This is a genomic window from Frankia sp. Allo2, assembly GCF_000733325.1.
Lineage (GTDB): Bacteria > Actinomycetota > Actinomycetes > Frankiales > Frankiaceae > Frankia > Frankia casuarinae.
This window is the reverse complement of record NZ_JPHT01000019.1, coordinates 1-57,671: the sequence shown is the minus strand read 5'-3', so window position 1 is coordinate 57,671 and position 57,671 is coordinate 1. Positions and strand designations below refer to the sequence as shown.

Genomic DNA, 57,671 nt, shown 5'->3' with positions numbered 1-57,671 from the left:
GATCTTGATCTCGGTCGGCGTGACGCCGATATCCGAAGCTGTATTGTTCGACACCCCGGCCGGTTTGTTGCCGGCCGAGGTCGTTCCGCTGCTACTGGCCCGGCTGCCGCAGGCGACGAGCACCAGCGACGACAGCACAATGGCGGCGGCGGCGACGAGCGATCTCGCTCGCATGGACATGCTCTCCCCTGGTAGATCGGTGACGCTCGAAACGTTATTGCCGATCAACATCGTCGACGCTTCAGCTGACGACAGCCGGTCCCACTGCCGACTATGTACCGCTAGTTACATCAATGGGCGTTACGGACAAACATTCGGCGCCACCAGCTTCGACGCACCGGTGCGGTGCTCGCGCGATCGGCCGGTGCCTTCTCCAAAGTCGGGGTGCTCCCCCCGGCCCCGTCTTCCCCGCCTTCCCGGCGTGCGGTACCCCCGCTCGCCGGCTCGTGGGTCTCCCGGCTCGCGGCCGTCCCTGTGGGCAGGGGCGCACCGACTACCGGCCGGCTGCCACCCCCGACGCCCTCGGCGCGCTCCGTGGGAGCCCCCTGCTCCCCGGAAAGCTCGGTTACCGTACCGCCCGGCGACGGAGAGGCATGCGACGCACCACCTACCGCATCGAGTGAGGCCGGGACGATCGTGCTGCCCAACACGGACATCGCCTCGTCCAGGGCGGCCAGGGCCTGGCCGATCACCGTGACCGGATCCTCGGCGCGCCCCGGGGCCGGCACGGCCGGCGCCGCACCCGCCTCGGCGACCGGGTCGGGCTCGACGACCTCAATGACCTCGACGACCTCGGCGGCCGGCTCGGCGGGCACGTCCACCGGCTCGCCATCGACCGCCTGCTCATCGGCGCCTGTGGCCGTGACCGCCTCGGCTGCGGCGACGGCAGGCTCAGACCCCGCAGAAGCACGTTCAACCGACGCGGAGACGTCGGGAACAGGCTGGGCCGACGGGAACTCGACCGACGCGGACGCATCGGGAACAGGCTCGGCCACGGCGGGAGAAGTGACCTCCTCGACGAGCGCTGAGGGGACGACATCGGCCGAGGGGACGACATCGGCGGATTCCGACTCCTCGGGCGGCGAGGTCGCCGCGAGCGTCAGACGGTTGAGAATCAGGCCGTCGGGACCCTGCCCCCGGTCCAGCCGCCCCGCCTGCGCGAGCTTCCGGCAGACCTGGTTCACCGTGCCCCGGCTCGCCCCGATCGCCGCCGCCAACCTGCCGTCGTCCAAACCCGCGGGAACTTTGGCAAGCTGGTCGAGTATCCGGTCAGCAACAGTAGCCACAAAGCGGGACGGTATACGCCATCTCCTATTCGCCGACAAGCGGGGTCACCCCACGCGGTAACCGTGTCCGTCCCGCTGCCGATGGCACTCGCAATGCCACTCTCGGCGGGCACCCGGTCCGCGGCGGCACACACCCCCACCCGGTCGCCTGATCCACGTCGTTCACGCCGCGACCGGCAGCGCCTCGCCCGGGCGCAGCGGGAGCTGTCCCGCACGCGGCAGGGTCGGTGAAGCGGACGAAGGCCCGGGCGAAGGTGGCGCGGATCCACGGCCGGATCCGCGACCGGCGCCGGGATCATCCGCACACGCCGTCCACGAGGATCATCCGCGAGAACCAGACGGTGGTCGAACCATGGGGCCACGGCGAGCAAGGACCACGGCGGCGGGCTTAGCCCGGCCGTCGCCGGGAAGGTCATGCGGCGAGGCGTGCCGGGAGCGGCCCGGGACGCACCGATATCAACAGTGGCCGGACTCGCTTTGCTGGGCGGAATGTTGCGGGATGTCCCAAGCAGGCCGCGCCGCGTCCGTGGGCCGGTCAGGGAGACAGCCATGGCGCAGCCAGCCTCGGGTTCCGAGCAGTTCGACCCTGGTTCCATCACAGCCGACTCCGAACAGCCGTGGTACCGCGAGGATGCTCCCCTGGAACCCGCGGAGATGCTCGACAGCGACGATCTCGGCTCGACGGATGCCGGCCGAGATCCATTGGACGACAGTTGGGACGCGCCCGACAGACCGAGTGCCGGCGTCCGCTATCCGAGCACACCGCGTGAGGAGCGTGCGGGGCCGTCCTTCGATCGGCAACTCGCCGCGGAAACGCCGGACGCCGACCCCTACCTGGAAGCCGAGCGGCGGGAGTCCGGGGCTGTTCTCGATGCGGACGCGTACGGCGAGGGGACGACGACCCTCGCGGAGGATTACGACGCGAACTTCGCCATTCCCAGCATCGTCACGCCGGACGTGGATGCACGCACGGCTGAGGAGGGCGCACTGCACCTGGAATAAGGGCGCTCTGCGTACTCGCGGGAATACGAAGCACTCGCGGGAATACGAAACGCCGATGGTTCGGTCGACGGTCCAACCGACTCCCGGTTGCCACGGACGGTTACCACGGAGGGCGGCTCAGGCCGGGGCCGACCCGGGCAGGTCCGGAACGCCACCGGCGGCTTCCCGCCTGCGGTAGGCAAGTCCCGCGAAGACCTCCATGGCGACGCGATGGGCGCTGTTGACCGTCGTTTCCGCGTGGTCGTACGGCGGGGAGACTTCGACGATGTCGGCGGCCACAAGCGGCGTGTCGAGCGCGATCTGACGGACCGCCCGCAGCAGGTCGGCCGGGGNCATCCCCCCGGGTTCCGGGGTGCCGGTGCCCGGCGCGAACCCCGGATCCAGGACGTCGATGTCGACCGACAGGTACATGGCCCGGCACCCGTCCGTGGCCTGCGCGATCGCGTCCACGACGACGTCACGGCTGCCCCGCTCCCAGATCTCGTGCATGAGATGCCAGGTCATCTCCTGCTCGCGCATCCAGGCGAAAACGTCCGGCGGCGGCCAGTAGCCGCGCAGCCCCACCTGGACAAAGTTGCGTCCACGCACGGCACCGGACTCGATGAGCCGTCGCATCGGAGTGCCGTGCGAGGCGAGGTTGCCGTCGATGACGTCCGCGGTGTCGGCATGCGCGTCGAAGTGCAGCAGACCGAGTTCACCCCAGCCCACGGCGTCGGCCACGCCGGTTGCGGCCGGCCAGGTGATCGAATGGTCGCCACCGATGACGAGCGGGATCGTGCCGAGCCCGGCGATCCGCGCGACCTTGGCCCGGATGTTGCGATGGGACGCCTCGGTGAGCCCATGCGGACAGTGCGCGTCGCCAGCGTCAACGACGTCGAGCCAGTCGAAGATCTCGATACCGAGGTCGAGATGGTAGGTGCCGGGGTTGTAGGCGTTGGCCCGCATCGCCCGAGGGCCGAACCGGGCGCCGGGACGGTGGGTCGTCGAGATGTCGAACGGAGCACCGACGACGGCAACGTCGGGCCGGCGGGCCGCCAGCGCCTCCGTCCCGGGCAGCCAGGGCAGTCCGCAGAAGGTCGCGAGCCCCGCGTAGCCGGGCGCGTCCGGACCCGGCTCACGATCGCCGTTTCGTGCCGTCATCCGTCCCTCCGTTCGGGCCCTTCCACTGTCCCACGGTCCGCCACCCCCGGTCCGCCACCCACTGGTCCGCGCCCCGGTTACGCTTCTCCGGTGGAGGTCGCGGCACCGCACCCAGACCACCCGGCACCCACGGCGTCGGAACCGACCGGCGCGGCCATGGCTCTGCGCACCCCGGGCACCCCGGGCACCCCGGGCACCCCGGGGACCCCGGGGACCCCGGGGACGATTATCGGCGCGGGCCGGGTCTGGTCACCGCGGGCCCGGTTGGCGGGTTTCGCCGTGCTCGGTGTAGCCGCCGTCGGCGTCTGCGGCCGGGTGTACCTCGTCGACCCCGCCCAGCCGGGCCACTACCCTATGTGCCCGTTCCGGTGGGCCACGTCCCTGGACTGCCCTGGTTGCGGCACCCTCCGCGGCCTGCACCAGCTCCTGCACGGACACCTCGCGGCCGCGGCCGACTACAACGTCTACTTCGTCATCGCCGCCCCGATGCTGGTGTTCGGCTGGATCGTGGCGGTGGCGCGGGCGGCCGGCTGGCGCCACCCGTTGCCCCGGGTACCGGCCCGCCTGCTTCCCGCCGTTCCGATACTGATCATCGCCTTCTGGGTGCTGCGGAACCTGCCGTTGCCCGGCTGCCGCTGGCTCGCATCCTGAACCCGGCGGCTCAACGGCGGCCCAGCAGGTAGCAGGCGATGGCGGCGGTCGCCGCGACGTTCAGCGAGTCGACCCCGTGCGCCATCGGAATCCGGACCCGGGCCGTCGCCGCGGCCTGTGCCGCCGCCGACAGCCCGGCGCCCTCCGTGCCCAGCAGCAGCGCGACCCGGGCCGCCGCCGGCACCGGCGCAGGTGCGGGCGCAGGTGCGGGCGCAGGTGCAAGCGCGGGCGCGGCGCGGGGGGTGAGTCCGGCCGCGAAGGAGCCAAGATCCTCGGCGTCCGCCGCCGGAGTCAGCGCCAGCAGCGTGAACCCGGCATCCCGCAGCAGACCAAGGGCCTCCGGCCAGGGTTCGAGCCGGGCGTAGGGGACGGCGAACACCTCCCCCATCGACACCCGCACGGAACGCCGGTAGAGCGGATCGGCGCAGCGCGGGCTCAGGAGCACCGCGTCCATCCCGAGTCCCGCGGCCGAACGGAAAATCGCCCCCAGGTTGGTGTGGCTCACGATGTCCTCACACACCAGTACCCGCCGGGCATCGACCAGGAGGTCGGCGGCGGCGCGGGGCGGCTGGCGGCCCATCGCCGCAAGCGCCCCCCGATGCACCTCGAAGCCGGTGATCGCCGCGAGCACGTCGGGTCCCGCGACGTACACCGGGACGTCAACGCCGAGGTCCGCGGGCACGGCCGCCAGGCGCGCCGGCGAGACCAGGACCGAGCGCGGCCGGTAGCCGGCCCGCAGCGCCCTGGTTATCACTCGTTCACCCTCGGCGATGAACAGCCCGTCGGCCGGCTCCCGCCGACGGCGCAGCGCGACGTCGGTCAACGAGATGTAGTCGTCGACCCGGGGATCACCCGAATCGTCGATCATGATGACTGGTGGGGTGGCCACGACCGTCACGCCGACCGTCACGCCGACCGGCCCGCCAGCCGACCCCGCACACCTGCTCACGTCACCTGGCACGCCACGACCTCCCGGGCACGGACGCTTCACCCGACCGTAACGTGCCGGCCGCAGAATCAGCGGCCATGGCCGATCCGCAGAAGGCCCCCACGCTGACGTCCGCCATGCCCGCCATGCCCACGTCCGCCACGCCCGCCGTCTCCCGTCCCGTCGCCGTTCCCGTTCCCGCCGACCTGGTCGTCGTCGGCGCCGAACTGGTCGCGACGGTGGACGCCGACCGCCGGGAGATCCGCGGCGGGTGGATCGCAGTGACGAACGGCCTGGTCAGCGCCCTCGGCGGTCCCGACGAGCCACCGCCTCCCGCCGTGCGCACGTTGCGGGCGGACGGCTGCCTGATCACTCCCGGCCTGGTGAACACGCATCACCACATGTACCAGAACCTCACCCGCGCGTTCGCTCCGGCCCTGAACGGCACGCTGTTCACCTGGCTGTCGACCCTGTACCCGCTGTGGTCCCGGCTGGACGAGGAGGCCGTGCACGTCTCCGCCTACGTCGGGCTCACCGAGCTCGCCCTCGGCGGTTGCACGACGACCACGGACCACCTGTATGTGCATCCGCGCGGGGGCGGAGACCTCGTCTCCGCCGAGATCGCCGCGGCGACGGCGCTGGGCATGCGCTTCCATCCCAGCCGCGGATCGATGTCGCTGTCGGTGAAGGACGGCGGACTGCCGCCCGACTCGGTGGTGCAGGACGACGACGAGATCCTCGCCGAGTCGGCCCGGCTGGTGGCCCGCCATCACGACCCCTCGCCGGGCGCCATGGTGCGGATCGCCCTGGCGCCCTGCTCACCGTTCTCGGTCAGCCCGGAGCTGATGCGGGCCACGGCGGAGCTCGCCGAGNCGCTCGACGTGCGGCTGCACACGCATCTCGCCGAGGACCCCGAGGAGGACGAGTACTGCCTCGCGCGGTTCGGCCGGCGTCCCATCGACCAGTTCGCCGAGGTCGGCTGGGGCGGCGACCGGGCCTGGGTGGCGCACTGCATCCGCCCGAACCCCGCCGAGGTGGCCCGGCTGGGCGCCTGGGGCACCGGGGTCGCGCACTGCCCGAGCAGCAACATGATCCTCGGCGGTGGGCTCGCCCCGGTCGCGGAGCTGCGTGCGGCGGGGGNACCGGTGGGACTGGGCTGTGACGGCTCGGCGTCGGCGGACTCGGCGTCGCTGTGGCTGGAGGCCCGCACGGCGATGCTGCTCGGGCGGCTGCGGCACGGCGCCGCGGCGATGTCGGCCCGGGACGCGCTGGAGATCGCCACTCGGGGCGGGGCCGGCTGCCTCGGCCGGGCCGGGAAGATCGGCGAGCTGTCCGTCGGGGCGGNGGGCGATCTGGTGGCATGGCCCCTCGACGGGGTCGGCTTCGCCGGGGCGCTGTCCGATCCCGTCGAGGCGTGGCTGCGCTGCGGCCCGGTCGCGGCCCGCCACACGGTGGTCGCGGGTCGCGCGGTCGTCCTGGACGGCCATCCGGTGCATCCCGACCTGTCGGCGATGCTCGCCCGCCACCGCGAGCTCGCCGCCGGCATGCAGGCAGCCTTTGACGATGCCGGCATCGCTGATGCCGGAACCGCTCCCGGCGCCGGGCGGGCCGCGGGTACGACGGGAGCCAGGGCGGCCGGGGCCCGGTGAACGCCGACGGGACCGACCCTGGTGGGATACCTCCGCGAGGTGTTTGATACAAAGCAATGGGCCAGTCCGGGTCGGTTGGCGACGTCACCCGTTCGGCCCCGGCGATGGCGTTCCGGCGACNCCCGCCGGGACGTCACCCCCCAGCAGCCGCCGCCGGTGCCGCGTATCGACCCCCCCGATCGGTGCGCATCGCACCGGCGGCGGCCTCGACCGGTCCAGGACCAGGGCGGCCGCGGGCCGGATGAACTGCGCGCCTTCGCCGTCCGCGTGGGCGTGCAGCTGTAGAAGCGGACAGGGGCATCCCGCCGGGGGAGGTATCCGGCGGTGTACGTGAGGCCGACACTGGGGGCATGCCGACGTTGCCGACCGATGTCGTCGCCCGTCTGACCGCCGCGCTCGCACCGATCGATACGGCGGTCATCGCTCGTCATCCCNGNGATCCGGGNACCCGCCAGCCGGTGCACACCTGCTACCTGCCCGCCGACCGGATGCGCCCGGACATCGTGCTGGCCTGGGGGGAGGCAGCCCGGGAGCTCCTGGCCGCCCGCGGCACCGACCCGGCCAGGCTCGCCGCCGCCACCGGGGGCGACCCGGACCCGGTCATCGCCGAGCCGGTCCACGCACACGTGCTGCACGCGCTGACCGTTGAACCGGTGCAGGATCTGCGGATCGACCTGGAGGACGGCTACGGCGTCCGGATGGACGACACCGAGGACGCCGACGCCGTCGCGGCGGCCGTCGCCCTGCGCGCCGCCGCGGCGGCGGACGCCCTGCCCGCGTCCTACGGCCTGCGGATGAAGTCGCTGGACCCGGCCCTCCGGGACCGGGGACTGCGCAGCCTGGACCTCTTCCTCACGGCGCTGGCCGGCGACGACGGCCCACCCGCCGGGTTGGTGCTGACCCTGCCCAAGGTGAGCGCCGCCGCGCAGGTCGCGGTCTTCGCCGATCTGCTCGCCGAACTAGAGCAACGCCTCGACATCGCCCCGGTGCCCTTCGAGGTGCAGGTGGAGACCCCGGCCGCGGTTCTCGCCCTGCCGGCGCTGGTCGAGACCGGTCTTGCACTGGGCCCTGGACGCCTCGTCGGGCTGCACGTCGGCACCTACGACTACTCGGCGGCTCTCGGCATCACCGCCGCGCACCAGGCCAGCGACCATCCGGCGGTGGAGTACGCCACCACGCTGATGCAGCTCGTCACCGCCGGCACCGGAATCCGGGTCGCGGACGGGTCCTCGAACCTGCTGCCGATCGAGAGCCCGACGGACGCGACGGAGGGCACCGCAACTACGGAGGGCACCGCAACTACGGAGGGCACCGCAACTGTCGAGGACACGGCGGGCCGAGGTGTCCACCGGGCCTGGCGGCGGCACGCCGAACTGGTGCGCCGCGCCTGGTACCGGGGCATCTACCAGGGCTGGGATCTGCATCCGGGTCAGTTGGTGAGCCGGCACGCGGCGGTGGCCGGCTGCCTGCTGGCCGGGCTCGACGAGGCGCTGGGCCGGCTTTCCTCCTATGCCACCGCGTACGCCACCACGTACGCCACCGCCCGGCATCCGGGAGCGGTCGCCGACGAGCCGGCCACCGGCCGCGCGCTCGCCGGGCACGTCCTGCGGGCGCTCGACGCCGGCCTGCTGGACGACGCGAGCCTGACCGCGGCTGGTCTCGACCGGGTGACGGTCAACCGCTTCGGCGGCAGACCGGTCGCCGCGGGTTGACGACACCCGTCATCCAGGGCGGGTCAGCTTCCCCGATAGGTCGAATAACCGAACGGAGCGAGCAGCAGCGGGACGTGATGATGACCCGCCGGGTCCTCGATCACGAACGCGATGGTCACCTCGGGAAAGAACGCCGAGCGGCTCGCGGTGTCGAAGACGAGCCGCCAGGGGCCTGGGATGGTCGCCGGCAGATCCGCCACCCGGCCGTCGTCGTCGGTGACGGCCTCGGTGACCGCGATCCAGCCCGTGGTCGTGCCGTCAAGGGTACGCACCGCCCGTTCCAACCGGAGCGGCAGCCCGGCGGCTGGCCGCCCCGTGGCCGTGTCCAGGACATGGGTGGACAGACTCACCACGCCTCCTCGGTCGCGTCCTCCGTCGCCGCGGCCCGGGTCGGGCCTCGACCATCCCACCATCCGGGCTGACCATCGCACCACACCGCTCCTGGTCGACCGTGGTGGATACGCCGGTACCCCCGGCTGTCGGCGCCTACTGGAACCGCTCCAACACTGTCGAGATCGACGTCGTCGGCACCGACCGGGAACCGGTCGCCAAGGAGCTGTACTTCCTCGGCTCCGTCGCATGGCTGGAACGCGCACCGTTCGATGACCACGACCTGGCGGCACTGCGGAAACACCGGGCGGCGCTCACGAACCTTCCGCTGCCATTGGTCGCCATCGGCCGCAGCGGAGTTGCGGCCACCGGTCTCGCCGCATCCTACGGCCCAGCCGAACTCATCACCGCCTGGCAGCAAAGATGAACAGTATTGTGCCACGGTCGTTCGACCTAGGCGCCGGTGATCAGGCGCCGGTGATCAGGCGCCTGATGCGCAGGGCCGTGATCTCAGCCTGCTGACCGGCCGCGATGCGCAGCTCGTCCGCGGGATCGTTGTCCAGCCGTGCCCGCAGCAGAGCGAGCATCTCCTCCGCGTCGCGGCCCGCCGCCCGGACCAGGAAGATGTAGCCGAAGCGCTCCTCGTAGGCCGCGTTTCCCTGCTCGAAGGCCGCCCTGACTTCCGCCGTCGCCTGGTCCATCGCCGCCTGCTCCCGTCGGGGGGCGTCGAGGGACACCACGGTCGCCCTCGCCGTGGTGGGCGGGGCGGGCGTGTGGGCCGGGCGCTCCCCGATCCGGGGATGCGCGGTGAACGCCTCCAGCCAGGCCGATGCGGGCAGGTTCCACCATTCCTGCTCGGCTGCCGGCAGCAGGGCCGCGAGGGTCCCGAAGGGCCGACGGGCCGCCACGGCCGCAGCCCAGTCCTCGGACTCGCAGCAGGCCAGCAGCTCCTCGCGAGCCGCGTCCGGGGACAACGCGTCGAACCAGCGCATCGCGAGCGCCTCCCGCCCGACGGGCGTCGGAGCGCCGGTGAGCCGCAGCCTCGCCAGCCCGCCGTCGGGTATCGCGTCGACCCGCACGTGGGTGGCCTGGATCGGGACCTCGAGATCGAAAAGGTGACGGGTGTTCGGCTGCACCCGGGTCCGCGGCAGCATCGGGTACCACTCGGTGATCGCGGTGACGTCGTCGGGGTCGAGAAGGTCGGGGTTGTCCGCCGCCCAGAGGGCCACCGCCCGGGGCGCGTTGCCGCGGAAGTGCCGGGTGTCAACCTCGGCCCGCACGATCGTGCCCTGCGTCGCGAGCCGGACCACCGCCCAGTCGTGGCCGTCCCCACGGCGCCGGCGGGTCTCCCAGCCCTCTCCCATCGCCCGGGCCTCACCCGAGGCGTTCAGGTTATGGCGGTCACCGTAGTGCATGTCGCTGGCGGCCACCACGACACCGCCCAGGTAGGCGGCGGCGAGATCGGAGGTCACCCGGTCGAACATCCGGGGGNCCGGCACCACCGTGCCATGCACGCGCAGCCGGGCGACTCCGCCATCCGGGTGGATGGTCAGGCGCAGATGGGTGATGCGGGTCCGGCCCTGGTCAGCCACCGGCAACACGTTGGCCGCGTCCGGCACGATCGGCGTCCGCGGCACCAGCGGGACCCAGGCCACGGACTCCTCGGCGACCTCCGCCGCGGAGGGATACCCGGGCAGGGTGGCGCCGTGCACCTCGACGGCCCCGGGAGCGTTGCCGGTGAAGTGGGTGGTGTCCACGGTCACCGCGTGGGCGATGCCGGGTGAGCCCAGCCGGATGATGGCCCAGTCGGATCCGGGAAGATCCCGCCGCCGACGGGTCTCCCAACCGTCGGTCCACTGGCCCCGTTCGGTGAACACGCCCGGCCGCACGATCGGCGGTTCGGGCAGCAGCATCCGTTCGGCGAACGCGAAGAACTCGTCGTTGACGGCCACGACCGTACCGCCGAAACGGGCCGCCGCGAGATCGACAAGATTCGTCAGGTCGGGCGCGTCGCTCATCGGGTCCTTTCACGGGGTCAACCAGCCGTACGAAACCGGACTGTTCACGTGTCGTCGGGTGGCCGCACGGCCCGTCACCACCGTGCGGACCGGATCAGGTCAGGACGGGACGACGTGTTAGCGGGGCGCAAAGCGTACTTCGGGCCTGCTCCCTCGGGAGTGGTCCGCGTCGGTGGGTGCATCGGATCACATCCGTGGGGAGGGCTCCGGTACGCCGGACGGTCCCGCGGCCCGGCCGGGTGATGCCTACCTCTCTAATAGCCGCCCCCGCGGAGGACGATCCCCGTCCGCTCGCCGCCCCCGCAGATAGGTCGCCAGCACCACCCCGTTCAACACGCGTCCGGCATAGGGGGTGAGCGGGTGGCGGTGGCGCAGCATCGAGGGCTCCACCAGGAACGACGCATCCGCGTCGAAGATCACCAGATCGGCGTCAGCGCCGATCGCGATGCGCCCCTTGCCGGCCAGTCCTACCAGGTCGGCCGGTCCGGCGCACATCCAACCGACGACGTCGGTGAGGGTGTGCCCCCGCGCCCGGGCCTGAGTCCAGACCGCGGGTAGCCCGATCTGGACAGACGCGATGCCACCCCACGCCGCCGCGAAATCACCGGCGTCGATCTGCTTCAACGCGGGAGTGGACGGCGAATGATCAGTGACGATCCCGGCGAACAGGCCCTGGGCCACCCCGTCCCACAACCGGTCCAGATTCCTGCTGTCCCGGATGGGAGGTGCGCACTTGAAGACGGTAGCTCCGTCGGGGACCTCCTCGGCCGTGAAGGTCAGGTAGTGCGGGCACGTCTCCACCGTCATCGGCAACCCCGCGTCCCGCGCCGCGAGCACGTCGTCGAGGGCATCGGCCGCCGCCAGATGCAGCACGTGCAGGCGGGCACCGGTGGCGGCGGACAGCGCCGCCAGCGCGGCCACGGCCTCGGTCTCCGCGGCCGGCGGGCGCGACGCCAACCAGCTGGCGAAGGCCCGCCCCACGGTGGGAGGTGCCAGGGCGAGAACGGAGGGCGCCTCGGCGTGCACGACGGTGAGGGCCCCCATCCGGGCGGTGCGCCGGGCGGCGGCCCCGAGGACGTCCATCGAGACGTGCGGGAACTCCTCGACCCCCGACGGGGCCAGGAAGGCCTTGAATCCGAAGACCCCGGCGCCGTGCAGGGCGGCCAGATCATCGAGGTTGCGGGCGTCGGCGCCGATGATGCCGCCCCAGAAGCCGACGTCGANGGCGACCTGGCCGGCCGCCACCGCACGTTTGGCGGCCAGGGCGGCGAGCGAGGTCGTTGGCGGAACGGAATTCAGCGGCATGTCGATGATCGTGGTGACACCACCGGCCGCGGCGGCCCGGGTCGCGGTCGCGAACCCCTCCCACTCGGTCCGCCCCGGTTCGTTGATGTGCACGTGGGAGTCGACCACGCCGGGAAGCAGAGCCAGCTCGCCGAGGTCCGTGACCAGGGTCCCGGGAGGGATCTCGTCCGCGGCGGTGATCGCGGCGATCCGGCCGTCCGCGACGTGCACGGCTGCCGGACGCTCGCCCCCGGGCAGCACGACTCGCCGTGACCGTAGCGCCTGTGGCCGCTCCGGCAGAACGTCCGCGGTGGGCTCGTTCATGCCGCCGGAACACCTTGTCCCGGCGTCGTCGGAGGCGCGGTCGTCGGAGGCGCGGTCGTCGGAGGCGCGGTCGTCGGAGGCGCGGTCGTCGGAGGCGCGGTCGTCGGAGAGATGGTGACGAGGTCCTCGGGTCGCACCGGAACGCGCCGCAGATCCCGTCCGACGGCGACCCGGATCGCCGCGATGATCGCCGGGGTCGCGGTACAGGTAGGCGCCTCCCCCACGCCCTTCACCCCGTAGGGCGCATCCGGCTGCGGATGGGTGACGGCGACGAAATCGAGGTCCGGGACGTCGGCGATGGTCGGCAGCAGATAGTCGTGAAACGTGGGATTGACCACCACCCCGTCCACCGTGACCAGCTCCTCCATGACGGCGAGGCCCAGCCCCTGGGCAGTTCCCCCCTCGACCTGACCACGCAGCGCCAGGGGGTTGAGCACCGTACCGCAGTCCTGGGCCAGCGCCATCGACACGACCCGCACGAGACCGAGGTCGACATCGACATCGACAACCGCGCGGTGCGCCGCGGCGGCGAAGGCCACGTGCGGATCGCCCTGTCCGTCGGCGTCCAGCGCGGAGGTACGCCGGTGGTGGAAGGTGTACTCCGCTTCGATCGGCCCGTCGGCCAGCGCCTCGGCGAGCGGAACCCGCAACCCGGCCTCCACCCCGACGATCTCCCCGGCGTTGACGGTCAGCGTCCGTCGAGGTGCCTCGACGACCTCCGCGGGCAGCCCCGCGGTGCGGGCGACCCGGGCGAGCAGGCGATCGGCGACCGCGGCGCAGGCTCCGCGCACGGCGCCTCCGCTCATCCAGGTCTGCCGGGACGCGCTGGTCGATCCGGCACTGCCGACCGCGGTGTCCGCGGGCGCCAACACGACCTGTTCGACGCCGAGCTCGGTGCGGGCGATCTGCCCCGCGATCGTCACAAACCCCTGGCCCACCTCGGCGCACGCGCTGTGCAGCCGGACCCGTACCGTTCCGTCCTCAGCCAGCTCCAGGCGGGCACGGGCGACGGAGGAGTCGTCCATGCCCTCCGAGAAGAGCAGGTTCTTGTAGGCCAGGGCGTAGCCGACCCCCCGACGGACCCGGCTCGGTTCGGCCGCGGCCGGTCGGCCGCCGGGCAACGCGGTCACNGCGACGTTCGCCGGCATCGCCGGCGGGAGCGGACGCGAGGCCACCGCCTCGATGACCTCCCGCGCCGGCAGCGGTGCGCCCATCACCTGACCGGTGGGCAGCACATCCCCCGGTCGGACGGCATTGCGGACGCGCAGGTCCACCGGATCCATGCCGAGGGCGTCGGCCAGCCGGTCCATCTGGGCCTCGTGACCGATGGTCACCTGCGGCACCCCGAACCCCCGCATGGCGCCGCACGGGGGGTTGTTGGTCCGCACGACGACTCCGTGCAGGTGGGCGTTCGGGACCCGGTACGGACCCGCGGCATGGGTGACCGCGTTCGCCAGCACCGCCGGCGAGGACGACGCGTAGGCACCGCCATCCAGCACCAGCCGTGCCCGCACGCTGACCAGGTTTCCGTCGGCGGTGGCGCTGTGCTGGAACCACATCCGGGCCGGATGCCGGTGCGGATGGCCCAGGAAGGACTCAACCCGGTCGTAGGCGATCCGCACCGGAAGCCCCGTAGCCCGGGCGAGCAGGGCGCCGTGGATCTGAAGGGTGACGTCCTCCCGGCCGCCGAAGGCACCCCCCACACCGGCCAGGGTGAGACGGACGAGCTCCTCCGGGAGACCGAGGCAGGCCGCGATCTGCTCCCGGTCCGAATGCAGCCACTGGGTCGCCACCCGCAGGTCCACCCCACCATCGGCGGCCGGCATCGCCAGGGCCGCCTCGGGAGCAAGAAACGCCTGGTCCTGCATCCCGACGAGGTACTGGTCCTCGACCACCACCGGGCCGAGCGCGTCGGGATCCCCGTGGCGCAGCTCGATCTCGCGGTACAGGTTGCCCGCCGGATGCAGCGGCTCGGCATCCGGCTGCCATACCCGGTCGGGGTCGGTCGAAGGTGCCAGCGGCTCGTAGTCCACCTCGATCGCGGCGAGCGCCCGGCGCGCGGTCCGGACGTCAACCGCGGCCACGGCGGCGACCGGCTCCCCTGCGTACCGAATCTCGGTCGCGGCGAACACCGGCTGGTCGGCGACGATCAGCCCGTAGGTGGCCATGCCGGGGACGTCGGCGGCGGTCACCATCCCCACAACGCCGGGCAGCCGGCGCGCGGCGTCGACGTCGACGCGCCGGATCCGCGCCCGGGCATGGGGCGATCGCAGGGTGCGGGCGTGCACCATCCCCGGAACACGCAGATCACCAACGTAGGAGAAGCTACCGGTCACCTTGTCCGGCCCATCCGGACGACGCACCGGACGACCGATCCCCAGACTCATCGCCCCACCCCCCGGTGGGGCGGAGCAGGTGCATCCCCCGAAAGTAGGGTGCCCCGCTCAGCCTGCACTGTTCTGATGGCAGCGAGTATCCGGCCGTAACCCGTGCACCGGCAGATGTTGCCGGCCAGCGATTCCCTGATCTCCTCCTCGTCCGCATCCGGCCGCCGGGTGAGCAGGTCCGTCACCGCGACCACGAACCCGGGGGTGCAGAAGCCGCACTGCACGGCACCCTCCTCAAGGAACGCCGCCCGCACGGCCCTGGCGGGTCCCGCCGTCCTCAGACCGGCAACGGTGCTCACCTGGGCGTCGTTGGCGTCCGCGGCGAGCACCGTGCAGGACGCCACCAACCGGCCGTCCAGGAGAACGGAGCAGGCACCGCAGCGCCCCTGCTCACACGCGTCCTTCACCGAGGTCACCCCGATGACGTCCCGCAGGACGGTGAGCAGGGAGTCCCCGATCCAGGCGCCGGCCACCGTGTGCAGGAAGCCGTCGACATGGAGGTGATATGGCGCGACGACGCCGTCGTCCGGCCAGGACGACCCGGCCGGCGGTCCGGCCGGCGGTCCGGCCGGGACTTCCCTCGCGAAACGGGCGGTCATGGCCGGACGTCCCGCTCGACTCGGGGGTCCACCGGCGCCCCCGCGGCATCCAGGCATCGGGTGAACGCCCGGGCGGCCAGCACGCCGGCAGCATGCCGGNGGTAGTCGGNGGAGNCCCGCGGACCCGCCGCGAGCTCCGGCCCGACCCGCGAGACCGCCTCGCTTACCAGCTCACCGAACCGGCGGGCCGCCGACGAGGACGCGGCCCCTGCGGACCAGTCCACCGCGTCGTGTGCGAACCGCTCGGCGACGGTCATCCGGATCGGCAGCCGACCCACCCCCCCGATCGCGCAGGCCAGTCGATGGCGCATCCGGTCGACGAGGACGGCGCACGACACCAACGCCTGGTAGGCGGCCTGCCTGCCCCCAATCTTGAGATAGCTCTGCGGTCCGGCCGGCCGCGGCAGCCTTACCGCGGTGACCAGGGCGTCGGGGGCGAGCCCGTCGGCGAGGAACGCGGGCAGCGTCATCCGGCCGGGTCCGCGCGGCGAGGCCACGAGGATCTCGGCGTCCGCGGCGGTGAGGAAGGTGAGCAGGTCACCGGTGGGACGTGCCGAGCCCAGCGCGCCACCGACCGTGCCGAGGTTGCGGATCTGCGCGGAACCGACCACCCGGGCGGCGAGGGCGAGGCCGGGCGACAGTGACCAGCCCGCGAGGTCGGTGTAAGTCACGCCCGCACCGACGGTGAGCGAATCCGCCCCGGCGCCGCGGACCCGCAGTTCCAGGACCCGGCGCAGGGCGACTACCGCCCCCGGCCGACGCTCGCCGGACCGGAGGGCGGGGACGAGATCGGTGCCGCCGCCCAGCAGATCGACCGCCCTGCCAGCGTCATGGGCGGTCGCCAGCATCTCCACTGCCTCCCCTACCGTACGTGGACGGAACATGACGGCCGTCGCACCGCTAGTCGTCACAGCGGCCTCCCCCGCCCGATCCGACCAATGGTCCGACCAGTGGAAGGAAGCGCGGGAGGGGATGACGCGGGAAGCCAGCCGGCGATCCGGGGGTCAGGCAGGCGGACGAACGCTGCATAAGAACCGACCATAACGGCGGAAGGTTACGTGGATGTTCATCAAGACAGACGCTCAGTGACGTAGTTCTGATCTTGCTTGGCGGCAGCGTTCATCACCTCACCTGCGCTATCTCACCCGTGTTATCGCCAGCTTCCACTCGCACCGACCCAGACCAACACCCCCAACGTTACCCAGTGTTACCTTACCGATGCTGGCGCGAACTGTGGAGAGGGATGCGACAGGTTTGAGGTGGACATGTCACGCCGTCTATCGACCCGGCGCTGCGGCACGGCTGGCGCTTCGTGGCCTCGGGTGAGTGCACCACGCTCCCCGCCCTGGGCCCCGGAGCGCCCGCTGATCCAGCGACGCCGGTCAGGGTCGGGTGTGGAGGTCAGGGCCGGGTGTAGAGGGCGCAGCCCCATCCGGCCAGCGTGCGCAGCGGGAACGGCAGCCGGCAGCCGAGATCGGCTGCGGCCGTGTCCACCGCGGCCAGCTCTCCCAGCACCGCCTCCCAGGGTGCGTCACTCATCACCCCGAGCAGGGGCAGCGCGCACGCCGCCCGCACCCAGCCCTGGTCGACCACCACGTAGCCCCCGCCCATGCCCTCGAGGGCCCGAGCGGCGGTCACCATGTCGTCGTCCCGCGCCCCGACGACGATCAGATGCCCCGGCGGCTCCGCCGTCGTGACCGCGAGCGCGCCCCGGGTCAGCCCGCACCCGCGGAGCAGCCCGACGTCGATCTCGTCCGAGGAGCCGTCCCGACCGAAAATTGCGATCTTGAGAAGGTCCCGAGACGGATCGGCTACCGCCCAGCCGTCCCGCAGGGTGGGTTCCACCCGCACGGTACGGAGTCCACGCGGGTGGGAGAGGCCGGAGACCTGGCCCGTCCCGGTCATCCGCAACGCCCGCGCTGGTCCACCGACGGGCGGCGCCGTCCCCGGGTCGCGGGGGGGATCGACGCTCACCACGACCACACTGGCATCCTGCCGGTGGGACCGTCGCAGGCCGAGTGATGTGAAGGAGCCGGCGTGCAGGTTCGCCGGGAGTCGTGTCCGGCTGGTGGCCCAGGCGGGCGAGATGTCGAGGTTGTCGAACAGGGGTCGGCCGCATTCCGCGGCGATCCGGCCACCCGCCACCACCACGTCGGGCGGCGCGGTTCCGGCCAGGGAGGAGACGACCTGGAGATCAGCGAAGCGGGTGGGCGCGATTGACCCCAGGGTGGGTTCCAGATCGTGCCTGCGGGCGGGGAGCAGGGAGAACCGCCGGATGGCGTCGATCTGGCCCATCCCCCGACCGACCGCGAGTCGCACGTCGTGATCGAGATGCCCGACCGTGGCAAGCTCCGCGACCGATCTGGCCCTGCCCCGGACCGGCTCGGCCCCGCTGCCGGCCGCCCACAGCAGACCGCCGGCCTCCGTGGCGGACGACTTGACGGGCGCCGCCCCTACCGAGGACAGCGCGGTCAGCGCGGAGGCGGGCGGTATCGGAGGCACCTCGACGACCGGGGCTGCGGGCGCCCCGGTCCCGGGGACCTGCCTCCCGGGCACCTGCCCCGCTCGGACCAGCACCCGCAACGGGGTCGAGGATCCCGTCACCAGATCCACACCGCGCAGACCGCCCAGCGCGACCAGGACGGCCGGGTCGGTCACCAGGGTGACGGTTCCCCGCGGGACGATCAGGCGAGCCAGTTCCCCCGGAGTGAGCAGCGTCTCCTCGACACGCAGGCCGGCGTCGACATAGGCCGGCAGGACGAATCTGCCGGCGGCGTCGAGCGAGCGCCGACCCGCCAACGTTCCCGGCTTCGTGACCGCGGCGATGTAGCACCCCACGATCAGGATGTCCCGCGCGGCCACGGCACCGCTGTGGACGGCGACGACAAGCCCACCGCGTATGACGAGGTCGGCTTCCTCCTCACCCGCGGCCACCCGACGCAGTCGAGCGAGCTGTGCCTCGGACGGACGCAGCAGGTCCGCGCCGACCACGGGTGCCTGCCCGGTCGGACCAGGAGCCGCCGCCGGATCACGCGGGTCGACCGCGGGAGCGGTGGTGGAGGTCGTGCCCGACGCCGCCGTGCGGGCCGGGGTCGCCGATCGGTGGGGCGTGGCAGAGGAGACGGTCGGCTGGGACGCTCCGCCGGACACCGTCATCAGTCGGGGTCCCCGGCTGGAGCGTTCGGCGTTCATGGCGGCCTCTCGTCTGCCGGTCAGCACCGAGTCTGCATCCGATGGCGGCACGCCCGGAACGGGATCACGTATGACCAACGGCGAAATCACCCCCATTACTTCCTTTACTCCAAGACAAGCCGGGTGTCCCCGGAGTCGGCGGACCGGCACCACCCGCCGGGAGGGCGGCGATGGCGTGATTGTTGTTTGCCACGTGTCATTACCCACCATGCGCCGGAGCCAGCCGGTAACGCGGGTGGAACACCATGTTGACCAGGGACGGGAAGAACACGACGATCCCGGCGATCATGCCGACCGCGGCGCGGCCCCGCCCGAAGACCAGTGTGAGCAACCGAACCCCTGTCAGCCTCATTCCGGGCGTACCCCCACCTGCCGGTCGGTCCGACCGGCCCGAGCGGTTCCCCGGACGCCAGAGCGGTTCCCCGGACGCTAGAAAGGATGCGTATCGGTCCCATCGCGCCCGGGTGAATTACCAGTAACTCCATTCTTACTGTTGACGGAACCACGCTCCCGCGGCGTCCCCGGCAATGTCGGGACAGAAACCTGGACNAAACTTTTCTTGGGTTGCGAGAGCGTCGCCGTTCACCTGACCGTCACATTGCGCCCCGATATGTCCGACGAGCATCGGGGCCGGAGCGTCGCCGGCATGTCGTGGACCGCGCCGAACCGAACCAGGCCGGCGGCATTCCCCGACCTGCTAGGCTTCGCATTCGTGCTGCTGAGCCCCCATGAACAGGAACGACTGCTGATCCATGTGGCGGCCGGGCTCGCCCGTGAACGGCGAGCCCGTGGGCTGCGGCTGAACCATCCCGAAGCGACCGCGATCATCACCTCGTTCCTGCTGGAGGGCGCGCGGGACGGTCGCGGCGTCGCGGACCTGATGAGCGCCGGGCGAACCGTGCTCACCCGGGACGACGTCATGGAGGGCGTGCCGGAGATGCTCGGCGAGGTGCAGGTCGAAGCCACCTTCCCGGACGGCACCAAGCTGGTCACCGTCCACCGGCCGATCCCGTGATCCCCGGGGAGATCCTGACCGGCGACGATCCCGTCGAGATCAACGCCGGACGCCCGGTACGCACGGTGCTGGTCCGTAACATGGGCGACCGGCCGGTGCAGGTCGGCTCGCACTACCACTTCGCCGCGGCGANCCCCGCTCTCGACTTCGACCGGGCGAGTGCCTGGGGCCACCGGCTCGCGGTGCCCGCCGGCACCGCGGTCCGCTTCGAACCCGGCGTGGAACGCGAGATCGAACTGGTGCCGCTGGCCGGCGCCCGGGTCGTGCCGGGCCTGCGGCCGGAATCGGCCGGCCCGTTGGACGCCGCGAGCGGCACCCGGATTGCGGACACCGCGACGATCGAGGATATATCGGGCTTTCAGGGAGAGGGTTCGTGAGCCGACTCGACCGCTCCCGCTACGCGGCGCTGTACGGCCCCACGGTCGGCGACCGTATCCGGCTCGCGGACACCGACCTGTTCATCGAGGTGACGGAGGACCGCAGCCGCGGGCCGGCGGGCACCGGGACCGGTGACGAGGCCGTCTTCGGGGGCGGCAAGGTCATCCGTGAGTCGATGGGGCAGTCCCTGGCAACCCGCGCCGAGGGTGCGCCCGACCTCGTCATCACCGGCGCCGTCGTTCTCGACCACTGGGGTGTGGTCAAGGCCGACGTGGGGATCCGCGATGGCCGGATCGTCGCGCTGGGTAAGGCCGGCAACCCGGACACAATGGACGGCGTCCATCCCGAGCTGGTGATGGGGCCCGGCACCGAGATCATCGCCGGTAACGGGAAGATCCTCACCGCCGGCGCGGTGGACTGCCACGTCCATCTGATCTGCCCGCAGCAGGTTCCGGAGGCGCTGGGCGCCGGCATCACCACGCTGATCGGCGGCGGCACCGGCCCGGCCGAGGGCACGAAGGCGACGACGGTGACGCCNGGATCCTGGAACCTGGCGCGGATGCTGTCCGCGCTGGACGACTGGCCGGTCAACGTTGTCCTGCTCGGCAAGGGCAACACGGTCAGCGACGAGTCGATGTGGGAACAGCTGCGCGCCGGGGCGGCCGGCTTCAAGCTGCACGAGGACTGGGGGACGACGCCGGCCGCAATCGACGCCTGCCTGCGGGTCGCCGACGCCGCCGGCGTCCAGGTTGCGCTGCACTCCGACACCCTGAACGAGGCCGGCTTCGTCGAGGACACGCTGGCCGCCATCGCCGGCCGGGCGATCCATGCGTACCACACCGAGGGGGCCGGCGGCGGGCATGCCCCGGACATCATCACGGTCGCGGCCGCCGGCAACGTGCTGCCGTCATCGACGAATCCGACCCGCCCGCACACCGTCAACACCCTCGACGAGCACCTCGACATGCTGATGGTCTGTCACCATCTCAACCCCAGCGTGCCCGAGGACCTGGCCTTCGCCGAGAGCCGGATCCGGCCGTCGACGATCGCCGCCGAGGACATCCTGCACGACCTGGGCGCGATCTCGATGATCGGTTCGGACTCGCAGGCGATGGGCCGGATCGGCGAGGTCGTCCTGCGTACCTGGCAGACCGCGCATGTGATGAAGCTCCGGCGCGGGTCCCTGGCCGGCGACGATCGGGCCGACAACACCCGGGCCCGACGCTACATCGCCAAGTACACGATCTGCCCGGCGGTGGCGCACGGCCTGGACGCGGAGATCGGCTCGGTGGAGCCCGGCAAGCTCGCCGACCTGGTGCTGTACGACCCGGCGTTCTTCGGGGTGCGGCCGTCGCTGGTCCTCAAGGGCGGGTTCATCGCCTGGGCCGCGATGGGCGATGCGAACGCCTCCATCCCGACCCCGCAGCCGGTGCTGCCCCGGCCGATGTGGGGAGCCGCCCGTGGTCCGGCCGCCGCGTCGTCGTTGATCTTCGTTGCCCCGGCGGCGATCGAGGACGGGCTGCCCGGACGGCTGGGGCTCGCCACCCCGGTGGTGCCGGTCGCGGATGTGCGCCGCCGCGGCAAGGCGGATCTTCCCGAGAACACCGCGACACCGGACATCCGGGTGGACCCCGACACGTTCACCGTCACGGTGGACGGTGAGGCGATCGAGGCGGATCCGGTGAGCGAACTCCCGATGACCCAGCGCTACTTCCTGTTCTGAATGTTCTGATTCTGAGTGTTCTGACGGTTCTTACCACGGCTGTCACTGCGTATCCAGAGGCTTCCGGGCCCGATGAATGTAAACGCCACAGCGGTTCGGACACTGACTAACGCCGGGAGCGGCTACGGTGACGATTGAGGGCGATACCGCACGGGACGGCGGGACCGAGGACGTGGCTGGTCCGACCGGGCGATCCGGACGGCGGGCGACGCTGCTGGTCCTCGCGGACGGCCGGATGCCCACGGGAGGTCACGCCCACTCGGGCGGTGTTGAAGCAGCGGTGACGGACGGGAGTCTGGCGAACCTGTCCGACCTGGCGGCCTTCCTCGTCGGACGGCTCACCACGACCGGCCTGGTCGCCGCGGCCTTCGCGGCCGCAGCCTGCCGGGCCGGCACGCAGCCGGGTCCCGCGACGCGGGCGCCACACGCCGACCACGTCCCCACCGCATCCGTCACACCCGTCACCATCGTCACACCCACCACCATCGCCACCTTGGACGCCGAGCTCGACGCCCGGATGCCCTCCCCCGCCCAACGCGACGCGAGCCGGGCTCAGGGGCGCACGCTGCTGCGAGCGGGCCGGGCCGCCTGGCCCGTGCCGCCCGGTCCACGTGCACCGCACCACCCGTGCGCACTAGGCATGGTCGCCGCGGGCGCGGGCCTGCGTCCCTCGGACGCCGCCCTGGTCGCCGCCCACACCACGGTCACCGGACCCGCGACCGCCGCGACCCGCCTGATGGGGCTGGACCCCTTGGCCGTCACCGCCGTGCTCGCCCGGCTCGCCGACGAGGTCGAGGCGATCGCGCTGGCCGGCGCGGAGGCTTCCCGACGCCCGCCCCGGCTGCTGCCCGCCGTCACCGGTATCCGCCTCGATCTCCTGGCCGAACGGCACCGCACCACGGCGCTACGGATGTTCACATCCTGACCGGTGCCCGCCGACTCGTCGTCATCGGTCCCAGACCCGGCCCGTCGGCTACTCGCATGGTCGGCTACTCGGCCGATCGCGATCGCGCGGCGCCGGGTGGACCCGCGGGCGCCGGCCGATCCCGTCGCCCCCGGCTGGCACCATGGCAGCCATGAGACGGGGGGTCATCCTGGGCGGGGTCGCGGCCGGGCCGGAGGGCCCCCTCGTCACGGCCGCCCGAACGGGCCGCACGGCCGTACGGGCACGGGCCGTCATCCGGGTCGAATCGGCTCCGGACGGCACGGCGAGGCTCATCGAGTTGCGCTCCGACGTGCCGATCGTCCTGCGCCAGACCGGAGCATCCCCTGGTCGGACCAGGGCCCCGTCTACGGTGCCCGCGCTATCCGCGGACGCGCTGCCGACCGCGACGGTTCACCTGGTCAACGCGACCGCCGGACCGCTGGCGGGTGATGATCTGGGACTCGACATCTCCGTCGGCAGCGGGGTGCGCCTGGTGGTGCGTTCGGTGGCCGCGACGGTGGCCCTGCCCGGTCACGGGCCCGGGCCGTCCCGCTTCACCGTGTCGGCACGGGTGGCCCCGGGTGGCGCGCTGGACTTCGCGCCGGAGCCGACCGTCGCGGCGCGGGGCTCGGACCATCTCCTGGTGACCGATGTGCACTTGGCGACCACGGCCTGGCTACGGCTGCGCGAGGAGATCGTGCTGGGCCGATTCGGGGAGACGACCGGATCGATACGTAGCACCCTGCGGGTGGACATGGACGCCCATGCGGAGGTGGATCCGCCATCCGAACCGACCCCCCTGCTGCGCCAGGATCTCGTCCTCGGTCCCGAGATACCTGGCCTGACCGGACCAGCCCTCCTCGGCTCGGCTCGTGCCCTCGGGTCGCTCCTCGTCGCGGGGCCCGATCCGGTGGGCTCTCCGGCAGCCCGGCGGGAGTCCGTGCCGGCAAAGAGGGCGGAATCCGGCGCGCAAGCGGCCGTCGCGGACGGGGTGGCGCTGCTTCCCCTGGCTGGTCCGGGTTATCTCATCTCCGCCCTTGCCGAGAATGCGGTTACTCTCCGACGTCGTCTGGAACAAGGGCCGGCTCCTGCCACGGTCTGACTCGGACGGGCAGTCAGGCGCGGGTGCGGTGCCGTAGAGCCGATAGAACAGCGCGACCGCCTGTCCGGCGCGGGCCCGGCGGTTACTGTCGCGGTCCAAGCCGGAGGCCGACCCAGCAGGGCGACGATCTGCCTGTCGCGGATGGTGAGGCCGACCGCCAGCCGGTCCTGTTCGACTGTCCCGGCCGGGATGGATGACTCACTCACGCGACGGAGCGTTCCTAGCCACCGCCCTCTACCGACTCGGCCACGGCACCCCGTCCTAGCTCGGGACCACCGGCTAGGTCCGGGGCTGATCGGTCGATCCGCCCCGGACCGGCGGCGAGGCCGATGACGATGCGGGCCACCGCGTGGGAGTGGGCGTCGGTATGGACGTAGGCGTGGGGGAAGCCGGCGCCACGGCCGGCGCGGGGACCGCCGAGGATGTCGCCATTACCAGGGGTGTTGCGGGCACCGTGGACGAGGCGGATGGCAAAGCCGATGAGCCGCCGGCGGAGGCCGATGAGCCGCCGGAGTCGGGCGGCCCGGCCACCGAACCCTCACGCCGTTCACCCGGGCCGTTCGGATACTCGGGGGCGGCGGCCGGGGCACCGTGATCCTGGTAGGTACGTCCCTTCCAGGCCGCTCCCCGCCCGGCCCGCTTGAGCCGCGCCGAGTCCACCGTCATCGCGAGGTACAGCACGGCCACTCCGGGGAGCAGCAGGGCCAGCGGCAGCGGCTGACAATAGTAGCNGGTCATCGGCAGATAGGTGACAGTCATGATCAACCAAGCGATCCCACCGACGAGAGCCGTGGCGACGTCGCCGGTCACGATGCCCACGATGGTCGCGACCACTGGGATGACGAAGACCAGGCTCAGTCCCAACACGGTCCCGACCAGCAGCGACGGGGAGTGCCGCAACTGCGCATAGGCGCTGCGGGACACCATCTTCCACAGATCCGCGAGCCGCGGATACGGGCGCTGGCTGTGGACCTGCTCGGCGAGTCCGAGCCACGTCCGCCCGCCCGAGCGCTTGATGATCCGCGCGATCGCCACGTCGTCGATGACGGCGCCGCGCACCTCCGCCAGTCCACCGGCCGCCGCAAGGGCCTCCCGGCGGATCAGGGAGCATCCGCCGGCCGCGGCGGCCACCCGCGAACCCGGCCGGTTCGACCACCGGAACGGGTACAGCATCGCGAAGAAGTGCACGAAGGCCGGGACGATCAGACGCTCCCAGCCGGTCTGCACCCGTAGCACGGCCATCTGCGACACCATGTCCAGCTTCTGGGAGGTCGCCGACTCGACGAGCGCGGTCAGCGATCCCGGGCGGTGGGAGATGTCCGCGTCGGTGAGGAGCAGGAAGTCGACGTCGCCAGCGCACTCGATGCCCCGCCGCAGCGCCCACAGCTTCCCGGTCCAGCCAGTGGGGGGTTCGGTGGATGTGGTCATGGCCGGCGTCACGTTGGTCTCACCACGCGCGGCGGCCTGTTCCGCCAGGTCCCGGGCAACCTCCGTGGTCCCGTCGGTGGAACCGTCGTCCACCAGGATCAGCTGGACAGGACCGGGATAGTCCTGGGCAAGCAGCGTCGGAAGCGTCACGGGAAGCACGTCGGCCTCGTCCCGAGCCGGCACGACGATCGCCACACTGGGCCAAGCGGTCGGCGCCTGCCGGGATGGCAGGCGCTGATCGGTCCGCCAGAAGAACCCATGGCCGACGGTCAGGTAGAGCCAGGCGAGCAGAGAGGCAACGGCGACCCACAGCAGCACTGTCACAGAAAGTGATACTGCCACGGGCCCCTCAAGGGCGTGCGGGCGCCCTGGGTAATGCGGGGTTACAAGGCTTCCGTCCCGGTCTGGCCGAGCCGGTATGGAGATCTCCCCCCCGAAACTCTCCTGCCGCGCCACCATGAAATCCCAGGCCTCCGGCCGGCGGCGGGGTAGCCGACATGAGCATCGACGATGGTGCCCACCACGCCCCGCGGCAACAATGAGCACCTCCCGTAACCTCATGATCGACAGGGGTGATCGGAGATACCCGGCTGCAACCAGTTGAAAACGAAAAGTGATCGGCGATGCGCGACGAACGGCTGGCGAGGGCGCGACCAGGGGGCGAGGCAACAGCCACGGATCGGCGTCCGTCGGCGGTTGCGGGNGCATCGGAGCAGCTTCGTCACGACCAGGCCCGCTCGTGCCGGGACGGTAGTGGGTACAACGGCCTCGGCTACACCATAATCAAGGGGTGACACGAAGCCGTCGTACCGAGCAGACGGCTGACACCCGTCAGGCCCTGATCTCCGCCGCCCGCCGTCGGTTCGCCGAACAGGGGTTCGCCTCCACCGGCACCGAGGAGATCGTCGCCGACGCGCAGGTCACCCGCGGCGCGCTTTATCACCACTTCCGCGACAAGGCCGCACTGTTTCGCACCGTGATGGAACAGGTCGCGACGGAGGTGGCCGAACAGCTCGTCGCCGGTGAACTTGCCCGGGACGCGGAGCTTCCCAGCGACGCCTGGANGCAGCTCCGGTCCGGGTTCCAGTCCCTGCTCGACATCTCCACCGCGGACAGCGACTTCCAGCGCATTGTCCTCGTCGACGGTCCGGCCGTGCTGGGCAACGACGCCTGGGATGCGCTCGTTGAGAAGCACGGCTACCGGCTGCTCTCGGAGTGGCTGGAGCGCGCGATGGCCGAGGACCGCATCGACCCGCTGCCAGTGGTCCCGCTGACCAGGCTGGTCGCCGCCCTGCTGTCGGAGGCGAGCATCTACACCGCCGGCGCCGCGGACCCGGACACCGCCCGCCTCGAGGTCGGCACCGTGCTCGACCGGCTGCTGCGCGGGCTCGGCCGCGGTGGCGATCTCGCCGAGCAGCCGCCGGTCAGTGCCGACGGCGGCGCCGGCTCCCGCGGGACCGCCGGCTAAGGCCGGCTGGCGTCGTCAACGCCAGCGAAACCCTGCTCCCGCCGGCCCTGCTCCCGCCGACGCGAGGCGGGGCGGCACAGACGACGACCGCCCCGACCGGGTGAACCCGGTCGGGGCGGCGACCTGCCGGCCGGACGACGTCACCTGACGGTGACGGTGGCGCCGTGAGCCGGCTCAGACCACGATGAGCCAGCTCAGACGCTGCGGGCCGCTCGGATGGACTCCTTGAGGGAACCCATGGTGGCCAGCACCGCGGAGGTCTCATAGCCGCAGTGCGCCATGCAGTTCGCGCACCGCGGGTCCTTGCCACGACCGTAGGCGTCCCAGTCGGTGGTCTCGACGAGCTCCTTGTAGGACGAGACGTACCCGTCACTCATCAGGTAGCAGGGCTTCTGCCAGCCGAAGAGCGAGTAGCTCGGGATGCCCCACGCGGTGCAGCTGAGCTCCCTCTTACCCTCCAGGAAGTCCAGGAAGACCGGCGAGTGGTTGAGCCGGAACTTCTTGCGCCGGCCGTCCGCGAAGACCTTCGAGAACATCTCGCGGGTCTCCTGGACCCCCAGGAAGTGCTCCTGGTCGGGCGCCTTCTCGTAGGCATAGCCGGGTGAGAGCTGGATCTGGTCGACCTTGAGGTCGTCGTTGAGGAACGTCAGGATGTCGATGACGTCCTGCGGGCTGTCGTTGTTGAAGAACGTCGAGTTGGACCCGACCCGGAAGCCCGCGGCCTTCGCCGCGTGGAAGGCACGGACGCACTCGTCGAACGTGCCCTCCTTCTCCACCACCGCGTCGTGCCGCTCACGCAGACCGTCGATGTGCAGGACGAAGGTGAAGTACGGCGACGGGGTGAAGTTCTTGAGCTTCTTCTGGAGCAGCAGCCCGTTCGTGCAGAGGATCACGAACTTCTTGCGCTTGACCAGCTGGTTCACGATCTCGTGGATCTGCGGGTGCATCAGCGGCTCGCCGCCCGCGATCGCGACCACCGGAGCACCGCATTCCTCCACCGCGGCCAAGGCGTCGTCGACGCTCATCCGCTGCTTGAGCACGGACGCCGGATGCTGGATCTTGCCACATCCAGTGCAGGACAGGTTGCAGGCAAACAGCGGCTCCAGCTCCAGTACGAGCGGGAAGTGCTTGCGACGAAGCAGCTTCTGCTTCGCCAGGTAGGTCCCAACCGGGAGCTGGTACCGCCACTCGACCGCCACGGCTGGCCCCCTCTCGTTAGGTCACCAGTGGATGAGCGATGATCTCTGCATTGACCATACAGCGTGTACGTACAGACTGCATGTGGATCGTCCGATGAACTGCCCCACAAGGGTGTCCGTTAGCCGNCCCCGCCGAGTTGCGGACACCGGGAAGACAAGGCCGGGACAGCGCGGACACGGGTTCGGGACAGTCCACGGACGATGTCGGGCCAGCAGCCCGACGACGTGCCCGTGGTCGCATCCGGCCCGGCCGAGCGTCGGGTCGGGTCTCCGGCCAGGCCGCGGAATCAGGCCATGGGATCAGGCCATGGGATCAGGCCGTCTCACCCATGATCAGACAGGTGCTGCTGGCGGTGGCCACGACCTTGCCCTGGTCATCCCGGACGTCTCCCTCAGCGAAAGCCACCCGCCGTCCCGGCCTGGTCACCCAGCCGTGCGCGGTGAGCCGGCTCGGCCGGCCGACGACGACGCGTACCGGCCGCAGGTAATTAACCTTGATCTCGATGGAGGTATACGCCACCGCGGCCGCCAGCGTGGAGTGCACCGCGCAGGCAGTCGCGGTGTCCAGGATCGTGCAGACCAGGCCACCGTGGACGAGGCCGATCGGGTTGTAGGCCGACTCGTCCGGCAGACAGGTGAAGACAACGTCTCCCGGCGCGACCTCGACCGGCCGGAAGTCGAACAGGCGGGAGATCGGGGGCGGCGGAATGCGCCCGTCACGCATCGCGGACAGGAACTCCAACCCGCTCAGCGACGCCGCCGCCGCGGCGACCGGCAGCGGGTCGTGCCAGGTGATCGTCTTGCTCCGCGGCTCGCCCCAGGCAGCCGGGTCGTGCGGGTGGCCTGAGGCGGATTCGGGCCGCGCGGATTCGGGCTCAGTCGTGGTCATGCCCGCAGCCTAGACTGGCTGCATTCAGGATACGTACCCAGTATCGATAGGATGCACCGATGCAGGAATCGTCCGACGGCCCGCGGGCCTGTCCGATCGCGCGGACGCTGGAGGTCGTGGGTGAGCGCTGGTCCCTGCTGGTCATCCGGGAGATCACGCTGGGGGTCCACCGCTTCGAGGGCATCCGGGCCGGCACCGGGGCGCCCCGAGCCGTGCTGGTCGAGCGGCTGCGGGCGCTGGAGCGCGCGGGGGTGCTGGAGCGTCAGCCGTACCAGGAGGCGGGCGCCCGGTCCCGGCACGAGTACCGGCTGACGTCCTCCGGCCGGGACCTAGCACCGGTCCTGCTGGCCCTGCGCCGGTGGGGTGAGCGGCACGCCGCACCGACCCGGCCGCCCGCGGCCGATCGCGGCGCCGCATCCGGCTGAACCGAACCCCACCGTGTCGCCCGGGCGACGCCACCGGCTTCGCCCTCGCCGGGCCGCACCTCGGGACCGCCCGGGAGCCGGGCGCACTATGGCCCTGGAACGGGCGCCGGGGCCGGTCGGCGCAGTTCCTTGGGCAGGTGGAAGGCGAGCGTCTCGGTGCCGACGGAACGCACCGAGACGTCCGTCGCGCCGAGACCCGACAACGCGGTCAGGAGCTCGTTGACGAGGGACGGCGGGGCCGAGGCGCCGGCCGAGATGCCGATCGTGTCCACGCCGGCAAGCCAGGACAGATGCACGTCCCCGACGTCCCCGACCAGATGCGCCTCGACGCCGTCGCGCCTGCTCACCTCGACGAGCCGCACGGAGTTCGCGCTGTTGGCCGAGCCGACGACGAGGACGAGCTGGGCCTCCTCGGCAACCTTGCGGACCGCGTTCTGCCGGTTCGAGGTCGCGTAGCAGATATCGGTGGAGCCCGGCCCGACGATCGCCGGGAACCGCTCCGTCAACGCGTCGACGACCTCCGCGGCCTCGTCCAGGGCCAGCGTGGTCTGCATGAGGTAGGTAACGCGCTCGGGATCGGGAACGTCGAGGGAGCCGACGTCGGCCGAGGACTCGACCAGCGTGATGCGGCCGGGCGCCTCGCCGAGGGTTCCGTCCACCTCCTCGTGGCCGGAATGGCCGATGAGCAGCACGGTGTCCCCGCGGGCGGTGAACCGGCGGGCCTCGGTGTGCACCTTCTCCACCAGCGGACAGGTGGCGTCGATAACGGACAGGCCGCGCTCGCCCGCCTGGTCCCAGACGGCCGGGGCCACTCCGTGCGCGGAGAAGACGACCGTCGAGCCGCCGGGCACCTCGTCGAGCTCCTCGACGAAGATCGCTCCACGGCTGGCCAGGTCGGCTACCACGTGGGCGTTGTGCACGATCTGCTTACGGACGTAGACCGGCGCGCCGTAGATCTCCAGGGCGCGCTCGACGACCTCGATCGCCCGTTCGACGCCGGCGCAGAACGCCCGCGGCTCGGCGAGCAGAACCTGGCGACGGCCGACCGCGGCGGCCCACGCCTCGATGGGGCGCCCGAGCGGACGCATCGTGCGCAGACCACGGATTCCGCGGCGGGCCAGGTCGATACGTCCCAGCGGCTGCGCCGCCGTGTCGACGATGACGCGGACGGCGGCGAACGGCACGTCGCCGACTCCCGCCGCCAGCTCCGCGGACTCCATGTCGACGGCAAGGGCCCCGGTCGCGGCGAGTTCCGCGCGGGCCGTGCCGCCGACGAGCCGCGGCACGGTGACGATCGGGCCGACGTGCACGGTGAGCCCGAGCCGGCGCAGGTCGCCGGCCAGCAGGGGCGCGGCCGCGCAACGGCCGGCGACGGTGCCGTCGGCGTTGCGGATCTCGCTGGCCACGACGACGTCACCGGGCTCGATCCCGGCCGCCAGTCCCCCGGAGAGACCGACGAGGGCGACGGCGTCCGGGCCTGTGTCGCGCACCAGCCGGGCGGCCTTGCGCGCCCGTTCCGGACCCATGCCGGTGCGCACGATGACGGTGTCCGCGCTGAGGCCCGACCGACCGGCGGCCATTGCCTCGACCCGCAGGGCCGCCGCGACGACCAGCCGCGCCCGACCGCGCACGGGGGTTGGCTCCTGCTCCGGGACGACCGCCGCGGCCGGCCGGTGGACCGACGCCGGGAGCGCGGCCGACGGCAGGGACGGCGACGACGACTCCTGCGCCGGGATCTCGGTGGGGGAGGCCGGAACGGTCCTGATCCCGGCACCCGCGGCCGCGGCGACGGCCCTCTGAGCCGCGCTCGTCGTGGCGGCGGACGCGCCGTCCCCGGCGGACGCGCCGTCCCCGACGTCCCCTGCGCCCCCGGCGTTCCCGTCGCCGCCGGCCGCGGATGCGAAGATGTTCATGGCGTGGCCACCCCGGTGAGGGTCACGTACCGACCGAGCGCGGTCAGCGGGAAGACCAGCCGGTACAGGTGGTAGTTGAGGTAGAAGTCACCGGGGAAACCGGTTCCGGTGAACTGGGGCTCGTCCCAGGTCCCATCCGGCCGCTGGGTCTCGCACAGCCAGCGCACTCCCCGTTTGACGGCCTTGCTGTGCGGGTCGACAGCCAGCAGCGCGAGCAGGGCCCAGGCGGTCTGCGAGGCGGTGAGCTCACCCCGACCGATCCAGGCCGGATCGTCGTAGGAGCGTGGGTCCTCACCCCATCCACCGTCGGGCGACTGGTGCTCCAGCAGCCAGCGCACCGCGGCTGTGATCGCCGGGTGGTCGGCGGGAACGCCGGCGGCGATCAGCGCCGGAACCACGGCGCCGGTGCCGTAGACGTGGTTGATCCCCCACCGGCCGAACCAGGAGCCGCCCGGTTCCTGGTTGTCCAGCAGCCATTGCACCGCCCGCCGGGTGATCGGGTGGTCGGAACGGCCGAGGTCGGCCAGCATCTCCACGATGTGGGCGGTGACGTCCGCCGACGGCGGGTCGACAACCTCGCCGAAGTCGCAGAACGGGATCTTCGCTGTCAGCGTCCGCACGTTGTCGGCGTCGAAGGCACCCCAGGCCCCGTCCGACGACCGCATGCCGACGCTCCAGTCGACCCCACGGGCCGCGGCCGCGCGCATCGCCCCGGCCAGCTGCGGGTCGACCGCCGCGAGGCCGCGGGAGGCGCGGTCACGCGCGGCCGGCGAGAGCTCGGCGGTGCCGCCCGGGGTGACGCTGCCACTCGGGGTGACGGTGCCACCCGGGGTGACATGGCTGCCACCGAGCAGGCGACGCAGCGCCAACACGACCTCGGCGGTGTCGTCGGTATCCGGGTAGAAGTCGTTGTCGAACTCGAACGCCCAGCCGCCAGGGGCGAGCGCCGGACGGCGGACCGCCCAGTCCCCGGCCACCCTGACCTCTTCGTCGACCAGCCAGCGGCCGGCCCGCACCATCGCGGGATGGTCGGCGGGGACGCCGGCGTCCGAGAGCGCGACCACCGCGAGCGCGGTGTCCCAGACCGGCGACTGGCATGCCTCGATCTGGGCGGTCGGCCCCTCCGGGGTCTCGCGCCGGATGATGTAGCGTTCCATTCCCCGGAACGCCGTGGCGATCACCGGGTGGTTGAGGGGGTATCCCATGAGATGCAGCGCCATGACGGAGTAGATCCACGGCGGCTGGATGCCCCCCCAGCACCCGTCGGCCTCCTGGCGGGCGACGACCCACTCGGTGGCCCGGCGCAGCGCCAGGGTGCGCAGCACCTTGATCGGCCGGCGCTCATAGCGGTGCAGGATCGCGTCCAACCGCTCGAAGGCGCCTTCCCAGCTGTGCAGCGGGGCCGGCTTCGGCGGCGTCACGGGTGCCGCGACCTTGATCTCGTCGATGCTGAAGCCGAGGTCGCGCACGGGCCGGAGCGACCCGACGATCGTCAACGCGACGATCGTCTGGCGGGCCCAACAGCCGAAGTCGTAGACGTTCAGCGGGAACCAGGACGGCAGGAAGATCAGTTCCGGCGGCAGGACGGGCACGTCGTCCCAGGACCACTCGCCGAAGGTCGCCAGCCAGATGCGGGTGAACACCCGGGCGGCCGCCACCCCGCCCTGGGAGCGGATGAGCGCGGCCGCCGCCGCCATGTGCGGGGCGTCGGGCTCGTCACCGGCCAGACGCAGGGCGATGTACGCCTCGACCGTGGTGGACAGCTCGGCCGGTCCGCCGTAGTACGTGGCCCAGCCGCCGTCCGCGAGTTGCTGGGACCGCACCCACCGGGCGATCGGCTCGGTCTCCTCCTCGGTGCGGATGCCGAGGAACTGCTTCATGAACAGGTGTTCGGCGTCGATCGTGACGTTCGTCTCGAGGTCGCCCTTCCACCAGCCCTCCTCGGACTGCAGCCCGAGGAGGTGGTCCCGAGCCTGGTTGGCCGCGGTCATCGCCGCGGCCAGGTCCGGATCGACCGAGGTCTGCGTCGTGGGCGGGGTGCCGTCGGCGGTCGCCGCGCCACCGCCGGACACACCACCGCCGGACACACCACCGCCGGACAGCGGTGGCGAGGACCGGGAGATCCCGTAAGCGTCGGGCGTGGCGGGCGCGGGNATGTTAACGCGCTTCGAGCTCTTCGCGGCCTTTGGAGCAGCCGGGGNCGGGNCCGAGGNCAGGCTCATCGACGACTCCCCTCGTCGTACATGCGATGGTCATGAAGACGATCAACGTGCTGATCGCCGGGCCGGGCGGGAACGGCGACTGCACTCACCCGTCGTCTCCTCAGCGGTCTCGTTCGGTCACGAAGCGCGCGAGGGCCAGCAGTTCCGCCTCGATCTCGGCGGGCATCGACAGCGAGCGGAGCACGTTCTCGCAGGCCTTCAGCTGGCCGTCGGCCTCGGCGGTGGTCCAGTCCCGCCCGCCGGCCCGCTCGATCAGGTCCGCGATGTGCGTCAGCTCCGCCTCGGTGGACTCCCCGGTGCCGGTGAGGAACGCCNGCAGCTCCTCGGCCGCGGCTCCGCCGGCCTCCAGGGCCACCACGACCGGCACCGACTTCTTGCGGGAACGCAGGTCCGACAACACCGGCTTGCCGGTCACCGAGGGATCACCCCAGATACCAAGCAGGTCGTCGATGAGCTGGAACGCGGTGCCGAGCCGGGAGCCGTACTCGGCGAGGGCGTTGACCATGTCGTCACCGGCCCCGGCGAGCACGGCGCCGAGGGAGGCCGAGCAGGCCAGCAGCGCGCCGGTCTTGCCGTCCTCCATGTGCAGCGTCTCGGCGACGCTGACGTCCGACCGTTTCTCGAACATCAGGTCCTCGGCCTGGCCACGGACGAGGTCCTGGACGCCCGCGCCCAGGATCAGCGCCGCACGACGGCCGGGCTCCCCCTCGACCTCCAGCAGGACCTGGGTCGCGAGGCCGAGCAGCGCGTCCCCGGCGAGGATCGCGCCGTCGGCACCGAAGATCGTCCAGGCCGTGGGCCGGTGGCGGCGCTCGGTGTCGCCGTCCATAAGATCGTCGTGCAGCAGCGAGAAGTCGTGCACCAGCTCGACGGCGACCGCTGCCGGCAGCCCGGTCTCCGCCGGGGCGCCGGCGGCCTGCGCCGACAGCAGCGCCAGCGCCGGGCGTACCAGCTTGCCCCCGCCGCCGGACAGTGGCGCGCCCTCGGCGTCGACCCAGCCGCGGTGGTAGGCGACGACGTGACGAAGTCGTGGGTGGAGCCGATCCACCGTGGCGCGCAAGGCAGGCACGGTGAGGGTCCGCCCACGCTCGATCGCATCCGGAACCGTCATGGTCATACCGGGAATCCCCCTGTGGATGNGTGCCTTGGCTGGCCGGACGGAAGCGGCCGGACGACCGCCGCCGATCCGGCGGGAACCGCGTTGTCCCCTCGTGGATCCTGTGGATCCCGCACCTGCGCGGCCGTGGCGCCGCCGCCCGGTGCGCTCACCGATTCAGTGCCTACCGGTACCGACNCACNCACCTGCTCGGGGAGCCGTCCGTCCGTCCTTCGGGCCTGCGGGCCCGGCCCGCGTGGCTCGTTGACGTCGACCCCCATACCGGCCAGGTTCTCACGGACAGCAGTGAGTCCGCTACGCACGGCCGACTCCATGGTCGCCGGCCATCCGGTGTCGGTCCAGGTTCCGGCCAGGGCGAAGCCGGTCAGGCCGGTCGACGCGCCCGGACGCAACGCGAGCGAACCGGGCACCTGCCGGAAGGTCGCCGTACGTTCCCGAGTGACGAAAACCTCCAGTGGCCCGGCCGCCCGCGCGGCCGGGAACAGCCGGGCCATCTCCTCGACGAACAGGGTCCGCAGCTCGTTCGCCGGACGATCGACCCATGGCTCCGCCGCGGACTGCGACAGCGCCAGGTACTGGGCACCGGGCGGGCCGGCAGCGGCGAGCCCGGAGGAGACCGTGCGATCGAAGATCCATTGAATGGGCGAGTCGACCACGGCCAGGAACGGACCGTCGATCACCGGTCGAGGATAGATCATGTGCACGTTGATGATCGGCGAGTCGCCGAGCTCACGCAGCCGGGCCGCCTCGGGTTCGGCGCCGGCTGGCAGAAGGGACGCGGCGGCGGGCGGCGGCACCGCGAGCACGACCGCGTCCGCCCGCAGCACGCCGCGGTCGTCGGTGCCGGGCACCGCCGCGCCGCGACCGGTCCCGCCCGCGGTGACGGCCAGTTCCCATCCGCTGCCCGCGGCGGTGATGGACCGGACCTTCACCCCGGTGCGCACGTCGGCGCCGGCCGCGGTGAGCGTCTCCATCGCCGCGTCGCCGTGCAGTCGGGACAGGGGGACCTCGGCCCAGCCGAGGTCCCCGGCGGCGGCGCCCTCCAGCAGACCGGTCCGCACGACCTTGGCTGCGAGGCCGAGGGAGGCGTCGGCGGCGGGCACGTTCAGCGTCGCGACCGTCAGCAGTTCCCACAACGCCTTCGTCGCCGCGGGGCCCTGGCCGTGGGTGGACAACCAGGTGCCGAACGACTGCTCGTCCACCGCCGGGGAGCGCTGGTCGAGCCGCCCGAGCTGAAACGCCGCGAGCCCGGCCCGCAGCCGTTCGGCGATCGGCAGCGCCTGGTACCCCAGCAACGCCGGGGCCAGGTGCAGTGGCGCCGGCAGCGGGACCCTCGTCCGGCGCAGCCGGGTCCGGGTCAACGAGTCGCCGAGCAGCACCGGCACGTCCAGCCGGGACTGCAGGGTGGTCAGGTGTTCGACGCCGAGTCGCTGCAGCAGCCCACGGTAGGCCGTGCAGCACCGCATGAACACGTGCTGGCCGGTGTCGATCCACAGCTGCCCGCGCCGGAACGACGTCGTCGCCCCGCCGAGGCGGGGACGTGCCTCCAGCAGGGTCACGCGGGCCCCGCTGTCCACGGCCAGCAGCGCCGCGGCCATGCCCGCGAGCCCGCCGCCGACGACGGCGAGATGCGGGCGTTCGTCCGTCCGCCCGGCGGGCCGCGTCCCCCATGCCGGCGCGACGTCCGCACCGGCACCCGTGGTCATGCCGCCCTCATCTCGGGCCGCCCCGCGAGGCTGCGGGCGGCGACGACCGCCTTCTCCCAGCCGGGCAGCGCCAGCCGACGATCGAGCACCGCGGACGGATCGGTCTTGATCCGCCGGTTGAGCCGCAGGTAGATGCCGGCCATCGCCCCACAACAGGCCGCGCTGCGCCGGTCGAGCAGGTCGAGCAGGACGAGCCCACGCCCATACCACTCCTCCGCTCGCTGCGCCGACGTCCGCAGGTACGCGATGAGCGCGTCGGGGGGGCCGCCGAGGCGACCGGTCGCGTCCACCTCGAGTTCGACGCCGGCGGCCTTCAGCTCCTGGCGCGGCAGGTAGATCCGGCCGCCGAGCAGGTCCTCGCGCACGTCCCGGAGGATGTTCGTCTGCTGGAGTGCGACCCCGAGGGCGTCCGCGACCCCCGAGGCGTCGCGGTGGGAGGTGGCCCGCTCGCTGCCAAAGATGCCGAGCGAGAGACGCCCGATCGTCCCGGCGACCAGGCGGCAGTAGCCGACGAGATCGTCGAACGTGTCGTAGGTGGTGCCGCGCACGTCACTCTCGACCCCGTCGGCGAGTTCGATGAACGCCTCCAACGGGATCGGGAACCGGCGGGCGGCGTCGGCGAGGGCGACGAAGACCGGATCATCGGAGCTGTTCGTCCCCAGCTCCTCGACCTCCGCGCGGACCTGCGCCAGCCCGGCGAACTTCGCCTCCTCGGGAAGATCGCCGTCGCCGATGTCGTCGAGGCGGCGGGCGAGCGCGTAGACGGCGCTCAGCGCCCCCCGCTTCTCGGCCGGCAGCAGGCGAATGCCGTAGGAGAAGTTGCGTGCCGCCTCCTTGGTCACGGCCTCGCAGGCGGCATACGCCTCCGCCACGGTCGGCCGGCCCGCGGGGAACTGCGCCGCGGTACTCATCGAACCTCACCCATCTCCGGAAGAACGGACTGTGCTGCGGGGACGCCGGCCTGGGTACTCGTCGCGGCGGTGCCGCCGTGGGCTGTGGAACCGGAACCGGAACCGGAACCCGAACCGGAACCCGGCCAGGCCCCGGCCGCGCTGGTCGCGGTGGCGACGGCGGCCGCCGTGTGCGCCACCGCCGACGCTCCGGGAGCCAGCGACCGGGCCAGCGCCGCCAGCGCGAACTCGGCGACCCGTGGCTTCGTCGCCTTCGGTGGCCCACCGAGCACGTCGTAGTCGGCGCGCCGGATCGCGTCCAACGCCGCCCGGCCCCCGCCCACGAAACCGGCCAGGGCCAGCCGCAGCCGCCCGGGCACCATCGACACCAGGGGAGCGCCCTGGTCGATCACCGTACGGGCCCGAGCGACCTCGAAGGCCATCAGATGGCGCACGGCCGGACTCGCGACGGAAGCCCGCAGATCGGCCTCGGNCACCCCGAAGGTGTCCAGATCCTCCAGCGGCAGGTAGATCCGGCCGGCGGCGAGGTCCTCGGCCACGTCCTGCCAGTGCTCGGCGAGCTGCAAGGCGGTGCACACCCGGTCCGACAGCACGACCCGGTCGGGGGTCGCCAGCCCGAAGACGCCCAGCACCATCCGTCCGATCGGATCGGCCGAGAGCGTGCAGTAGCGGACCAGGTCGTCGAAGGTCTCGTAACGGGTGACCCGCTGGTCCTGCCGGTTGGCCTCGACGAGGCGCTGGAACGGTTCGGCGGGCAGGTCACAGTCCCGCACGGTCCGCGCGAGCAGGCGCAGGACCGGCAGCTCCGGCTGCCCACCTGTCCAGATCACCTCGAGGTCCGCCGACAACCGGTCGAGCAGGGCGAGCCGGTCGCCGGCCGCCTCGTCGCCGAGGTTGTCGACGAGCCGGCTGAAGGCGTACAACGCGTTGAAGTGGAAACGAACCGCCGCGGGCAGAACGAACGGCGAGACCGGGAAGTTCTCCGCCGGGGCGGCGCGCAGCAGCTGCTCGGCGGGAGTTGCCAGGCCCGTCGCGGCCGGCTGGGCAGGCGTGCGTGATGGGCTGGTTCGGGCGTCGATGGCTGTCATACGCCTCTCCTTCGATGGCGGTCTGCACTACGGACGCGGTCGGGTCGGATCCCGCATCCCCGGATGCCACGACCGGCGCGGACGTACCCGCAGAGCCCGGGTTCGGAAGGCTCTTCGGAAGGCTCCGCGGTGGGGGTGGCTGCCCGGGTCTCGCCGAGGCGATCAGGATGCGGATCGCACCGGGTGGTCATGGGCACGATCAGCGCGGGCCGGTACGGGAGATGGGCCGGCCCTGGGCCGGTATCGGGATGAGCTCCGCCTGGCCGGCCCCCTTCGGTTGGTCCTCACAGGTCCGTGGGCGGAATGATGCTCCGGCGGCACCACCTGGGCGGCCTGCGGCCGGTGGCCGCCCGTCGGCCGCGGCACTCTCATCGTCGGTGTCGCTCACCCCCAGGGCCGGTCGGAGAGCCGGAAGCGGCCGGGTAGACCACGCCGCGGATCATCCGAAGACACCCGCCAGCCTGCGGTAGACCGACGGGATCGCACCGTGGACCCGCACCGCGCCGAGTAACCAGCGTGGCACCCAGATCTCAGCGTCGCCGCGTCCGGTGGCCGCCAGCATGCGCTGCGCGACAAGCCCGGCCGGTATGGGCCGGGGCCAGCGACGGACGTAGGGCGCGCCACGGCGGTGGAAAAATGGTGTGTCGACGACACCAGGTAGACACAGGGTCACCGTCACACCGCGACCGGCAACCTCGGACCGCAACGCGTCGGCGAAACCGAGCAGAGCGGCCTTGGTTGCGGAATAGGCGACCTCACCGCGCACTCCCAGCGCGCCGGCGATGCTGCCCACCAGCAGGATGCGCCCCTGGCCGCGGTCGAGCATGGCCGGCAACATGGCCCGGACCAGCATCATCGGCGACAGCACGTTGACCGTGACCAGCTCCGCGATCGCGGCCGGGGACATTACCTCGAACGGGCCCGCCGCCCCGAGGCCTGCCGAGCACACCAGCAGGTCGACCTCGCCGAGAAGCTCGGTCGCCCGGGAGGAGACCATCAGTTCCGAGCCGGGACTAGACAGGTCGACCGCGATCCGGTGCCCCTCGGTCGCCGCGGCCACCTCGTCAAGCGCGGCCCCGTTGCGACCGACCAGCAGCGACCGGCATCGGTCCGCGGCCAGCAGCAGCGCGGCCTCCCGGCCGATACCGCTGGATGCTCCCGTGATGACGGCGGTCCGGGGCGGCCAGGTCGAGACGACCGAGCCGGCCCGTAGGGCCAGCCCGGTGAGAGATGTAGACACTCCGTTACCGAAAGCGGGGCGAGACCGGGTGCTCACGACACACCGCTTCCGGTCATTCCCCTCACGCCGTTCTCCCCCGCGGGCACTGGTTGCACGTCACCTACAACTTTCCCTACTCGTCGCCCCGCGTTGCGAGGTGGTCCGACCGAAGGTGATTCGGTGTGGTCCGCTGGCACGAACTCGCCGGCCGGATCGTTGCGTCGGCCACCCTGGCGGGCGGCACCGATCCGAACAGCCACTGCTCATCTCATCAACGCCGGGCTCCGGATCCGCGGCGCGTTGGTAACTCCGCGCCACCGGGCTCACGACTGCCACCATTCCACCGTCCCGTCGCCGGATCGTCCATGGTCAGATGGGCGACATCGGACGGCGGGGGCCTAGCGCGACTCCGGACTCCCTATCACACTCCCTCATCCCGACCGTCCGGCGTCGCCCGATATGACAGCGGTCCGATCGATTCGGAATCTGCTCTCGGAGACCTTCTTCCGGGGACTTCGAACTGGCTCCACATCGACGACTGGGTATTGCGGACTATTTACAACCGCATTGCCTCCGGAGGAAGGACGCGCCGACGACACCTTGCCGACTCGATGCCGGTACACGGCGTCAGGGTCATGGTCGGCCTGCTCCGACGCCAACACCCTCCCGTCAGTCCGATCCGGTCACCACAGGATCACCGGTCGCGACGGAGGCAAAGCCGCCGAGACCTACCTCCGGCGGCAGATGTGTCGACCCGTCCGCGGCGTGCGCCGGACAGGCGGAAGGCTCATCATCCAAACGCTGATCCATCCTCCACACGCGACCACCCTACCGCCCCAGACAAACAAGAGCGAAAGCGGCATTTGCCACGACCAAATAGACGGACCACCATCTACGAACGTCTGAAGAGTGAGATGAGGCACATGAACCGCGAAGGTGGGTGGATACGAAGGGGTGATGCACCGGATCGCTCACGGTCCGGCGCATACAGTCGTCAGTGGAGCCGGACGGAGGCCAGGTCCGGCGCGGGAGACCGGTGAGGCGCCGCGGCCTCCCGGCACGCGGGACGTTCTTCGTGCGCCGGGCAGGATGTCTCGACCGGACCCGCGTCGGCGACCGGAGCATCCCGTGACCCGGTCAGGTCAGCACCGGAGGGAGACCTGTCACTTTCATGCCCCTCATCACCCACCGCGCCGCAGCCGCCGGAACCAGCGGCGGAGACGGAGACGGAGTCGGCGGGATCGTCACCGAGAGCGGCGAGGGCGGCAGCCACGATCTCCCCCTGCTCCGCGGCGGAGACCAGCGGGGNGAATGTCCTCGATACCTGCGAGACAAGGACCCGGATGCGCTCGGAGCAGGTGACCGCCTCGCCCGCGCCGCTGCGGCGCTCCTCGTCGGCGCTGGTGGACTGCCTGGCGGCGGCCTGGGCACGTTCGATCGCCATCCCGATGATCCCCCCCCGCAGGGATCCGACCGCGCAGTACGCGCGCAGCAACCCGAGATGGGTGGGAGCCGGCCCCGCGAGCCCGTGCACGAGGGCCTGCTGCAGGGACAGTATGTCGCTCTTGCCGATCTTACGGTGAATCACCGAAGGGTCGTCGGCGAAGACGAGCAGCACGCCACCGGGGCCCGCCAGCGCCTCGACGAATCGCTCGATGATGATCCGGGGGGGCGGCGGCGGGGACTGCCGAACGAGATCGACAAGTCGACCCAACTCGGACACGAAGGGCTCCAGCAGAGCGTCGAGGATCGACTCCTTCGACGGAAAGTGGTAATAGAGCGCCGCCTTCGTCACTCCCAGCCGCTCGGAGATGTCCCGCACCGAGGTGCCGGCATACCCCTGTTCGCTGAAGAGGCTCATGGCGGCGGCGAGGATCCGCGATCTGGTATCGCCCCGTGGATCGAGCGATGCCGGATCGGGCGATGTCGGCTCGGTCATGGCGGCCATACACCCCCCCGATCGAGTCCGCGACGGATGTTACCCTCAACTCTACCTACTGAACGACCGGTAAGTTTCTCGGTAGCAATCAGCAGCAAATCGTCAGCATGACGTCGCAGGTAGCGACACCACCGATCACCAACGCCCGAGGGGAAACCGTGGCCTCGCTCGCCCGCTGGTGCTTCCGGCACCGTCGGCTCGTCCTGTTCCTGTGGATCGTCGCGCTGCTCGGGCTCGGCGGCATCAGCCAGGTGGCCGGAAGTAGTTACAAGGACGCCTTCTCCCTGCCCGGCACCGATTCGCAGAAGGCCATCGACCTCCTGCAACGCGACTTCCCGGCGGCGTCGGGAGACAGCGCCACCATCGTGCTGCACAGTGACAAGACTCGTATCACCAACCGTGCCATCTCCGATCGGGCCAGCGAGATGCTCGGCGAGCTCGCCAAGGTCCCGCACGTCACCGGGATCACGAGCCCATACGGGCCGCGGGGCGCCGCCCAGATCAGCAAGGACGGGCACACGGCCTTCGCGACCGTCGACTTCGACCTGCAGGGCATCGAGCTGCCCAAGGACGACATCCAGCGGTTCGTCGACACCGCTCGAGGCTACGGCGGCGACGACCTGCAGGTGGAGGCGACCGGTCAGATCGTCTCGATCATCGAGCAGCAGCAGCAAAGCTACAGCGAGCTGATCGGCATCATCGCCGCGGCGATCATCCTCTTCGTCGCCTTCGGCTCGTTGCTGGCCGTCACTCTGCCCCTGATCACCGCCATCATGGCCCTCGGGGTCGGCAGCATCCTGATCATCCTGCTCTCCCACATCCTCACGATCGCCGAGTTCAGCCCGGTCCTCGCGACCTTGATCGGACTGGGCGTCGGCATCGACTACGCCCTGTTCATCGTCAACCGGCACCGCATCGGCCTACGCGCAGGCAAGAGCCCGGAGGAGGCNACGGTCACCGCGGTCAACACCTCCGGGCGCGCCGTGCTCTTCGCCGGCATGACCGTCTGCATCGCGCTGCTCGGCATGTTCGCGCTCGGCGTGAGCTTCCTCTACGGCGTGGCGATCTCGGCGGCGGTAGCCGTGGCGATGACGATGACCGCGGCCGTCACCCTGCTGCCGGCCCTGCTCGGCTTCTACGGCATGAAGGTGCTCAACCGGCGCGACCGGCGCAGGCTGGCTGAGGAGGGCCCGGTGCACGAAAGCACCTCGGGCTTCTGGTGGCACTGGGCGAAGCGGCTGGAGGGGCGGCCCCAGTTGTTCGCGGTGGTCAGCGCGGTGGTCATCGCCGTCATCGCGATCCCGTTCCTCTCGCTGCGGCTCGGCTCGTCCGACCTCGGCAACGGCGACACCGCCAAGACCACCAAGCGCGGCTACGACCTGCTGGCCGAGGGCTTCGGACCGGGGTTCAACGGTCCGTTCAGCATCGTCGCCGAGATCCATTCGCCGCAGGACACGGCAAGCCTCCGCGCTGTGGTGGCGGCGGCCCGCGCGACACCAGGCGTCGCCTCCGTCTCGGCCCCGCGGCCGAGCCCAAACGGGCAGGCGGCGATCGCCACCCTGTACCCGACGACGAGCCCGCAGGCCGAGGCGACCTCGAAGCTGCTCAACCAGCTGCGCGACCACGTGATCCCGCAGGCGAACCAGGCCGGCACCGGCATCTACGTCGGCGGCATCACGGCCACCTTCGAGGACTTCTCCAGCACGCTGTCGGGCAAGCTGCCGCTGTTCATCGGGATCGTGGTTCTCCTCGCCTTCCTGCTGCTGGTAGCGGTGTTCCGCAGCCTGCTGGTCCCGTTGACCGCCTCGCTGATGAACCTGCTCGCGGTCGGGGCGGCCTTCGGCGTGGTCGTCGCGGTGTTCCAGTGGGGCTGGGGCGCATCGCTGTTCAGCATCAGCGGCGGCCCGGTCGAGGCGTTCATCCCGGTGATCCTCTTCGCGATCCTGTTCGGCCTGTCCATGGACTACGAGGTGTTCCTGGTCAGCCGGATGCACGAGGAGTGGACCGCGCGCCGGGACAACCGGATCGCCGTCTCGCTCGGCCAGGCCGAGACCGGCCGGGTCATCTCCGCGGCTGGCGCGATCATGATCCTGGTCTTCGCCTCGTTCATCCTCGGTGACGAACGAGTGATCAAGCTGATGGGCCTCGGGCTCTCGACGGCGATCCTCATCGACGCCTTCATCATCCGGACCGTGCTGGTGCCCTCGCTGATGCACATCTTCGGCACGGCGAACTGGTGGGTGCCGGCCTGGCTCGACCGGGTCCTGCCGCGGATCTCCGTCGAGTCCGCCGAGGATCTGGAGGAGATCCGGCACACCCCGCTGCCCGAGGACGCCGTCGCGGGCCGTCCCGCGGCCGGGGGGCCGGTCCGCCCGCTTCCCGGGCAGGCAGCCCGCGAGGAGCGGAGCTCACGCACCGGCGAGCCCATGCGCTGATCTTCACGGGACCACCCGAAACACTGCGGGACCACCCGAACAGTGACAGCCCGCGGGGCGTCCGCCTGGCCGGCGGGCGCCCCGCGGCGCTTGGCCTGCCGGGATCGGCCAGGATGGTGAGCCGGCCGAGGACACGTTCGTCGCCATCGAAGGAACCACGAGCGCGACCGCGACGGTACTGGGCACGTTGTTCCCCTGTGCCCGGGCCCGGTTGGGGGCGTGGGTGCGCAACCGTCACGCCAAACCGGCNGTGCGCCGGATCCTCACCGAGACGCCGGCGGTCATGCCTCCATCACCTCGTTCGCCAAGCTGGACATCATCACCGCACCACATGCGGGTGGCCCCGCGAGCACCTGAGCCGCGCCCGCGCCCCGAGCATCCGGTTCACCGAGCGACGCGACGCTCACCGAACCACCGACGGACTCGGGAATCTGATTACCGAACTCCAGATATCCGCTACGCTGCGGCACCCCCCGCAGGGCCGCGGCGGCACGGACCCGTCGCGCGTGCGGGGACGGCAGCAACCCGCCCACCTCGTCCACGGAGACGAACGCGCAGTTGATGATCTCGTCCATGTCCAGCCGGATGCGCTCCCGCCATGAGGCAGGCAGCACACCNCCGTCGAAGACGAAGGCCAGCATCTCGCTGTCGAGCCACCCGTCGTTAAGACATGGCGCCCAGTCGATCGCGAGCAGACCACCGATCGGTGGGGCGATACCGAGCTCCTCGGCGACCTCCCGTACGCACGCCGAGTAGGGCGATTCCCCCGGTTCGACAAAGCCTCCCGGAATGTCCCAGCCCGGCTTGTACGACGGTTCAACGAGCAGTATGCGGTCTTCTTCATCNAANAACAGGACNCCCGCCGCAGCGTAGGGTCGCGCCATCGGAGGTCGGTTCAAGCTCGCCTCGGTGCCGTGGTCAGGACGCTGCCGTGGGGTGGCCGGCGGCTTCGAGGACATCGCCGACCGCAGCATCAGACCGTCACCGGGTACGCCGGCCGGGTCCGACAGAGCCCGGTCGACTAGGGAAAAGTCAAGATCCTTCTTCATATTATCACACACTTCACATAGTACTGACGAACGGAATTGATGTTCCTGCCGCCGAGTGGTGGGCGACGCGGTGGACCACTAACGATAGGCGACCACGAAGGGACGCGACCCGCCAGCGTTTCGCGGAACTAAGGTAAAAATAATAAAGACGAACCGGCAAGGAGGGCGGGTGCGNTTNCCCCGCCGATCCATATCCGCAACGCGGACCGGACGACGATACGACAGAAAGAATTGTGTCGATAGCGGTCGGTGACAGAGATGACCGGTCAACGCGGAACGGACCGGGAGAACGGGCCGAGGCGGAGCGCGGACCGGCCGTCTTCACCCACCTGCGCCGGCCGGCCGCCGAATGGGTCTCCCCCACGGTGATGGACGACCTCGCGGCAAGACCGGCCGCCTCCCTCGCGGCCGCCTCCCTCGCGGCCGCCTCGGAGTGACGGACGGCGCACCGCAACTCATCGAGAGCTGAGGGCTGCATCTGGACGCCCGTCGGCGGGTATCCGTTNCTCCGAAGGGAGACCGCTTCCCCCGACGGGGGATTCCCGGCCGACCGCAGGAGGNGGATGAGGTGGATCAGGTGACGCCGACCCCGAGCAACCTGAAGATCGTCGTGGTGGGAGCCACGGGGAATGTCGGCACGAGCGTGNTGGCAGCCCTCGGCCGGTCGGCCGAGGTCGGCTCCCTGGTCGGGGTGTCCCGCCGCACCCCGACATGGACGGCGCCGAAGACCCGGTGGGCACAGGCCGATGTCGTCACGGACGACCTCGCCCCGCTGTTCCAGGGCGCCGACGTCGTGATCCACCTGGCCTGGTTGTTCCAACCCACCCACAACCCCTTGACCACATGGCGGACCAACGTCCTGGGATCCATCCGCGTGTTCGAGGCCGTTGCCCGAGCCGGCGTGCCCGCGCTGGTGCATGCCTCGTCGGTCGGCGCCTACTCGCCCGCCGCCCGGGAAGGCATCGTTGACGAGGGATGGCCGACCCACGGCTGGCCCGAGGCCGCCTACACCCGGGAGAAGGCGTATCTGGAGCGGGTCCTCGACACCTTCGAACGTGACTATCCGGGCATCCGGGTGGTACGGCTGCGGCCCGGGTTCATCTTCAAGCGGGAGGCCGCCAGCCAGCAACGGCGCCTGCTCGCCGGGCCGTTGCTACCCGGCCGGGTGGTACGGCCGGCAGCGGCGCCCACGCACCCCGCGACGGTCCCCGTGCTGCCGGATCTGCCGGGGCTACGCTTCCAGGTGGTGCACTCCTCCGACGTCGCGGACGCCTACCGGTTGGCGGCCCTGACCGGGGCCCGCGGCGCCTTCAACATCGCGGCCGACCCGGTGGTCGACGTACCCCTGCTCGCCGACATCCTCAATGCGAGAATCATCCGGATGCCGGCCGGCCTGGCCCGGGGCGCTCTGGCTACCGCCTGGCACCTGCATCTGGTGCCCGCCTCCCCGCAGCTCTTCGACGCCGTCCTGCATCTACCGATCATGGACNCCNCCCGGGCCCGGACGGAGCTCGGCTGGTCGCCCCGCCACGACGCCCGCGCCGCGATCGGCAGCTTCCTCACCGGCCTGCGCGAGGGCGCGGGCCTGCCCACACCCCCGCTCACGCCAAGCACCGCGCGGAGCCGGTGGGAAGAGGTCCGCACCGGCATGGGGCAGCGGGCCTGACGCGGGGCGCTACCCCTGTCGTAGGGGTTGACGGCCTGTTGGCGGTGGTCACGGTCGTGCGGCGACTGTGTGAGGCCCGGGCCGAGGTGGGCGAAGGAGGTATGTGGTGTCCGCAGAGGCTGNCGTGCCCCCCAGAGCCAGGAAGCACCGGCGAGCGTGCCGTCTTGGGAGGCGTTCCCGGAGGTGAACCGGGTGGTCGTCGGGCGTCTGCTGGGGGATGTGGACGGTGTCCACAACCCGGCCGAGTACAACGACCGCGTGCTCCTTGTACTCCTCGGTGAATCTGCGGCGTGTCGCGCCCATCGCTCGCTCTCCCGACGGATCGGACAGCTAATCCGGGTGTCCACCGAAGCGGGAACGGTCCAGGCGTCGCTCATCCACCGAATCCGGACGACAGACAGGGCAGGCCACAGTTGGGCTCCGTCGCGATGGGGGCGTGGCGGGAAGCATCAGCTGTTACGCGCGGTCTCCGAGCCTGTGATCCGCCTGAGCAGTGGAAGGGTCGAGGTGATGATTCCCAGCGCCGCGGCCAGACCGAGGACGACGAGCGTGTAGTACGCCTCGCCTGGCAAGATCAGATCGTATTTCATCTGGGATTTCAGGAACATGGCCGCCGCCGCGAAGCCTGTCCCGATCGCGAGGGCGGCTCCTGCCAGCAGCGGCAGCGCGCTTTCCAGGCCGATGACTCGTTGCAACAGCCGTAGGGGCGCGCCGGTGAGCCGCAGGATCGCGAAGGGGCGCCTGCGTTCGGACAGGCCCGCGACGATGCTGACGGCGAGGCTGGCGCCCGCGATCGGCAGGGTGGTCAGCAGCACCACGTTGGCCAGCTGGCGCCAGCTGGCCAACTCCTGTTGCTGGTGGGAGCCCCAGTCGTTGACCGTCCGGGCCATGTAGTTCGGGTAGGTCCTGGTCAGCAGGGTCCGGGTCTGCTCCATGGCCGCCGTCGACCCGTCGGTGGTCACGTAGAGCATCTGTACGGGCAGCGTGGCGGCCTGCTCCCGGGAGATCGCGGCGGAGGGCCACTGCTTGACGTTGTTCGACTGGACNTCGAGGAACGTGAAGAGCGGGACGGCCGCGACGCCCACCCCGGGTGGGCAGCGGCCGATGACCGGGATTTGCACCAGGTCGGTGCAGACCACCAGGCCGGGCGCCCATGGCCGGGGATCCGCCGGGTCCATTCCGATCCTGTGGGGGTTGGCGTGGACGATGCCGAGGCCCCGGAAGCCCGGGACTGCCCGGATGTCCGCGAGGAGCCGGTCCGGCACGGCGCCTGTCATCGGCGGGTCACCGGGCTGCGCACCGTCCACTACCGCGACCCGGGTCTGCGGATCACCGCTGAGCACCCCGCGGTTGTGGTTGATGGTTCCGATGACACTGACCGTCGCCGTGGTGACGAACAGGGCCAGGACCAGTCCGCTGACCGAACGGAAACCAGCCTTCGGGTCGTCCGCGAGCCGGCGCGCCGCGATCAGAGTCGCCGGACGGCTGGTACGCCGTGCGACTACCCGGGCGGCGGCCATGGTGAGCCACGGCCCCCCGACCACCAGGCCCAGCATCACCAGCAGGAAGCCGCCGAGGTAGGCCGCTGTCTGACCGTTGGTGGTCGCCGGGCGGCGATCGACGAAGAAGGCAAGTTCCCCGAGACCGGCCAGCAACGGGACCGGCCGCCAGGCCCGGGGCGGACGTGGGGTCACCCGGCGGGTCACGCCCAGCGGGGAGATGATGACCCGGCGCAGCGCGATACGAGCCGCGATCGCCGCTGCCACCGGGACACCCAGGGCGACCCCCAGAGTCTGGGACGCGGTGAGAGTCAGATCCTCGGCGAAGAAGCGGCTGCCGGTGAACGGCACGGTGGCGAGTACCGGGCGCAGCGCGAGGTAGAGGCCGAAGCCGGCGGCTGTGCCAGCGGCGGCTGCCAGTGCGGACTCGACCGCTGCGATCAACGAGATCTGCCCGGGAGTGGCGCCGACAAGTCGCATCGCGGCGTACCGCTGCTCCCGCGTCGCGGCGGACAGGCGGGTCGCAGTCCCGACGAAGATCAGAACCGGGAAGATCAGCGCGGCGGCCACCACCGAGAGGATGAGGGTCATGGCGTCACCGCGCACGCCCTCGCCGAGACATGCATCGTCGCAGGCGGGCGGCAGCGTGCCGGCGATGGTGGTGACCGCTCGTGCCCCGGGCGCGGCCTTGACCTCGGCCGGGGCGCGGCCGATGACCGCCACCAGCGAGTCCGGAGAGGCAAGCGCGGCGTTACCGATCCTGCCGACCATCCGGCCCGGGATGCGGTCGCCCAGCTGGGCCGCCGGGGTCTCGCGCAGCAGCGTGGCAAGCGCCGGCGAGGCGTAGTACTCGCCGGGGGCCGGAAGCCTGCGCAGACCCGGCGGGACGGGTGAGGTCGGTCCGGTGGCTGCGACGTCCACCTCGATGAGCGACCTGCCGTCGTAGAAGTCGCGGTGGGCCCGCCACCACAGAGGGTCCACCGAGGCCGTCTCGGTCCGGCTGGCAGCGCCGGTGTTGTACCAGAGTTGCCGGGCGTTCGACCGGTCGACGGCGCCCAGGCTGGCGAGCGTGGACAGCAGCAGCCCCACGCCGATGGCGACGGCAGCGATGATCATCACAAGCCGGGCGAGGGCGTGGCGGCCGCCACTGACGGCGAGGCGGAACGCGAAGGGGATCACGGGGCGATCCGTTCGGCCGCGAATGTGCTGGCCCTGCCGTCCCGGACGACGGCCTCCCGGTCGGCGTAGGCGGCGACCCGGGGCTCGTGGGTGACCAGGATGACGGTCGTGCCCTGCTCGCGGGCCGTACCCACCAACAGTTCCATCACCTGTTCGCCGGTGAGCGAGTCGAGTGCGCCGGTCGGCTCGTCGGCGAAGAGCACCTGGGGCCGGGCGACCAGGCCACGGGCGAGCGCGATGCGCTGCGCCTGGCCTCCCGACAGTTCGCCGGAACGGCGCCGCTGCATGCCGTCCAGGCCGAGCCGGGCGAACCAGGGCCGGGCCTGGGCGAGTGCTCCTGCCCGGCTGGTGCCGCCGAACAGCAATGGCAGAGCGACGTTCTCCTCGGCGGTCAGCTCGGGGACGAGCTGACCGAACTGGAAGACGAAGCCGAAGGTACGCCGGCGCAGTTCGCTGCGCCGGGCCTCGTTCATGGTGTCGATTCGTCGGCCGTTGAAGTGCACCTCCCCCGAGTCGGGGGTGAGGATGCCGGCCAGACAGTGCAGCAAGGTGGACTTGCCGGAACCGCTCGGGCCCATGATGGCGAGCACCTCGCCGGCATCGACGGTCAGGCTGGCGCCACGCAGGGCAGGGGTCTCACCGAAAGTGAGCGCAAGATCGCGGGCCTCGATCAGGACGGTCATGAGCGCACCACCTCGGCGATCGCGCCCAGCCGAGCCGTGGTCAGGTCGATCCAGCGCAGATCGGCTTCCAGATGGAACAGTCCGTAGTCGGCGAGCAACGCGTCGACGAGCGGGCCGGTACGCCGTAGCTCGGTCAGCTCGCGCATCCGCCGCAGGTGGGCAGCGCGCTGCGCGTCGAGGTACTGCTGGGCGTCGCGGCCGAGCATCAGCGCCAGCACGACCTTGGTGAACAGCACCGTCCGCAGGGAGGGTTCGGGCGCCACCGGCTCGGTCAGCCAGCTCTCGAACTCCGTCGCCCCTGCCTCGGTGATGACGTAGCGCTTGCGGTCGGGCCCGTCGCCGGGCTCCGCCTCGCCGACCATGACCTTGCCGTCGCGCGCCAACCGGCCGAGCGTGGCGTACACCTGCCCGAACGGCAGTGGCTTGCCTCGGCCGAAGAACTCGTCGTAGACGCGCTTGAGGTCATAGCCGTGACTCGGCTCCCGCTCCAACAGCCCCAGCAGGGTCAAAGGAACACTCACGAGGGCACTGTACGCTAGGAATATACTTCAAGTGTATACCTCGCGAGGATGCGGCGGTGGCCTGCGGCGAAGCGGACACCGGCATCGCTACAGAGGTGCAGGACGGGATGAAGTCGCCGGTGTGACCGGGGTCAGGTTCCCATCGTCGCCCGGCAGGCAGCCGCGTAGCCGCCAGTAGCGGGTCAGCAGCTCCGTAGTCGGCTCCGCTACGTCATCGCAATCTTTGGTGATCTCCGGACGTAGCGCGCCGCGGACAGATGGAGTTCCCAGACCGTGCCACCACCGCCGATGACGCCATGATCCCACCGCCCTGCCACCGGATCGCGCCCGCAAGGTCCCGGAGGCTCACCCAGGAGACCCACGCCCCGGCTACACCACCTGACCACCCCGGGCCAGCTCCACGCCGGCCGGACGGGGGGCTCGGGGGGTCGCCCCCCGGAAAACATCGCGGCCCGCCGGGAAGCCGACCAAAGGTCGGCAACCACGACGGGCCAGCTTGTGGACCTCCTCCGGAGATACTCCAACCCCTCTTGTGGGTACCTCCGCGATCTTCGGACCCTCTGCACCGTCCTAGACGAAGTCGACGAAGGCCCTCAGCCCGGCTTGCCGGGCAACACCGGCCGCGGGCGTCGTCCCACCGTGCGCAAGGTCACAGAGCGGCTCTCCCCCGCTGACATCGAGTCCCTGATCGATCTCTACCGGGCGGGCACGACCGCCCAAGCGCTCGCGGAGAAGTTCTCGATCGGCCCGACCTCCGTGAAGGTCCTGCTGCGCGAGCGGGGCGTACGACGAGGCGGCACCTCACCAACAGCAACCTGACCCGGCCGCGGAAGCCCGGCTGCCCTCGTGGCGGCCGGGCTTTCTGCTGCACCAGCAAGGTCAACTAAACAGGAACCACACCCATGGAACACGCACCATCACACGAAAGGATCATCAACCAGGAAGGCGCCCCACCCGCCGAGCAGTCATACGACGAGCGCCTGATCAGCCGAGGCATCGAGGCCGCCGCCCAGGAGAAGCGGCCCATCGACGACCGCACCGCGCGCTACATCGCCGGACAGCTGCACGGTGGTCAGGTCAGCGCCCTCTACAGCCTGGCCAGCACCGGCAACATTATCGAGGACACCGTCTACCACGAGTTGTACGAAGACCTCGAATCCCAGACGCCGGAAGTCGCCTCGTGGGTCGAAGCGCTGCGAACCTACTGCCAGGCCAGGCCCGACAAGGGTCCGGTGAGCGGCTGGGCCGAGCACGCCGCTCTCCTTGACCGCATCGAGGCCACGCGGGAGCGCACGCGGATGCTCGGCGGGATCGCCGTCGCCCCCGAACTGGCCGAAGCCGACGAGACGTCCAGGAAAGATCATTTCCTGCATCCAGACCGACTGAACGAACTGTTCGGCGAACCGCCGGACGAGGAGATCGGCCGCGCCGAGGAGCTGGGCTGGTTCGGCCTGATCGTCGACCACGGCACCGGCGGCGGCACGATCATCTCCCAGGACGAGCAGGGCTTTCGGTACGTCTGGGAGACGGAGGACGGTGAAGCCCTCGACCAGCGGTGGGAGGCCGTCCTCCGGGAGTACCGACGCTACGAAGACGCTCTTGTCCAGCTCGAACGACACGAGCAGGACGACCGGTGCGAACGGGTCGGCTACGCCTGCCCGGAGTGCGAAGAGCAGATCATCGAACACTCGGTCGGACTTGACGAGTCCACCTGGACGCACCAGGACGGCGGACCGCTGTGCCCCGTCGTCGGAGACGGCGGCTACCAGCCGGCGCAACCAGGCCTCTGGCGGGACGGCGAGATCGTGCCCCTGGCTGAGCAAGCTGACGGGGACGACGCCTAAGGTGACGGACCCCGCGTCTACGTGGCCAGCCTCGCCGACTACACCAACGGCGAGCTACACGGCCGCNGGATTGCCGCTGATCATGATGTCGAAGACCTGGAGGGCGCCGTTGCCCGCATCCTGGCGACCTCACCAGCCCGGCGGCACGGCGAGGCGGCCGAGGAATGGGCCATCCACGACTACGAGGGCTTCGATGAGGAGGTCACGTCCACGCTGGGCGAGGGCCGTCGCTACGACCGTTTGACCCCGCCACCGTTCAATCTTGGTGCAGGGTCCCGAAATCACTGTCCGCCCAGTCGCCAAGCGGCTCCTGACCAGGGACGATGCCCAGTGAGTCTCCGACCGACAACATCATCCACCGAGCCGAACATGTGTTCCGTGGCTCTGGTGGGTCCGGACACCGCGGTCCGTCTGGTGACCGCGATCATGGGCACGGTCGAGCTGGAATCCGGATGGGGACCGGTCGTCACTCAGCCGCCGGTGATTTCCTGACGCCAGGCGGAGAAGAAGTGGCGTAGCCGGTCGGCGGCCGGGCCGGGCAGCCCCAGGTCGTCGTCGGTGAACCGGCCGATGGTTCCGATCATGTCGGCGAACACCCGCAGGTCGAAGCCGCCATCCTGGGCCTGGGCGAGGTGGACGAGCTCCTCCTTGGCGAAGACGTTCACCAGGTCGTACACGTCGGTGAAATCACGCGCCTCGGCTCGGCCGAACAGAGCGAGGGTCTTGCGGGCCGCCAGGTCGTGGGCGCTGAGTGTCGGGCCGAGTTCGGTGAGGGTGGGTGGTTCGTCCGGCGGGCTGTCGACGCCAAGATCCACGATCAATACCTCACCATCTGTCTCGACGACAAGTCTGGCGAAGCTGTCCGTGAGCTGGACCCGCCGAACGGCCCAGCCCTGCGAAGCCGCTGCGCGTTCGAACGCCGCCGCCGTGTCGGGGATCGATGCCGTGGGCGGGAGGGCGGTGAACAGATCGACGTCGCGGGTTTCGCGGTCGACGAGATCACGCACGATGAGCGCGGCGCCGCCCGCGACCGCGAAGCCCGCGCTCTCGGGCAGCCCGAAGAAGATCCGCGCAACCGCCCGCTGCAACGATGTGATCATCTGAAGGCAGCCCGTTCCCAGGCGCGCCGGATCGGGGCNGGAAGGACGAGCTCCGGCCAGGCGTCGGCGAGCAGTGCCCCGTCGACGTAGGCGAGGATGTCATCCGCCGTCCCCTCTCGCAGGACGATCTCGTACAGCCTGTGGCGCTGTCGGCGGTCGGCGAGGTCGTAGGTCCGGTCGGGGTTGGACCAGTTCAGATGGACAGGCAGGCGCACCCGTGCCAACGCCTGCCGTATCGGGAGCCGAGGCAGCCGATCCGGCACGGTGAACGGTCGCCCCCGCCCGTCCACCACGACCTCGAACGAGGGCACCGGCACCGCGTCGAGCCGGAAGCCCGCCGCCGCCAGCAGACGCGTCGCGGTCTCCAACGTCGGTGACTTCACCCCGTGCTCATAGGCCGCCAACGTCGGCCGTGACGTGCCCGCCCGCCGCGCGAGCTCAGCCCCGGACAGGCCCGCCTCCAGCCGCGCGGATTCGATCAGTCGGCCTGTCAGCGAATCCGCCATGCCCCCTCCACTGCGACCCCCTCCGCTACGGTCCTCTCCATCACGACACCAAACGTATCCGATGAGATANGCTACCCGTCTTTCGGTCCGTCCGCCGGCTCATTCGGCGTGGACCGTCATAAGCCACGCCGCCAGGCGGCCCGACGCGCCCGGGAGATGGCCGAGTAGGCCGTCAGGTCGATGTCCGAAACCGGTGAGGAGGGCTCGCAGCTGCGGATCGCTGATCGCATCGGTCAACGCACGGGTGAGGCGGTCAGCGCCGAGTATCTGGATGTCCCGGGTGTGAAAGCGGCGCGGCGCAGGGTCGACAGGCTCAGCCAGACCCAGCCGGTTCGTGACGTCGGCGAGGTGACTGGCCGCGGCACACAGCGCCGCCTCACGCTCCCGCCACCGCATCGCGCGCAGCGCACGGTGAAGGTACCGACCGACCTGGCCGCCGAGGGCCAGCTGCGCGAACGCGGTCATCAGCCACTTGTTGTACGGGGCCCACCGGCATTCGAGCAGAAACCCGATCCGGGCAAGGTCACGGGCCACCCGGGCCGCAAGCACGCGCGAGCCAAGATCGTCGTCCCGGCCGCCGGCGCGGCCGACGAACGGCTCCTCCTGGCTGACCCGCAGCCAGCCGGCCGCCAGGACATAGCGCCAGACATCATCGGGATACCAGGCCAGCGCCCGGCGCCGCGCGGTAAGAAGAGCGAGCGGGTCATGCAGAACCACGCCGCCCGTGAGACTCGCCAGGATCTGCGTCGGCGCCAACAGCCAGTCCGCCAGACCCATCCCGTCGGCGGGGTCGACACCGAGTCGATCGACGAAGAACGCTCGCGTGGTCGTCACCTCCACCTGGTGGTGCGGCCGGCCGTCATGTCGGTCGCTGTCCGGATAGATGACCGGGAAACCCTCGAACCGAGCCGGCAGCCTCTCCAGCGTGACGTTGACCGGCTCGGTGTCAAAGCCCGGCGGGACGAACAACTGCACACGAGGGCCGAAATCGTGGTCCGGGGAGACCTCGTCATCGAAACCGAGCACCTCGGAACCCTCACCGAGCAACGCCGCGGCATGAGGCACACCCGGCACCAGCGGCCGAACCGCCAACAGATCGCGCCCGCGGGGTTCCCGGAGGCTCGCCCCAGGAGGCCCCGGCCTTGGCCCACCCGGACACCACCGAACAGCCGCCCACCAGATCCATGCCGGTCGCACGGGGGTCCGGGGGTCCCTCCCGGAAAACATCGCGGCCCGCCGGGAGGCTGACCAAAGGTCGGCAACCACGACGGGCCGGCTCGTGGAGGTGGCGGGAATCGAACCCGGTCCGGAGCAGGGTGGCGACGACCGAGTATGAGCGGACATGCCCCTCTACCAGCACGTTAGAACGTGCGTACGACCGCGTACGAGTGATCGAATCGCGTCGTGGATGGGAGTGGCACGCCTAGCCTTCGCCCAGCAGAGCACAGGGGCACCGACCGCTGGCGGCCGCTTTCACAGACCTGTGAGGGGTGACGGAGCGTCAATAGCGACCGGGATCCTGGAGCAACCGACGGACTCGGTACCGGGTAGATGAGATGGCGGCGTGGCTCCTGGACGGCCGACGGGGGCCGCCGCAGGGCCCCACCGCCCCCGCGGCGCCACGGCGGCCTGCCTGGTGAGCCAGCCAGCGTCGGGGTCGTCATCGTGAAGGCGGCCGCGGCGGTCAGGTCGTGGGCGGCGGCGAGCGCCAGGGCGCCGGCGGCCGTTGGGTCGGGCGGGCTGTCGGTGGCGCTGGTCGCCGCCTTCGGCGCGGCGGCGAGCACGCCCCGTTGGGCGCGGCCCGGGAACGCGACAGCGCCGGGAAATGCCCNCCCAGCNCCTCCCTGCGAATGGAGAGGCAGGGCGCCGNCCCCCGCCAGTCGGCGGGGGACGGCAGAGACCCTGCCCGTCCCGGGGAACTACATGTGGTGCTGCGTTGCCATGGTCACGATGACCGTGATGATCCAGACCACCAGCCTGACCAGCCGCTCCTGATCGGCCGTGATCCCGCGGGCCAGCCGGCTCCGGTGATGCGCCATTTCCGCCTCCTTCCGTTCTCTGGGTTCGGAGGACCGAGAGAACGGTCCGCNCCCTGATACGGCGCTCGGTCCAGCCCAGATCACCGCCGCTGGCGCGGATCTCGTCTGGCTGCCGGGGTCGTGGGATGCGGGAAGCGTCCTATTCCTCCACCCGTATACGTCGCCGGCGAGAGCCGAACCGTCCGCCGCGCCCCGGAGCAGTCAGTCCCTGACACTTGGACCTGATCATCTTTGATGGGCGCCGCTGATCGAGGTCGAGCTACTCACCGGATCCGCGCGGAGCTGGCGACGGCACGGGACGTCGGCGGCACGCGTCGGTCCGATCGCAGGGCGCGCTCGGTCCGCACAGTGGCGGGGCGCGATGTTGGCTCGGCGATCTGACCGGGGGCGGTGGCGACGATGTCGCGCGGGTCGAGGGCGGGTTCCTTGGCGATGCCCGGCGGGAACGATCATTCTTATGATCTCTCCCGGTGGGCGGCCTACGCTCACGGATGCAGGCTGTCGTTGGTCGCGAGAGGTGGGCGTGCGCTGTGTCTCAGGTGGCGAGGCTGGATCTGCGGTCGGGTTCTCATGACGAGGTCCTGGCGCGGGTCGAGCGGTCCCTCGGGGTGCGGCTGGACCGGGCGGCGGCGGTGCGCAAGCGGCGTTCGATCGGGCTGCCCAGCGACGCCGACACGTGGGTGCGTATCGAGGCGCGGCCGGTGTCGAAGGTGTCGGGGCAGGGCTGGAACGGGGCAGAGACCGTCGCCGCGCTGCCAGGAGTCGCGATGCCGGTCTGGCGTCAGGGCGTCTCGTGGGCTGAGCCCGAGGCGGGGTTGTTGTGGCGGGCGGACGAGACCAGCTACGTCGTGGCCCGGCCGGTGAAGCCGGGTGGCATCCTCACCGTCGATCCGGGGCTGGGTGATGGCTGGTGGTCGACGCTGGCCGGGTCGCTGACCGCGCTCGCCGCCGCGGCCACGACCCGGGTCGTGACTCTGCACACCGTGCCGATCAGCCAGGCGCGGGTCAGCGCGACGATCGGCCGGGTCTTCGGCGACCAGCTCGACACGACGCTCGACCGGTGGGTGCCGGCGCATGCCGATCTGAACTGGGCGAACCTGACCGCGCCGGACTGTGTGCTGCTCGACTGGGAGGACTGGGGCCTGGCCCCGGCCGGTCTCGACGCGGCGAACCTGCTCGTCAACTCGCTCGCCATCCCGGCGCTGGCCGAACGGATCCGCGACACGTTCGCTGCCGAGCTCGGCAGCCGCACCGGCCGGATCGTGACCCTGTTCCTGTGCGCGGACATCGTCACCGCACCGGCCGACTACTCCGGCCCGCTCCTCGACCCGGCACGTGTGCTCGTCGACGAGCTCCTCAAGGCGCTTCAGGCCTGAGCGAGGGCCGCGCAGCGAGCAGCTGCCGGTAGCGGGTGATCTGCCCGCCGTCGACCTGGAGGTCGACGGCGGCCGCGAGCGCCCGCAGGTGCTCGCTGCTGGTCGAGCCGACGGCGACGCGGGTGACCTGGGGTAGCTCGAAAGCCAGCCGGAACACCGTAGGCACGGCTGCGGCCTGCTGGCCGGGCCGCAGGAACGCCCCGGGGTAGGCGGGATGGGTGGCCAGGGCCCCGGCAAAGTTGTCGGTTAGCAAGCAAGGCTCTTGATCGTCTCTAGTGGTCGTTCGGGGCGCCGCGCGTGGTGTCGGATTGCCTNGGCGATGTTCGTGGCGCCGGTCAGGCGAAGGATCGCGATCGCCAGGTTGCGCAGGCTGGCCATGACCTGGGGAGCGTGGCCGGTCCGGACCTGGCTGAGGTCCTCCCCGAAGGTGACGTCGCGGACCCAGTGCAGCCGGTTCTCCACGAGCCAGTGCTCGCGGGCGTAGGTGGCCAGCAGCGTGGGGCTGGCCTGGTGGGTCGGCAGGCTGGTGACAAGGTAGACGATCTCGGTCGTGGCCGGCCCGTCGGCGAGCGGCTGGCGGCGGCGGGTGACCTGCACTGCCTGCA

50 protein-coding genes and 1 pseudogene (1 of these 51 running past the window's edge) are annotated in these 57,671 nt (G+C 71.2%); 19 read left to right on the top strand and 32 right to left on the bottom strand.

The annotated features are described in order from the left end of the window. Together ALLO2_RS14080 and ALLO2_RS14075 are read right to left on the bottom strand one after the other, a co-directional pair. Positions 1-174, bottom strand: the 5' portion of a protein-coding gene (locus ALLO2_RS14080) for an ABC transporter substrate-binding protein (protein ID WP_023841207.1). It extends 1,182 nt beyond the left edge of the window; the window shows 174 of its 1,356 coding nt (coding positions 1-174); the start codon lies at positions 172-174; its stop codon lies beyond the left edge, outside the window. Between the two features lie 116 nt (positions 175-290). Then, positions 291-1,286, bottom strand: coding sequence for a hypothetical protein (locus tag ALLO2_RS14075; protein ID WP_023841206.1), 996 nt, complete (start codon positions 1,284-1,286; stop codon positions 291-293). Positions 1,287-1,835: 549 nt separating this feature from the next. Here ALLO2_RS14075 and ALLO2_RS14070 point away from each other — a divergent pair. Beyond that, positions 1,836-2,288 (top strand): hypothetical protein, encoded by a 453-nt coding sequence (locus tag ALLO2_RS14070; protein WP_023841205.1) that lies wholly within the window; start codon positions 1,836-1,838, stop codon positions 2,286-2,288. A gap of 117 nt (positions 2,289-2,405) precedes the next feature. On the opposite strand, the gene speB is transcribed toward ALLO2_RS14070, so the two are convergent. Continuing rightward, the gene (gene speB / locus ALLO2_RS14065; RefSeq protein ID WP_035732592.1) at positions 2,406-3,428 is read right to left on the bottom strand and encodes an agmatinase; all 1,023 of its coding nucleotides are present in this window, start codon (positions 3,426-3,428) and stop codon (positions 2,406-2,408) included. Positions 3,429-3,518: 90 nt separating this feature from the next. Here speB and ALLO2_RS14060 point away from each other — a divergent pair, with 90 nt between their 5' ends. Beyond that, positions 3,519-4,079, top strand: a complete 561-nt coding sequence (locus ALLO2_RS14060) for a DUF2752 domain-containing protein (RefSeq protein WP_232235100.1) — start codon at positions 3,519-3,521, stop codon at positions 4,077-4,079. 10 nt (positions 4,080-4,089) lie between these two features. Here ALLO2_RS14060 and ALLO2_RS14055 read toward each other — a convergent pair whose 3' ends face one another. Next, entirely contained in the window at positions 4,090-4,947 is an 858-nt protein-coding gene (locus ALLO2_RS14055; RefSeq protein WP_035732640.1) for an RNA methyltransferase, read from the bottom strand. A gap of 197 nt (positions 4,948-5,144) precedes the next feature. Between ALLO2_RS14055 and ALLO2_RS14050 the strand changes: the two genes are divergently transcribed. Next, on the top strand, positions 5,145-6,656 hold the full coding sequence (locus tag ALLO2_RS14050; protein ID WP_035732638.1) for an 8-oxoguanine deaminase: 1,512 nt from the start codon (positions 5,145-5,147) through the stop codon (positions 6,654-6,656). 350 nt (positions 6,657-7,006) lie between these two features. Beyond that, on the top strand, positions 7,007-8,368 hold the full coding sequence (locus ALLO2_RS14045) for an aldolase/citrate lyase family protein (RefSeq protein ID WP_035732591.1): 1,362 nt from the start codon (positions 7,007-7,009) through the stop codon (positions 8,366-8,368). A 23-nt stretch (positions 8,369-8,391) separates the two neighbouring features. Here ALLO2_RS14045 and uraH read toward each other — a convergent pair whose 3' ends face one another. Beyond that, positions 8,392-8,718 (bottom strand): hydroxyisourate hydrolase, encoded by a 327-nt coding sequence (uraH, locus tag ALLO2_RS14040; RefSeq protein WP_023841201.1) that lies wholly within the window; start codon positions 8,716-8,718, stop codon positions 8,392-8,394. 113 nt (positions 8,719-8,831) lie between these two features. On the opposite strand from uraH, the pseudogene ALLO2_RS14035 reads away from it, so the two are divergent. Further along, positions 8,832-9,125 (top strand): annotated as a pseudogene (locus tag ALLO2_RS14035) (hypothetical protein); the annotation flags it as partial. A gap of 40 nt (positions 9,126-9,165) precedes the next feature. On the opposite strand, the gene ALLO2_RS14030 reads toward ALLO2_RS14035, so the two are convergent. The 7 genes from ALLO2_RS14030 to ALLO2_RS28290 form a co-directional block, all read right to left on the bottom strand. Then, the gene (locus ALLO2_RS14030; protein WP_035732590.1) at positions 9,166-10,716 is read right to left on the bottom strand and encodes an allantoicase; all 1,551 of its coding nucleotides are present in this window, start codon (positions 10,714-10,716) and stop codon (positions 9,166-9,168) included. A 246-nt stretch (positions 10,717-10,962) separates the two neighbouring features. Beyond that, positions 10,963-12,324: an allantoinase AllB gene (allB, locus tag ALLO2_RS14025; protein WP_051875251.1), complete on the bottom strand. Its 1,362-nt coding sequence runs from the start codon at positions 12,322-12,324 to the stop codon at positions 10,963-10,965. Further along, a complete protein-coding gene (gene pucD, locus ALLO2_RS14020; protein ID WP_023841198.1) occupies positions 12,321-14,711 on the bottom strand; it encodes a xanthine dehydrogenase subunit D in 2,391 nt (796 codons plus the stop codon). Before pucD ends, allB begins: the two co-directional genes overlap by 4 nt. Further along, a complete protein-coding gene (locus ALLO2_RS14015; RefSeq protein WP_011435290.1) occupies positions 14,708-15,310 on the bottom strand; it encodes a (2Fe-2S)-binding protein in 603 nt (200 codons plus the stop codon). The genes pucD and ALLO2_RS14015 overlap by 4 nt, the downstream gene beginning before the upstream one ends. After that, the gene (locus tag ALLO2_RS14010) at positions 15,307-16,194 is read right to left on the bottom strand and encodes an FAD binding domain-containing protein (protein ID WP_051875265.1); all 888 of its coding nucleotides are present in this window, start codon (positions 16,192-16,194) and stop codon (positions 15,307-15,309) included. The genes ALLO2_RS14015 and ALLO2_RS14010 overlap by 4 nt, the downstream gene beginning before the upstream one ends. Positions 16,195-16,711: 517 nt before the next feature. Beyond that, the gene (locus ALLO2_RS14005) at positions 16,712-18,529 is read right to left on the bottom strand and encodes an adenine deaminase C-terminal domain-containing protein (protein WP_035732631.1); all 1,818 of its coding nucleotides are present in this window, start codon (positions 18,527-18,529) and stop codon (positions 16,712-16,714) included. Positions 18,530-18,701: 172 nt separating this feature from the next. Next, positions 18,702-18,854, bottom strand: coding sequence for a hypothetical protein (locus ALLO2_RS28290; protein ID WP_023841195.1), 153 nt, complete (start codon positions 18,852-18,854; stop codon positions 18,702-18,704). 360 nt (positions 18,855-19,214) lie between these two features. On the opposite strand from ALLO2_RS28290, the gene ALLO2_RS14000 reads away from it, so the two are divergent. The 5 genes from ALLO2_RS14000 (at position 19,215) to ALLO2_RS13980 (ending at position 23,645) form a co-directional block, all read left to right on the top strand. Then, positions 19,215-19,517, top strand: a complete 303-nt coding sequence (locus ALLO2_RS14000; RefSeq protein WP_035732629.1) for an urease subunit gamma — start codon at positions 19,215-19,217, stop codon at positions 19,515-19,517. Continuing rightward, a complete protein-coding gene (locus ALLO2_RS13995) occupies positions 19,514-19,894 on the top strand; it encodes an urease subunit beta (protein WP_035732589.1) in 381 nt (126 codons plus the stop codon). Before ALLO2_RS14000 ends, ALLO2_RS13995 begins: the two co-directional genes overlap by 4 nt. Beyond that, complete coding sequence (locus tag ALLO2_RS13990) at positions 19,891-21,618, top strand: urease subunit alpha (RefSeq protein WP_011435285.1); 1,728 nt, start codon at positions 19,891-19,893, stop codon at positions 21,616-21,618. Before ALLO2_RS13995 ends, ALLO2_RS13990 begins: the two co-directional genes overlap by 4 nt. Positions 21,619-21,745: 127 nt before the next feature. Beyond that, positions 21,746-22,543 (top strand): urease accessory protein UreF, encoded by a 798-nt coding sequence (locus ALLO2_RS13985; RefSeq protein ID WP_023841194.1) that lies wholly within the window; start codon positions 21,746-21,748, stop codon positions 22,541-22,543. 142 nt (positions 22,544-22,685) lie between these two features. Further along, a complete protein-coding gene (locus ALLO2_RS13980) occupies positions 22,686-23,645 on the top strand; it encodes an urease accessory protein UreD (protein WP_011435283.1) in 960 nt (319 codons plus the stop codon). 279 nt (positions 23,646-23,924) lie between these two features. On the opposite strand, the gene ALLO2_RS13975 is transcribed toward ALLO2_RS13980, so the two are convergent. Then, positions 23,925-25,532, bottom strand: coding sequence for a glycosyltransferase (locus ALLO2_RS13975; protein WP_035732587.1), 1,608 nt, complete (start codon positions 25,530-25,532; stop codon positions 23,925-23,927). Between the two features lie 331 nt (positions 25,533-25,863). Between ALLO2_RS13975 and ALLO2_RS13970 the strand changes: the two genes are divergently transcribed. After that, on the top strand, positions 25,864-26,541 hold the full coding sequence (locus ALLO2_RS13970) for a TetR/AcrR family transcriptional regulator (protein ID WP_035732585.1): 678 nt from the start codon (positions 25,864-25,866) through the stop codon (positions 26,539-26,541). A gap of 194 nt (positions 26,542-26,735) precedes the next feature. Here ALLO2_RS13970 and hpnH read toward each other — a convergent pair whose 3' ends face one another. Both hpnH and ALLO2_RS13960 read right to left on the bottom strand, forming a co-directional pair. Beyond that, positions 26,736-27,740 carry an adenosyl-hopene transferase HpnH gene (hpnH, locus tag ALLO2_RS13965; RefSeq protein WP_035732584.1) on the bottom strand — a complete coding sequence of 335 codons (1,005 nt, stop codon included), beginning with the start codon at positions 27,738-27,740 and terminating at the stop codon, positions 26,736-26,738. A 313-nt stretch (positions 27,741-28,053) separates the two neighbouring features. Beyond that, entirely contained in the window at positions 28,054-28,629 is a 576-nt protein-coding gene (locus tag ALLO2_RS13960; RefSeq protein WP_011435279.1) for a PaaI family thioesterase, read from the bottom strand. 59 nt (positions 28,630-28,688) lie between these two features. On the opposite strand from ALLO2_RS13960, the gene ALLO2_RS13955 reads away from it, so the two are divergent. Beyond that, positions 28,689-29,054, top strand: a complete 366-nt coding sequence (locus tag ALLO2_RS13955; RefSeq protein WP_011435278.1) for a helix-turn-helix domain-containing protein — start codon at positions 28,689-28,691, stop codon at positions 29,052-29,054. Between the two features lie 86 nt (positions 29,055-29,140). On the opposite strand, the gene ispH is transcribed toward ALLO2_RS13955, so the two are convergent. The 8 genes from ispH to ALLO2_RS23400 form a co-directional block, all read right to left on the bottom strand. Beyond that, the gene (ispH, locus tag ALLO2_RS13950; RefSeq protein ID WP_023841192.1) at positions 29,141-30,967 is read right to left on the bottom strand and encodes a 4-hydroxy-3-methylbut-2-enyl diphosphate reductase; all 1,827 of its coding nucleotides are present in this window, start codon (positions 30,965-30,967) and stop codon (positions 29,141-29,143) included. After that, positions 30,964-33,189: a prenyltransferase/squalene oxidase repeat-containing protein gene (locus ALLO2_RS13945; protein WP_035732582.1), complete on the bottom strand. Its 2,226-nt coding sequence runs from the start codon at positions 33,187-33,189 to the stop codon at positions 30,964-30,966. The genes ispH and ALLO2_RS13945 overlap by 4 nt, the downstream gene beginning before the upstream one ends. Positions 33,190-33,289: 100 nt before the next feature. Continuing rightward, the gene (locus tag ALLO2_RS13940) at positions 33,290-34,306 is read right to left on the bottom strand and encodes a polyprenyl synthetase family protein (protein ID WP_035732580.1); all 1,017 of its coding nucleotides are present in this window, start codon (positions 34,304-34,306) and stop codon (positions 33,290-33,292) included. Further along, on the bottom strand, positions 34,303-36,012 hold the full coding sequence (hpnE, locus tag ALLO2_RS13935; protein WP_035732578.1) for a hydroxysqualene dehydroxylase HpnE: 1,710 nt from the start codon (positions 36,010-36,012) through the stop codon (positions 34,303-34,305). Before hpnE ends, ALLO2_RS13940 begins: the two co-directional genes overlap by 4 nt. Beyond that, positions 36,009-36,923, bottom strand: coding sequence for a presqualene diphosphate synthase HpnD (gene hpnD / locus ALLO2_RS13930; protein WP_011435273.1), 915 nt, complete (start codon positions 36,921-36,923; stop codon positions 36,009-36,011). Before hpnD ends, hpnE begins: the two co-directional genes overlap by 4 nt. Continuing rightward, entirely contained in the window at positions 36,920-38,011 is a 1,092-nt protein-coding gene (hpnC, locus tag ALLO2_RS13925; protein ID WP_035732576.1) for a squalene synthase HpnC, read from the bottom strand. Before hpnC ends, hpnD begins: the two co-directional genes overlap by 4 nt. A 439-nt stretch (positions 38,012-38,450) precedes the next feature. Beyond that, on the bottom strand, positions 38,451-39,230 hold the full coding sequence (locus ALLO2_RS13920) for an SDR family NAD(P)-dependent oxidoreductase (protein ID WP_085014068.1): 780 nt from the start codon (positions 39,228-39,230) through the stop codon (positions 38,451-38,453). A gap of 994 nt (positions 39,231-40,224) precedes the next feature. Next, entirely contained in the window at positions 40,225-41,091 is an 867-nt protein-coding gene (locus ALLO2_RS23400) for a helix-turn-helix domain-containing protein (protein ID WP_232235097.1), read from the bottom strand. A gap of 236 nt (positions 41,092-41,327) precedes the next feature. Here ALLO2_RS23400 and ALLO2_RS13910 point away from each other — a divergent pair, with 236 nt between their 5' ends. After that, a complete protein-coding gene (locus tag ALLO2_RS13910; RefSeq protein ID WP_023841188.1) occupies positions 41,328-43,604 on the top strand; it encodes an MMPL family transporter in 2,277 nt (758 codons plus the stop codon). Between the two features lie 281 nt (positions 43,605-43,885). On the opposite strand, the gene ALLO2_RS13905 is transcribed toward ALLO2_RS13910, so the two are convergent. Next, positions 43,886-44,488 carry an NUDIX hydrolase gene (locus tag ALLO2_RS13905; protein WP_232235096.1) on the bottom strand — a complete coding sequence of 201 codons (603 nt, stop codon included), beginning with the start codon at positions 44,486-44,488 and terminating at the stop codon, positions 43,886-43,888. Between the two features lie 398 nt (positions 44,489-44,886). On the opposite strand from ALLO2_RS13905, the gene ALLO2_RS13900 reads away from it, so the two are divergent. Both ALLO2_RS13900 and ALLO2_RS13895 read left to right on the top strand, forming a co-directional pair. Then, positions 44,887-45,090 (top strand): hypothetical protein, encoded by a 204-nt coding sequence (locus ALLO2_RS13900; RefSeq protein WP_023841186.1) that lies wholly within the window; start codon positions 44,887-44,889, stop codon positions 45,088-45,090. A gap of 131 nt (positions 45,091-45,221) precedes the next feature. Then, the gene (locus ALLO2_RS13895; RefSeq protein WP_035732574.1) at positions 45,222-46,319 is read left to right on the top strand and encodes an NAD-dependent epimerase/dehydratase family protein; all 1,098 of its coding nucleotides are present in this window, start codon (positions 45,222-45,224) and stop codon (positions 46,317-46,319) included. 449 nt (positions 46,320-46,768) lie between these two features. Here the strand turns inward: ALLO2_RS13895 and ALLO2_RS13890 are convergent, their stop codons facing one another. Genes ALLO2_RS13890 through ALLO2_RS13880 form a run of 3 tightly spaced genes read right to left on the bottom strand, consistent with a single transcriptional unit; the run spans position 46,769 to position 50,201 of the window. Beyond that, on the bottom strand, positions 46,769-48,997 hold the full coding sequence (locus tag ALLO2_RS13890; protein WP_035732572.1) for an FtsX-like permease family protein: 2,229 nt from the start codon (positions 48,995-48,997) through the stop codon (positions 46,769-46,771). After that, positions 48,994-49,680, bottom strand: a complete 687-nt coding sequence (locus tag ALLO2_RS13885; protein ID WP_011435265.1) for an ABC transporter ATP-binding protein — start codon at positions 49,678-49,680, stop codon at positions 48,994-48,996. The genes ALLO2_RS13890 and ALLO2_RS13885 overlap by 4 nt, the downstream gene beginning before the upstream one ends. Then, on the bottom strand, positions 49,677-50,201 hold the full coding sequence (locus ALLO2_RS13880) for a PadR family transcriptional regulator (protein ID WP_023841185.1): 525 nt from the start codon (positions 50,199-50,201) through the stop codon (positions 49,677-49,679). The genes ALLO2_RS13885 and ALLO2_RS13880 overlap by 4 nt, the downstream gene beginning before the upstream one ends. A 639-nt stretch (positions 50,202-50,840) precedes the next feature. On the opposite strand from ALLO2_RS13880, the gene ALLO2_RS13875 reads away from it, so the two are divergent. The 3 genes from ALLO2_RS13875 (at position 50,841) to ALLO2_RS26445 (ending at position 52,537) form a co-directional block, all read left to right on the top strand. Further along, positions 50,841-51,020: a helix-turn-helix domain-containing protein gene (locus ALLO2_RS13875; RefSeq protein WP_035732570.1), complete on the top strand. Its 180-nt coding sequence runs from the start codon at positions 50,841-50,843 to the stop codon at positions 51,018-51,020. A gap of 83 nt (positions 51,021-51,103) precedes the next feature. Further along, positions 51,104-52,045: a hypothetical protein gene (locus tag ALLO2_RS13870; protein WP_023841184.1), complete on the top strand. Its 942-nt coding sequence runs from the start codon at positions 51,104-51,106 to the stop codon at positions 52,043-52,045. A 21-nt stretch (positions 52,046-52,066) separates the two neighbouring features. Next, entirely contained in the window at positions 52,067-52,537 is a 471-nt protein-coding gene (locus ALLO2_RS26445; protein ID WP_051875246.1) for an antirestriction protein ArdA, read from the top strand. On the opposite strand, the gene ALLO2_RS13860 is transcribed toward ALLO2_RS26445, so the two are convergent. From ALLO2_RS13860 to ALLO2_RS13850, 3 genes are all read right to left on the bottom strand, one after another. Then, positions 52,516-53,133: a nucleotidyl transferase AbiEii/AbiGii toxin family protein gene (locus tag ALLO2_RS13860; protein ID WP_157902412.1), complete on the bottom strand. Its 618-nt coding sequence runs from the start codon at positions 53,131-53,133 to the stop codon at positions 52,516-52,518. The genes ALLO2_RS26445 and ALLO2_RS13860 overlap by 22 nt on opposite strands. A gap of 8 nt (positions 53,134-53,141) precedes the next feature. Continuing rightward, on the bottom strand, positions 53,142-53,651 hold the full coding sequence (locus ALLO2_RS13855; protein ID WP_023841182.1) for a helix-turn-helix transcriptional regulator: 510 nt from the start codon (positions 53,649-53,651) through the stop codon (positions 53,142-53,144). Between the two features lie 99 nt (positions 53,652-53,750). Beyond that, a complete protein-coding gene (locus tag ALLO2_RS13850) occupies positions 53,751-54,716 on the bottom strand; it encodes a DUF4037 domain-containing protein (RefSeq protein WP_232235094.1) in 966 nt (321 codons plus the stop codon). A 1,513-nt stretch (positions 54,717-56,229) separates the two neighbouring features. On the opposite strand from ALLO2_RS13850, the gene ALLO2_RS13845 reads away from it, so the two are divergent. After that, on the top strand, positions 56,230-57,066 hold the full coding sequence (locus ALLO2_RS13845; protein WP_232235093.1) for a hypothetical protein: 837 nt from the start codon (positions 56,230-56,232) through the stop codon (positions 57,064-57,066). On the opposite strand, the gene ALLO2_RS13840 is transcribed toward ALLO2_RS13845, so the two are convergent. Further along, a complete protein-coding gene (locus ALLO2_RS13840; protein WP_023841178.1) occupies positions 57,047-57,319 on the bottom strand; it encodes a hypothetical protein in 273 nt (90 codons plus the stop codon). The two genes, ALLO2_RS13845 and ALLO2_RS13840, sit on opposite strands and share 20 nt — an antisense overlap. Further along, positions 57,313-57,671: ISAs1 family transposase (locus ALLO2_RS13835; RefSeq protein WP_157493392.1), on the bottom strand; the 359-nt coding region annotated here is incomplete at its 5' end. The genes ALLO2_RS13835 and ALLO2_RS13840, both read right to left, overlap by 7 nt.

Coding starts and splice junctions, on each gene's coding strand:
- ALLO2_RS14070 (WP_023841205.1), top strand. CDS start 1,836: ATGGCGCAGCCAGCCTCGGGTTCCGAGCAGTTCGACCCTGGTTCCATC.
- ALLO2_RS14055 (WP_035732640.1), bottom strand. CDS start 4,947: ATGATCGACGATTCGGGTGATCCCCGGGTCGACGACTACATCTCGTTG.
- ALLO2_RS14015 (WP_011435290.1), bottom strand. CDS start 15,310: ATGACCGCCCGTTTCGCGAGGGAAGTCCCGGCCGGACCGCCGGCCGGA.
- ALLO2_RS28290 (WP_023841195.1), bottom strand. CDS start 18,854: ATGAGGCTGACAGGGGTTCGGTTGCTCACACTGGTCTTCGGGCGGGGC.
- ALLO2_RS13980 (WP_011435283.1), top strand. CDS start 22,686: ATGGCAGCCATGAGACGGGGGGTCATCCTGGGCGGGGTCGCGGCCGGG.
- ALLO2_RS13960 (WP_011435279.1), bottom strand. CDS start 28,629: ATGACCACGACTGAGCCCGAATCCGCGCGGCCCGAATCCGCCTCAGGC.
- ALLO2_RS13955 (WP_011435278.1), top strand. CDS start 28,689: ATGCAGGAATCGTCCGACGGCCCGCGGGCCTGTCCGATCGCGCGGACG.
- ispH (WP_023841192.1), bottom strand. CDS start 30,967: ATGAACATCTTCGCATCCGCGGCCGGCGGCGACGGGAACGCCGGGGGC.
- hpnD (WP_011435273.1), bottom strand. CDS start 36,923: ATGAGTACCGCGGCGCAGTTCCCCGCGGGCCGGCCGACCGTGGCGGAG.
- ALLO2_RS13885 (WP_011435265.1), bottom strand. CDS start 49,680: ATGACCGTCCTGATCGAGGCCCGCGATCTTGCGCTCACTTTCGGTGAG.
- ALLO2_RS13870 (WP_023841184.1), top strand. CDS start 51,104: ATGGAACACGCACCATCACACGAAAGGATCATCAACCAGGAAGGCGCC.